Here is a 57,671-nt window from a genome sequence, read left to right on the forward strand (position 1 = left end):
TCATCGTTTCGCCGCCGAAGGCCGGTAAGACCACGATCCTGCAGAACATTGCGAACGCTATCGCGACGAACAACCCCGAGTGCTACATGATGGTCGTGCTTGTCGACGAGCGCCCGGAGGAAGTCACCGACATGCAGCGCAGTGTCCGTGGCGAGGTTATTGCTTCTACCTTCGACCGCCCGCCGTCAGATCACACGGCAGTGGCCGAGTTGGCTATTGAGCGTGCAAAGCGTCTGGTGGAACAGGGGCAGGACGTCGTCGTACTGCTGGACTCCATTACCCGCCTTGGCCGTGCGTACAACAACTCTTCGCCGGCATCGGGACGAATCCTCTCCGGTGGTGTGGACTCCAACGCTCTGTACCCGCCGAAGCGCTTCTTGGGTGCTGCCCGAAACATCGAAGAAGGCGGCAGCCTCACCATCATCGCCACCGCGATGGTGGAGACCGGTTCCGCAGGCGACACTGTTATCTTCGAGGAGTTCAAGGGCACCGGTAACGCCGAGCTGAAGCTCGACCGTAAAATCTCCGAGCGCCGCGTGTTCCCGGCAGTGGATGTCAACCCGTCGGGTACTCGTAAGGATGAGCTACTGCTCAGCACGGAGGAGGCTCGCATTATGCACAAGCTGCGCCGCATCCTCTCCGCGCTGGAGTCGCAGGCTGCTATTGACCTGTTGATTAAGCAGCTGAAGAAGACCCGGAATAACAAGGAATTCCTGATGCAGGTGGCTTCTTCTGCACCAATGGCCGCCGACGTTGATGTGGACGACATGCTTTAGCTGGGGTTAGCCGCAAACCACAGCACCAACCAGCATTTCACCCATCACAATCTGAAGGAATATTCAATGGCTAATCAGGTTTCCGCAGTTGACGACATCCTCTCCGAATACCACGGGCTCGAGGCGCAGCTGGCTGACCCCGAGCTGCACAACGACCCGAAGGCTGCCCGTAAGGTCGGCAAGCGCTTCAATGAGCTGCAGCCGGTCATTCAGACTCACAAGAAGCTGACTGAGGTCCAGGATGACCTGGAGGCAGCTCGCGAGATGGCATACGAGGACTCCGAGTTCGCAGCTGAGGCTGAGCGTCTCGCTGCCGAGGCAGAGGAACTCGAGGAGAAGCTCGCCGACCTGCTGGCTCCGCGCGATCCGCACGACAGCGATGACATCGTTATGGAGCTCAAGTCCGGTGCCGGCGGTGAGGAGGCTGCGCTCTTCGCAGGTGAGCTCGCTCGCATGTACCAGCGCTATGCAGAAAAGCACGGCTTTACCACCGAGATTCTCGGTCTGTCCGAGTCTGATCTCGGCGGCGTGAAGGACATGACTATGTCCATCCGAGCCAAGACTCCGTCCCGCGACGGTGCGTGGAGCGTGTTCAAGTTTGAAGGTGGCGTCCACCGCGTGCAGCGCGTGCCGGTTACCGAATCTCAGGGCCGTATTCAAACGTCCGCCGCTGGTGTGCTGGTCTACCCGGAGCCCGACGAGGTCGAAGACATCCAGATTGATGAAAAGGATCTGCGTGTCGACGTCTACCGCTCCTCCGGTAAGGGCGGTCAGGGTGTTAACACGACTGACTCCGCCGTTCGCCTGACGCACCTTCCGACTGGTCTCGTTGTTACCTGTCAGAAGGAACGCTCGCAGATTCAGAACAAGGCCCGCGCTATGCAGGTCCTTGCTGCTCGACTGCAGCAGATGAAGGAAGAGGAGATCGCCGAGGCTGCCTCTGACCAGCGTAAGTCTCAGGTGCGCAACATGGATCGCTCCGAGCGCATCCGCACTTACAACTTCCCGGAGAACCGCGTTTCCGATCACCGCATCGGTTACAAGGCTCACAACCTGGACTCGGTGCTGGGCGGCGACATGGATGACCTGCTCAAGGCCCTCCACGACGCGGAGCGCGCTGAGCGTCTTGAAGCCGAGTAGCCCCACGCCCGCAGAAAATAGCTCGCCGACGTTACCGGATTCCGTCCGTACTCTCGGCGAGCTGTTTCGCTATGCGCGTCGCACGCTTGACGACGCGGCGCTGGCTTCTCCGGATGCCGACGCACGGGCGCTATTTGCAGCCGCAGTCGATGCGGGATCGGCAGACATTATCTTCCGCGGAGACGAACCGTACACCGATGAGGACGGTCGCAAGTATCTGGCCGAGATACTGGCCCGCAGAGTGGCTCGTGAGCCACTGCAGCACATCCTCGGTACGGCGCCGATGATGAGCCTGGAACTACAGGTCGGGCCCGGTGTTTTTGTACCCCGGCCGGAGACGGAACTGCTCGCGCAGTGGGCAATCGATCGAGCCCGTGAACTGGTCGCAAGTGGCGTCGTCAAGCCGAAAATCGTTGACTTGTGTACTGGATCCGGTGCGTTGGCGTTGGCGATCGCCGATGCCGTACCCGAAGCGGACGTGGTGGCTGTGGAGCTCTCTGAGCGGGCACGGGCGTGGGCTGCGAAGAATATCGAGACGTACGGCGATGGGCGTGTGCGTCTGATTGCTGGCGATGTCACGGATGTTCAGCTGATTGATGATGGCGCTGAGCTCGCAGAATGGGTAGGCGAGACCGACATTGTTGTGTCCAACCCTCCATATGTGCCCGAAGACACCGAAGTTGACCCCGAAGTGAGAGCTGATCCGCACTCTGCGGTCTTCGGCGGCGACGATGGGCTAGATGTCATTCGACCTATGATGAACCTAGTGGATGCGCTGGTGCGGCCGGGTGGAGTCATCGGCATCGAGCACGATGACTCTTCAGGAGACGATGTCAGTTCACTGCTAAAGGACACCTGGGATTACGCTGATGTAGAGGTCCACCGTGACTTTGCGGGCCGTGACCGTTTTACGGTGGGACGCAAAAATTGATCTTAAAAGCAAACTTTGAAGCAGGAGCACAAATCTGATGAGCAGGATTATGGACTGCAGCACAGATGAAAACCGCGAACGCGCAATTGCAGCAGCAGTAGATGCAGTGAAGGCAGGACGGCTGGTCGTTATGCCTACCGATACCGTCTACGGCCTTGGCTGCGATGCCTTTGATAACCAGGCCGTTGCCTCCTTGCTGCGTGCCAAGCACCGCGGCCCGGATATGCCGGTACCGGTGCTCGTGGGTTCCTGGAACACGATTGAGGGGCTCGTCCGCGAATACTCGCCAGCTGCTCGCACGCTGGTGGAGGCTTTCTGGCCGGGCGGACTGTCGCTGGTTGTGAACCAGGCGCCGAGCTTGCCGTGGAACCTTGGTGATACCGCGGGTACGGTCATGCTGCGCATGCCGCTGCACCCAATTGCTATCGAGATTCTGCGCCGCACCGGTCCGATGGCCGTGTCCAGTGCGAACATCTCCGGCCAGGCACCGGCCACCAATGCCGTGCGTGCCAAGCAGATGTTGGGTGGGGAAGCGGCTGTCTACGTCGACGGCGGCGAAGCCACGATTGGCACCCCATCGACGATTGTCGATATCTCGACTCCAGTGCCGCGGATTCTGCGCGAAGGCGCTGTGTCAGCAGCGGCGGTTGCCGAGGTTTTGAGTACTACGCCCGAGCGACTGCTGGGGCAGTAGTCTTGTCTACCTAAGGCTTTTCCTGTTTAGTATCTGCAGCGATTGTGTGGGTGAGTAGTACCTAGTGGCGGACATGAGCTTATTGGCAGCCCAGTCGGGTGGGGCAGGTGTGCCCATCCGCGAGCTCGCCATGCTCGTTTTAGTTTCCGCTGCTGTCAGTTATTTGCTCACTGGAGTGGTGCGTTATGTGCTGGTCCGCTCGGGCTGGTTGGATGCGCCCCGCACGCGCGATGTCCACGATATTCCGAAGCCCAGGCTCGGAGGCGTGGCGATGTACTCCGGGGTGGTCGCAGCTATCGCCCTTGCCTCGGTGATGCCGGCTCTCAACCGTGGTTTTCCGCCCATGACTCCAGATATGAGGGCAGTTGTGGCGGCCGCGTCGCTCTTGCTAATCGTCGGTATTTGGGATGACCTCTTTGACTTAGATGCCCTCACGAAGTTGGTGGGGCAGGTCGCGGCGGCACTTTTGATGTCATTTATGGGCGTCAATTGGTATCTGCTCTATATCCCGTTCAGTGGCGGCGCCACGCTCATTCTCGATCCAATCATGTCCACAGTCTTGACTGTCCTATTTACTGTGGCATTGATTAACGCCTTCAACTTTGTTGACGGCATCGATGGTCTCGCAGCTGGACTCGGCATGATCGCCGCAGCTGCAATCCTTGTCTATTCGATGGTCATGCTTCACGACCAAGGCGGAACCGTGTCTGCCTATCCACCCGCGATGATTTCCGCGTGCCTCCTCGGCGCTTGCCTGGGCTTCTTGCCGCACAACTTCGAGCCCGCACGCATTTTCATGGGCGATTCCGGTGCCATGATGATCGGCTTGCTGCTCGCAGCGGCATCGGTGTCGGCGTCGGGACGCATCGCGCCCTCCATGTACGGCACCGCTGACGTCATCGCTCTAATCTCGCCGGTTGTGGTCGTCATCGCAGCAATTAGCGTGCCAATGCTCGACTTGCTGCTTGCTGTCGTTCGCCGCGTCAGCCAGGGCAAGTCACCCTTCTCACCCGACAAAATGCATATTCACCACCGCCTCCTGTCGATGGGACACAGTCATCGCCGCGTGGTGCTAGTGCTTTACCTATGGGTGTCGGTCGTCGCGTACGCCGCCGTTGCCACCACCATTTTCCCCTTTGAATTTGTCGCTCTCACCTTCGGGATCCTGCTTATCATCGCGGTTGTCTTCACCCTCCGCCGTCGCAATGCGCTTGCCGACGACCGTTCAACGGGAGCGCGTCCCAGAAGTGGAAGTGGGGTCCGGCAGGTTATAAGACGTCGACGTGGACGCAGAAGGTACAATCTTCGACCGTGACTGAAAAAACAACTCCGGAGCCCGAGTCTAAATACGACGATTCGCGGCGACCGCTGCTGGCTGCTGCTCGCTCGGGCGCAATCGCGCTCGCTGTGATTACCGTGCTTTCGCTGCTGGTCTGGGGTGGCAAAAACGGTATGCCCGGTGTCTGGGGCGTACTCCTTGGTGCGGGCATTAGCGGAAGCTTCGTATTGCTTACCGTTCTAGGCATCCTCTTTACTGCTCGAACTTCGCCGTCCGTCACGCTTGCCGTTGTACTGGGTGGCTGGTTGTTGAAGATTGTCGTATTGATCGGTGTCCTGGTTGTTATTAGAAATCTTGAGTTTTATGACAACATGACTTTCTTCGTCACTGTTGTACTCACGCTGATGGTGACGCTGGGTGCAGAAGTGTGGGGAATGTCGCAATCTAACCTCACTTATGTGCAACCAATGAAGGACGAATAGCTCGTTAATAACTTGTTGACCTGCTGAGAGGCTGCAATGCGCCTCTAAAACCGCAGGTAATAAGCATATTGTCCAGTTTGTGCAGAAGATGCCACAAATAGAGGCCGAAACCCACAGCGGGGGTCGGCCTCTTTGTTGGTTTCGGGGTCGGAAACGCGGGGGTGTACCGGGTGGGGAAAATGAGTCAGAACTGTTATCCTGAGTTTCGGGTAAGACGGCCTGTAGCGAAATAACTATCATTTCCACAGGTACGGTCCCCGTGAGCGCCGTGCTGATGAGCGAATGGAATCCGCGGCGCGACACGTTAAATGACGTCCTTCGCACCGCTTGACAATAGTTCTAGCGGCCCAATCACGGGAGAGAACGCTGAGCGTTACAACACTTGCCGAGATGCGGGGTGAGTTTCACTCACCCAACTTGCAGGAGGAGTATTTCCCGGGTGAACAATTTGGCGACTTCATTTTAGGTGGCAGTGGCGACTGGTACGCCATGGACCGCCTGATGATTGTTCGTCTTTTGATGGCCGTGATCGTCGCCGTGTTCTTCGTCGTCGCAATGCGTCGTCCGAAGCTCGTGCCGACTGGTCTGCAGAACGTTGCGGAGTTGATGCTGGACTTCGTCCGCATCCACATCGCGGAGGAGATTCTGGGTAAGAAGGAGGGGCGTCGTTTCCTTCCGGTTCTGGCCACCATCTTCTTCCTTGTTATCTCGATGAATATTGCGGCTATTATTCCTGGCCTCAATATTTCGCCGAACGCCCGAATCGGTATGCCACTGGTTCTGGCCCTGTTCGCATACGTTGCCTTCATTTACGCGGGCTCGAAGAAGATGGGCTTCTTCAAGTTTGTGAAGTCGGCAGTCGTTATTCCGAACTTGCCACCGGTACTCCACCTCATCGTGGTGCCGATCGAGATTTTCTCCAACTTCGTTCTCCGCCCAGTTACGCTGACCATCCGTCTGATGGCCAACATGCTGGCGGGCCACATGGTTCTAGTCCTGCTTTTCGGTGCCACGAACTTCTTCTTCTGGCAGCTGAATGGTTGGACCGCCCTGTCCGGGTTGACCCTTGTCGCTGCGGTAGCATTCACGCTGTTCGAGATGCTGGTGATTTTCCTGCAGGCATACATCTTTGCCCTGCTGAGCGCCGTCTACATCGAACTGTCGCTGCACGCAGACGAGCACTAACCCATAACTAATGAGGCCGCAACTTCGGCAACAAGGCCTCGCAAATTTAATAGCAAGACCCACTTGACCCACAAAAGCCCCGGGCCTACTTAGAACAATCTTTAATCCGGGGCCATCCTTTAAGAAAGGGAACGGTTCATAATGAACGACGTCATCCTCTCCGCCCAGGACGCTGTCCAGGCTGTCGACACCAACGCTGGCCTGAAGACCATCGGTTACGGTCTGTCCACCCTGGGCCCGGGCCTCGGTATCGGTATCGTCGCCGGCAAGACCGTTGAGGGTATGGCACGCCAGCCTGAGATGGCCGGCCAGCTGCGTACCACCATGTTCCTGGGTATCGCCTTCACTGAGGCTCTCGCCCTGATCGGCCTGGTCGCAGGCTTCGTTTTCTAAGTCCGGACCTTCAAGCGGAGAACACGTAAACCATGACAGATTTCACCTTTTTGCTAGCGGCGGGTGACCTCCCGATGGGAGAGTCCATTAACCCGCTGCTGCCAAAGACCTATGACATCGTCTGGTCCGTTGTCCCGCTGGTAGTTATCCTGGTTCTCTTCTGGAAGCTCGTTCTTCCGAAGTTCCAGGAGGTCCTGACCGAGCGGGAGGACCGGATTGAGGGCGGCATTGAACGCGCTGAAGCTGCACAGGCTGAAGCCAAGGCCGCTCTGGAAAAGTACAACAGTCAGCTCGCAGAGGCCCGTACTGAAGCAGCAAAGATTCGCGACGAAGCCCGTGCACAGGGTCAGCGCATCATTGCAGACGCTACGACCAAGGCTAATGACGAGAGCGCACGAATCATCGAGTCCGGTGAGAAGCAGCTCGCTGCCCAGCGTGAGCAGGTAGTCGCAGAGCTGCGTAAGGAAATGGGCCAGAACTCCATCAATCTCGCTGAGCGCCTTCTGGGCGAGCAGCTTTCCGACGACGTTCGTAACTCGTCGACGATTGACAACTTCTTGTCCAACCTTGACACCGTGGCCCCGGCCGGAAAGTAGGCGACATGCACGCAGCAAGCCGCGAATCCCTGGCAGCCCTTAGCCAGCGACTGGACGCCGCTATCGGTGGCGACAATGTCGCTGTTGCTCAGGCTGCTCAGACTGGTTCCGAGCTTTTCGACATCGTCGAGGTCCTGGACTCCGACCGCGGCCTGCGTGTCGCTGTCGCCGACACCTCGGCGACTGCGGAACAGCGTTCCGGCCTTGTCCGGAGCCTGTTCGCGGGCAAGGTATCTGAGACGACTCTTAACCTCGTCGTGGATGCTGCCGCGCAGGTATGGTCCACCCCGCGTGAAATGCGTGAGGGTTTGGTAGAGCTGGGCCGTCGAGCCCTCCTTCGCTCTGCCGAAGGCCAGGGACAGCTTGAGACTGTTGAGTCTGAGCTGTTCCAACTGGGACACATCCTGGCTGAGCAGTCGCAGCTTGAACAGCTGCTGGCCGACAAGGCCGCAACCCCCGAAGCCAAGCGTGGGCTCCTCGCCTCTGTGCTGTACGGCAAGGTCACTTCCGTGACCGAAACCCTGGCACTGCAGGCTGTTGGCCGCCCATCCAAGCGCCCCGCGGACGACATTGACTCCCTGTCCCGGCTAGCCGCCGGCCTGCGGAACCACGTCGTCGCTCGCGTGACCAGTGCCACGGCCGTCTCTGACGAGCAAGAGCGAGCACTGGCGGACAAGCTCGGCCGAGTCTACGGCAAGGCGATGTCCATCCACACCGTGATCGACAAGTCGATTCTCGGTGGACTGGTCATCCGGGTTGGCGACGAGGTCATCGACGGTAGCCTTTCAACAAAGCTTGAGAAGCTGCGCGTCGGCCTCGGCTGACGGATGGTTTAGACGATTAATCACTGGAAGAATATTACCGAGAGCAGGAAGAACATGGCGGAGCTGACGATCTCCTCCGACGAGATCCGTAGCGCGATTGCGAACTACACCTCGAGCTACTCCCCGGAGGCCTCCCGTGAGGAGGTTGGCGTTGTTATCAGTGCAGCTGATGGTATCGCCCAGGTTTCGGGAATGCCGTCGGTCATGACGAATGAGCTTCTGGAGTTCCCGGGCGGCGTTATTGGCGTCGCTCAGAACCTTGACACCGACAAGGTCGGCGTTGTGGTGCTGGGTAACTTCGAGTCGCTTAAAGAGGGTGACGAGGTAAAGCGGACGGGTGACGTCCTTTCGATTCCGGTCGGGGACAAGTTCCTCGGTCGCGTAATTAACCCCCTGGGCCAGCCGATTGACGGCCTGGGCGACATTGAGGCTGAAGAGGACCGCGTCCTCGAGCTGCAGGCACCGACCGTGCTGCAGCGTCAGCCGGTTGAAGAGCCGATGGCTACTGGTATTAAGGCCATCGACGCAATGACCCCAATTGGTCGTGGTCAGCGTCAGCTGATCATTGGTGACCGTAAGACCGGTAAGACCGCGGTCTGCCTGGACACCATTTTGAACCAGAAGGCTAACTGGGAGTCCGGTGACCCGAGCAAGCAGGTGCGATGCATCTACGTTGCTATCGGTCAGAAGGGCTCCACCATTGCTGGTGTGCGCCAGACCCTCGAGGAGCAGGGCGCACTCGAGTACACCACCATCGTTGCTGCCCCGGCGTCGGATGCCGCAGGCTTCAAGTGGCTTGCACCATTCGCAGGCGCCGCACTGGGTCAGCACTGGATGTACCAGGGCAAGCACGTCCTGGTCATTTACGATGATCTGACTAAGCAGGCAGAGGCATACCGTGCCATCTCGCTGCTGCTGCGTCGCCCGCCGGGACGCGAAGCTTACCCGGGTGACGTCTTCTACCTCCACTCCCGTCTGCTGGAGCGTGCTGCGAAGCTCTCCGACGACATGGGTGCAGGCTCGCTGACCGCACTGCCGATCATCGAGACCAAGGCAAACGACGTGTCGGCCTTCATTCCGACCAACGTCATTTCCATTACCGATGGCCAGGTCTTCCTCGAGTCCGACCTGTTCAACCAGGGTGTCCGCCCGGCTATTAACGTCGGTGTGTCGGTTTCCCGTGTTGGTGGTGCCGCACAGACCAAGGGCATGAAGAAGGTTTCCGGTAACCTGCGTCTGGACCTCGCGTCCTACCGCGACCTGGAAGCATTCGCAATGTTCGCATCCGACCTGGACGATGCCTCCAAGCGTCAGCTGGAGCGCGGTCAGCGTCTGGTTGAGCTGCTGAAGCAGAAGGAAAACCACCCGCAGCCGGTCGAGTACCAGATGACCTCCATCTACCTCGCTGGTGAGGGCGAATTCGACGATGTCCCGGTTGAGGACGTCCGTCGCTTCGAGGCCGAGCTGCTTGAGCACCTGCAGGACACTCAGCCTGCAGTCTTCGAGCAGATTGACGGCGGCGTCGCCTTCTCTGACGAGTCCAAGGCTGCTCTGAAGTCCGCTACCGCTAACTTCAAGAAGTCCTTCCAGACTTCTGAGGGCGCACCGCTGGCTTCCGAGGCTCCGGTCGAGGCACTCGACGAGGGCGAGCTCAAGAAGCAGCAGATTACGGTCTCCCGCAAGACTGCCCAGAACTAGGCAGGTTGAGCTACTCAATGACCGTTTTCGCAATTGAAGGGAGGGAATAGGACATGGCGAATCTTCGTGAACTTCGAGCCCGAATCAAGTCGGTGAACTCGACCAAGAAGATCACCAAGGCCCAGGAGCTTATCGCAACCTCGCGCATTACCAAGGCGCAGCGTCGCGTAGCAGACTCCCAGCCGTACGCCGACGAAATCGAGAAGGTCATCGGACGTCTCGCATCGGCTTCGTCGTTGGATCACCCGATGCTCGTAAAGCGTGAGGGTAACCAGCGTGTTGCAGTCCTGGTTGTCACCAGTGACCGCGGCATGTGTGGCGGCTACAACCACAACGTCCTGAAGAAGGCTGCAGAGCTGCGTACCGCTCTGGAAGAGCAGGGGCATGAGGTCGTTCTCTACGTGACTGGCCGTAAGGGCACCGACTACTACGACTTCCGTGGTGTCGAGCTCGCCGGTACGTGGGAGGGCTTCTCCCAGGATCCGGACTACGCCGCAACCCACGACGTGCGTCGTCACCTCATTGATGGTTTCAACGCTACGGCCGAGGGCACTGCCAAGTACCGCGAAGGCCTGCGTGGCACCAACGGCGAGGCCGTTCAGGGCTTCGACCAGGTCCACGTTGTCTACACGGAATTCGTGTCCATGCTTTCTCAGATTCCGCGTGCACACCAGATGCTCCCGATTGAGCCTGTGTACGAGGATGTCGAGATTGCTCAGGGCGAGGACATGCTGTCCGATGGATCAGATGACCTCAAGCCGGACTACGAATTCGAGCCTGATGCAGACACCCTGTTGGCAGAGCTTCTGCCGCAGTACGTGTCCCGTACCCTGTTCGCAGTGATGCTCGAGGCCGCTGCCTCTGAGTCCGCTGCCCGTCGTAACGCTATGAAGTCCGCGACGGACAACGCTACCGAGCTGGTCAAGGACCTCTCGCGTGTTGCTAACCAGGCACGTCAGGCACAGATTACCCAGGAAATCACAGAAATCGTCGGTGGCGCCGGTGCGCTCGACGACAGCGGAGAAAGTGACTAGATATGAGCACAGCTCTAAGTGAGCAGAACACCACCACGGCTGTGGGCCGTGTTGTGCGTGTCATCGGTGCCGTCGTCGACGTGGAGTTCCCGCGTAACGAACTGCCGGCACTTTACAACGCGCTGACCGTGGAAGTTACCCTTCCTTCGGTCGCCAAGACCATTGTCCTCGAGACTGCACAGCACCTCGGCGACAACATGGTTCGTACCATTGCTATGGCCCCGACCGACGGCCTGGTCCGCGGTGCAGAGGTCAAGGACACCGGTAAGCCGATTTCGGTTCCGGTTGGTGACGTCGTCAAGGGTCACGTCTTTAACGCAATGGGCGACTGCCTGGACGAGCCGGGCCTGGGTCGCGATGGCGAGCAGTGGGGCATCCACCGTGAGCCGCCGGCCTTCGATCAGCTCGAGGGCAAGACCGAGATTCTGGAAACCGGTATTAAGGTCATCGACCTGCTGACCCCGTACGTTAAGGGCGGCAAGATTGGTCTGTTCGGTGGTGCCGGTGTCGGTAAGACCGTTCTGATCCAGGAGATGATTACTCGTATTGCACGCGAGTTCTCCGGTACTTCGGTCTTCGCCGGTGTTGGTGAGCGTACCCGTGAGGGCACCGACCTCTTCCTGGAAATGGAAGAGATGGGCGTTCTCCAGGACACCGCCCTCGTCTTCGGCCAGATGGACGAGCCGCCGGGAGTCCGTATGCGTGTCGCGCTGTCGGGTCTGACCATGGCGGAGTACTTCCGCGATGTTCAGCACCAGGACGTGCTGCTCTTCATTGACAACATCTTCCGTTTCACCCAGGCCGGTTCTGAGGTTTCGACCCTGCTGGGTCGTATGCCTTCCGCCGTGGGTTACCAGCCGACCCTGGCTGACGAGATGGGTGTTCTGCAGGAGCGCATTACGTCCACCAAGGGCCGTTCGATTACCTCTCTGCAGGCCGTCTACGTGCCTGCCGATGACTACACCGACCCGGCTCCGGCAACGACCTTCGCCCACCTCGATGCAACCACCGAGCTCGACCGCTCGATTGCATCGAAGGGTATTTACCCGGCAGTGAACCCGCTGACTTCGACTTCTCGTATCCTCGAGCCGTCGATCGTCGGTGAGGAGCACTACCGAGTTGCTCAGCAGGTTATTAACATCCTGCAGAAGAACAAGGAACTCCAGGACATCATCGCCATCCTCGGTATGGACGAGCTGTCTGAGGAGGACAAGGTGACCGTGCAGCGTGCACGTCGTATCCAGCGATTCTTGGGTCAGAACTTCTTCGTTGCTGAGAAGTTCACGGGTCTGCCTGGTTCGTACGTCCCGCTGAAGGACACCATCGTTGCCTTCGACCGCATCTGCAAGGGCGACTTCGACAACTACCCGGAGATGGCCTTCGACGGCCTGGGTGGCCTCGACGATGTCGAGAAGAAGTACGCTGAAATGCAGAAGAAGTAAGGGGCATCCTCATGGCTGAAATCACCGCTGAACTGGTTGCCGTTGAGCGACCGCTCTGGAAGGGCAAGGCCACTTTGGTCTCTGCCCAGACCACCGAGGGTGAGATCGGCGTGCTGCCCGGACACCAGCCGTTGCTTGGCCAGCTGGTCAACAACGGCACGGTGACCATCAAGACCGCAGACGGCAAGGTTCTTGTCGCTTCGGTACAGGGTGGGTTCATTTCCGTGTCTACCTCGAAGGTTTCGATCCTCGCGGATAAGGCAGTCTGGGCTGACGAGGTTAACCTCTCCGAGGCCGAGTCCAACCTGACTTCGGATGACCCTGCAGTAAAGGCTCAGGCTGAGTCGGAGGTCCGCGCGGCTCGTCGCGCTTCCACCAACTAGTCTGTTCGCCTGAACATCCGGTCGCACGACCGTATTCTTCCTGCTTCTTTAAACGGGGCGGGGAGCTCGCAAGAGAAATCTTGCCAGCTTCCCGCCCCGTTTTTCTTAGTTATTTTTCATGTCAGTGCAACAATCGGGTAGGGTTTGTAAAAAGCCTCTAATGCGCTTTTGAACCAAGGTTCGTCGTCTATTCACCCGGATGCGAGGCTGGCAGATAGTGTTTTCAAGCGTAACCATGATGTCAATCATGTTCATGATTATCGGTGCGATGTTGATCGTCGGCGGGGTCCTTGCCCTGTGGCGTTTCGCCAGCCTGCATGCAAAAGGTACTCCTGTTATTGCTCGTCGCCTTCCTGCAGGTGATGGCAGTCATTGGCGCCATGGTGTCATTGTTTATTCCGAGTCGACGTTGAAGATGTACAAGCTACGTTCGCTGCGTCCTGGCTGTGATGCCGAATTTGCCCGTCACGATGTCACTATTGTGGATCGCCGAGATCCGACTGACATCGAGGCGGGTTTTTTCGCGCCCGGGCTTCGGGTAGTCAGGATTAAAACGGGGAAAAATACCGAATGGGAGTTTGCTGTGGACTCGTCCTCGGACACTGCGCTGGTGGCGTGGGTGGAGTCGAAGCCGTCGTCACGCCAGACTCGTGAGTTTCCTACAGACATTGAGCGCCGTTTCCGTTCGGCTTATAACCGTGGCCGAGGAAGTCAGTATTAGCCTCGGACGACAGGCTATTGCTAAGGCTCTAGTGGGTATTGTTTTCTCCCGCGCGGCAGTCACGTTAGGGTAGGGGAATGCGCCTTGTGATTGCTGAATGCACCGTTGACTATGTCGGTCGCTTGAATGCCCATCTGCCTCATGCCCCGCGCTTGCTGTTGGTGAAAGCCGATGGGTCTGTTTCTGTGCATGCCGACGACCGTGCATATAAGCCTCTAAACTGGATGACACCGCCGTGCACGCTGACGGAGAAGGATATTCTCGACGAGTCGGGTGAAGACACTGGTGAAAAGCTCTGGGTCGTCGAGAATAAGAAGGGCGAGCAGCTTCGTATAACTATCGGCAAGGTGCTGGCTGATAGCACGTACGAACTGGGAGAGGACCCTGGCCTGGAGAAGGACGGGGTAGAAGCGCATCTACAGGAACTGCTTGCAGATCAGTTCACAACGTTTGGCGAGGGCTACACCCTGATTAGGCGCGAATACCCAACCCCGATCGGACCGGTGGACCTGCTTGGCCGCGATGAAAACGGCGCCACCGTTGCAGTCGAGGTTAAGCGTCGGGGCGGTATCGATGGCGTTGAGCAGCTAACCCGTTACTTGGAGATGCTGAACCGCGATGAGCTGCTGGCACCGGTGGAAGGGATTTTTGCTGCCCAGGAGATTAAGCCACAGGCCAAGACTCTGGCAGAGGATCGTGGGATTCGCTGTGTGACCGTGGATTACGACGCCCTGCGTGGCCTGGAGTCCAATGAATTGCGGTTGTTCTAGCCATGCCTAGGCGAAACCACAAGCGGCGCGGTAATCAACGAGGCAACCAACGCGGCGGGCGTAATAACCACGGCCAGAATCGCGGCAGCCTGCCCACATTTGGCAGTTCTTTCCAAAACACCCGCACTGAATCTGGGCCTGCCGGTTGGCAGGACGTGGACTTTGCGGTGCGTAACATCAGCGCTGGACAGTCGAACAAGGTTTATCGCTGTCCAGGGTGCGACCAGGAAATCATGCCCGGGACCTCGCACATCGTAGCTTGGCCGCAGGATTATGGTGCAGGCGCCGATGACCGGCGCCATTGGCACACTAACTGCTGGCGCAATAGAGCTCACCGCACTATCACGCGCCGCTGGGGATAGATTTACTTAGCCGGCTCAACGAGCTCCAGCAGGACGCCGCCGGCATCCTTCGGGTGGATGAAGTTGATGCGCGAACCTGCGGTACCGATCTTCGGCTCCGGGTACAGCACCCGGGTGCCCTGCTCCTTCAGGTGCGCCATCAGCGCCTCCAGATCAGTGACACGAACTGCGTACTGCTGGATTCCTGGACCCTTCTTGTCCAGGTACTTTGCAATCGTGGACTGGTCATTCAGTGGCGCGAGAATCTGAACCAGAGTGCCACCTTCAACCTTGTCGGCCGGGCCGACCATGGCCTCGTGGACACCCTGCTCTTCATTGACTTCATCGTGGTAGTTGATGAAACCAAGGTTTGCGCGGTACCACTCAATAGCGGCATCAAAATCCGGGACTGCGACGCCGACGTGATCAACAGCGACTACGTACTTATGGGGAACGGGAATCTGTGTCTCACTCATAGTTTCCAGGGTACTCGCTATTATCGGCGCCATGATTGTCGCATTTTCTGTTGCCCCCACTTTCTCCGATCCTGAGCAGGGAATGGCTGAGGCCGTTGCTGAAGCCGTGCGTGTTGTGCGCGAATCTGGCCTGCCCAACGAGACCAATGCCATGTTCACCCTTGTTGAAGGCGAATGGGATGAGGTGATGGATGTCATTAAGCGAGCCACGGAAGCAGTCAGCCGTGTCAGTCCGCGTACTTCTCTGGTCATCAAAGCGGACATTCGCAACGGATACACCGGGCAGCTGCGTGCGAAAGTGGATGCGGTCGAGGATGCGCTGAAAGCCACCGACTAGTCTCTTGTTCGGATTGGACACGTAGGCTCTACATAGGTCTTTACATAGGCTTTACGACGACACTGGAGAGGAACCCCTTTGACGATGCCAGCTGGACATGGTCACGCACATGGCCATTCTCATGGTCACTCGCATGGAGCACACGGTCACCGCGAGTGCTCGACTCCGCCGCCACCACCCGGCACGGTTGATTTGGAGCAGCTCCACCAGCGCGCCGAAGCCGAACGTAAGCGCCGAGAGGAGATCGAGCGGGCAACCAGTGATCAGGGAAATGGGCTTCCTCCTGTAGTTGAGATTGTCCCGCAGACCCTTGAGGCAGAAGTCGTTCTGCGCTCGGAGCAGGTCCCGGTTATTGTCTTGATCGGCATGGCTGGAGCAGCTGATTCGTTGCGTCTTCGGGCTGAGCTAGAAGGCATGGCCCGTGAGGCTAATTTGAACTGGATCCTGGCGTGGGCAGATGCTGAGGAGCATCCGCAGCTGGCCCAGGCATTCGGTGTGCAGGCAGTGCCGACAGTCACGGCTGTGGCTATGGGCAGTCCCATTGGCATGTTTGTCGGCGAGAAAACCAGGGATTGGCTGGAGCAGTGGCTGGCGCAGGTTATGAAGGCCACTCGGGGTCGTCTCAAGGGGTTGCCGGCGGGAACTCGTATGGCTGGGGAGGGCAGCGGGCCGGAGGCTCCGGAGCCGACTGACTTCTTCGGCAATCCCGTACCCACCGATGACCCGCGTTTGGAGCAGGCTGAAGAGTTGCTCGAGGAGGGCGATTTCGACGGAGCGTTGGAGCTGTATGACGCTATGCTGCAGTCCGAGCCCGCAAATCAGGGGCTGAAGCGCGCTCACGCGAATGTGTCCTTCTTCGCCCGCGCTGCCAAAATCGATCGCAGCGCAGATCCAATTGCAAAGGCCGACGCTGCGCCGAAGGACGTCGCGCTCGCCCTCGATGCCGCGGATGTCACGATGCTTGTCGACGATCCAGCGAAGGCGCTCGATCGTTTGTTGAAGTTGCTCCCGCAGGTGTTTGGCGATGACCGTGAGGCCATCAAGTCGCGTCTACTAGAGCTGCTTGTGCTATTCGATACCGCAGATCCAGTGGCATTGGATGCACGCCGGAGGATGGCTAGCGCACTGTACTAGGAGTACTGGACTAGGGGCACTGTACTAGGAGCCTGGAAAGCGCTCAGGCTCCTAGCTTGAAGCGTCGGTGTATGGCCAGTCATCCGGAGCCATGAAGTAGTAGACGCTGCCCATTACAGCGGCCATAAACGCCATTAGCAACAGGAAAAGTGTTGCTTTCATTGCCACATGACGCTCCGCATACCAGGCGTAAAAGGCGTCCAATTTTGCTGCCAACCAGATGTTCAGGCGACGTGTCGGCGGATGCACCAACGAGAGAATTCCCAGTGCAACAAAGATGCAGAGCCATCCGGGAGCAGGAGTTGGCAAAATGATAATGCCAACAATGAGCAATACGAAGCCTGCGACGAGAAGAACCGGGGAGAGTACCGGCCCATACCAGGTGTTGCGCATATGGGCATGGCGAATCTGCATGCGGTCCATCAAGCGATGTACCTTTTCCTTCATTGCGATTCACTTCCTCCGATTTTCGGTGCCGTGCGCTATTTCTAGCAGCGGTCTCGGACGAGGCATCGTTGAAGCATTAAGCATCAAATGTGCAGCTCAACTGCCTGGGTGTACCGTTGGACATTGATTCTTTTAATCATGTCTATATTTAATCCATTGTTGCACAAAAGCTGCGCCCCAGTGCAACGAGATTTTTCGGAAGGTGGTAATCTTCCAACAGTTCTCAGTGGTTTACAGCAGTTACCACTGCATCTCATCCACCTGTTCACCTCAGACAGTTCATACTGCGCTAGGTGCCTTTGGTCTTCAGTTTTCTGCAGCCAGGAGTTTTGCATGCGACTTCGCCCCAAAGCCCTTCGCGCTACTTCCGCCTCGGTCATTGTTGCGCTTTCGGCCTCGACTCTGTTGGCGGGGTGCACCATCGATGTCCCAAGCACCACCGGGTCCAAGGCCACCACTGCTACCACAAAACCTAATGCTCCAGATAACGGTTGGGATGCTTCCGAGGAAGTCACCTGGTCTGATGCACAGGACGTCCTCGATACTGCGGCTAAGAGTTTCTCCGACAACTATGGCATTGATTTAGGTGTCTATTTGCGTGTCATTGACGGTCCATACAAAGGGCTCACGGCGTCGGTAGGCGAGGATACGAAGGAGTACTCCGCATCGACCATCAAGGCTCCGTTAGTGGTTACTGCGCTGAAGAAATTCGGCGATGACCTAGACAAGACGGTGACGGTCGATTGGGACAATGGTGTTGGCGGAAGCGTGATTGGCCCTGGCCAATACACGCTCGACGGGCTGTTGCAGTACGTGATGCGGTATTCGGACAACACCGCGGCGAATGGGTTGATTGACGCTGTCGGTGGTTTCGACGAGGTCAACAAAACCATCAAGGAAGCCGGTGTTGATGACAAGCGCTACCACCTGGGCAACAAGTTCAACATCCCCAATCCCAGCGGTGATCGGTCCTGGTTTACTCCCTCTCAAGCTGCGCTGTTCATGGCACGTCTCCAGGAAGTGGCCGATGGCACCTCAAAGCACAACTTCATTACCAAGGACACGGCACAAACTGCATTGACCTACCTCACTTACGGTGGTTCGCAGAAGTTTGTGATGTACGTCGGCTCCGCAGTCCAGAAGACCGGTGACACTGCCGAGGGCGTTAATGACCACGGTATTTTGTACACCGCAGCCGGCCCCATCGCTTACGCCATTACGACGCGCTTTGATGAGGTGCCGCTCAATGAGCTTACCGACGGCCTGCTCGGCCAGCTGGGTTCCCAAATAGCCCAGCTTCTGCCGGATTACAATCGCCTTGGTAAGGATGGCAAGCCACTGACTGCTAAGCAGGCTGCGACGTGGAGCGCGGATGAGGATGGCGACGGCATTCCTGATCGTATCGGAACCGACAGCATGGATGGATCCGGGTACATCGATGATTCAGATTCTGCGAATTACAACGAATCTTTGGAACCTGACTGGTTCAATCCGTTCCGTGGATAGGACCTGGATACGCTCCCCAAAACAAAATTGCCCGTGAGTCAGGTTTTCAGGCTGAAACTCAGATCACTGAAAACCGTGCAGCACGGGCAATTCCTATGTGATTGTCTTTTGTTTGGCTGGATTCGGGACTAGCCCTGCCACTTCAGCCAAACGGCGGTGTTGGCCGGCAGCACCAAATCAATCGAGTGAGCCTGGCCGTTCCAACCGTGCTCGACCGCGGTCACAGTACCGTTTTCACCGTAGCCGGAGCCCTCGTAACGCGATGCGTTTGTGTTCAGAATCTCCGTCCATTGGCCACCGCGCGGTACGCCAATCTTGTAGATTTCCTGCGTGGTTCCCGACAGGTTATAGACGCAGGCGACGACCGAGCCATCGGTGCCGTAACGGACAAAGGACACAACATTGTTTGTGGAATCATCCGCGTTAATCCACTGGAAGCCCTCTGGGCGGTCATCCTGGGTGTAGAACGCTGGGTTTTCCTTGTAGATGGCGTTGATGTCCTTAACCAGCAGTTGAATGCCGCGGTGGAATTCGCCGCTCCAACCTTCGAGGTTGTCCCAAGCCACGGACTCATCGTGGTTCCACTCGTGGTTCTGGCCAAGATCCTGACCCTGGAATAGAAGCTGCTTGCCCGGGTGCGCCCACATGAAGGTCAGGAAAGTACGTAGGCCTGCGGCCTTATCCCAATCGCCGCCCGGCATGCGCTCCCACAGCGAGCCCTTGCCGTGCACGACCTCGTCGTGGCTAATCGGCAGAATGAACTCTTCCGAGTAGGCGTAGACCATAGCGAAAGTGAGCTCATGGTGGTGGTAGGAGCGGTAAATCGGCTCCTTGCTGAAGTACTCCAGCGTGTCATTCATCCAGCCCATGTTCCACTTCATAGAGAAGCCCAAGCCACCGTGTTCGGTAGGTGCGGTCACTCCCGGCCAAGAAGTGGATTCTTCGGCCACGGTGAGGAAGCCCGGGTTGTGCTTGTGTACAGTGGCGTTGAATTCCTGCAGGAACTGAACAGCATCGAGGTTTTCACGGCCACCGTACTGGTTCGGCAGCCACTCGCCTTCATTGCGGGAGTAGTCCAGGTACAGCATGGAAGCCACTGCGTCGACGCGCAGACCGTCGATGTGGAACTCTTCTGCCCAGTACAGTGCGTTGGCGTAGAGGAAGTTGCGTACCTCGTTGCGGCCGAAGTCGAAAACGTAGGTGCCCCAGTCGCGCTGCTCGCCGCGACGCCAGTCCGGGTGCTCGTAGCAAGCCGTGCCATCGAAGCGGGCAAGTGCGAACTCGTCCTTCGGGAAGTGCCCCGGAACCCAGTCCATGATGACACCGATGCCAGCGGCGTGGAAGGCATCAACTAGACCGCGAAACTGGTCTGGGGTGCCGAAGCGACTGGTCGGAGCGTAGTAGCCGGAAACCTGATAACCCCAGGAACCGGTGAACGGGTGCTCACATACTGGCATGAACTCCACGTGGGTGTAGCCCATGTCGACCACGTAGCGCACCAGCTTCTCCGCCATAACTTCGTAGCTCAGGCCCTGCTTCCAGGAACCCAAGTGGACCTCGTAGATAGAGATGGGCTCTTCGGTCCAGTCTGTGTTGGCGCGCTTTTCCATCCACGCTTGGTCACCCCAGGTGTAGTCGGAGGTCGCGACAATCGACCCGGTAGCCGGTGGGAGCTCAGCAGCACGCGCCATCGGGTCGGCCTTATCGCGGCGCTGTCCCTCCGGTGTCGTGATGGCGAACTTGTAGACTTCGCCCTCACCCACACCCGGGATGAACAGCTCCCAGATACCTGCACCACCCATAGAGCGCATTGGGTACTGCGCGCCGTTCCACATACAGAAGTCACCGACCACGGCTACGCCACGTGCGTTCGGAGCCCAGACCGTAAACGAGGTGCCTTCGACCGTACCCAGCTCTGTGTCGTAACTGCGAAGGTGAGCACCGAGAACCTTCCACAGTTCCTCATGACGTCCTTCGCCGATTAGGTGCAGGTCACCAGCGCCAATAGTGGGGAGGAAACGGTAGCCGTCGGCACGCTCTACGGTTTCGCCGGAGTCCCACGTAATGCGCAGGCGGTAGTCGAAGTCATCGCCGCCTGGGACGAGGGCGGTGAAGAAACCGTCGCCCAGGTTCTCCGCTTCAAACTCGCCGCGCGTGCTGACGACAGTAACTGCCTGAGCGCCGAAGACCCTCGTGCGAATAACCGTGTCACCGTCCACGACGTGTGCGCCGTAGATGCTGTGCGGATCGTGATGGGTGCAGTAGCGCAGGCGATCCATATCGCCGGAATCAATTGCGAGGCGGGGATCTGTGTGGGCTCCCATGGAAGGTCCTTCCGAAGCGTTTCTAGGTAGGTGAATGTGAAGTTGTTGAGTTCAGTTCTAAAGAAATAGAGGGAGGTAGGGGACAGTGGGCTGCTAACTCACCCGCCAGCCTAACGACGAATCGTTGCGACAGTGGTCAGGTCAGCGGCCCACTAACCCCGAAAGTTCCCAGCAAGCGTTCTAGCCCTCGTAGTCGGGGACGTCGCGCCAAGCCAACTTGTGGCGGAGCTTGACATCGATTTCCGGCAGCTTGATGATGTGCGCGACGTTTTCCCACGGTGCCAGGCGGACGTAGTTGTCCTTGCCCCAGTTGAACTGGTTGCCGGTAATCAGGTCAGTGACATCCATGCGGTCGTGGTTGCGGAGCCCAATGCGATCCATGTCGAGGTGCACGGTAGCTTCCTGGGCATTCCACGGATCGAGGTTGAGAACAACGAGGATGGCATCGCCGGTGACCGGATCGAGCTTCGAGTAAGCCAGCAGGTTGTCATTGTCGATGTCGTGGAAGTGCAGGTTGCGCAGCTGCTGCAGAGCCGGGTGCTCGCGGCGAATCTTGTTCAGCGTGGCAATGAACGGCTCCAGCGAGTTGCCGGTGGCCAGTGCCTGGTCGTAATCGCGGCTGCGGAGCTGGTACTTCTCGCTGTCGAGGTACTCCTCGGAGCCCTCCTTGACCGGAACGTTTTCAAACAGCTCGAAGCCGGAGTACATGCCCCACAGCGGAGATAGGGTGGAAGCCAGCGCGGCGCGGATGGCGAAGGCTCCACGGCCGCCCTTGACCAGGAAGTCATGCAGAATATCTGGGGTATTGACCCATAGGGATGGGCGAGCGATGTCCGCATGGCGGGTAATCTCCTCGCCGAATTCGGTCAGCTCTTCCTTCGTAGTCTTCCACGGGAAGTAGATGTAGGACTGAGTGAAGCCAGCCTTGGCCAGACCGTAGAGACGGGCTGGGGCGGTGAAGGCCTCGGCGAGGAAGATGACCTCCGGGTTGGTTTCGTGAACGGTTTCAATCAGCCATTCCCAGAAGTTGCCCGGCTTGGTGTGGGGGTTATCCACGCGGAAGACCTTGACTCCACGCTTGACCCAAAACTTCACTACACGCAGAACCTCTGCGTACAGGCCCTTGGCATCGTTGTCGAAATTCAGCGGGTAGATGTCCTGGTACTTCTTCGGCGGATTCTCGGCGTAGGCAATGGTGCCGTCCGGCAGCACGGTGAACCACTCCGGGTGAGCCTTAGCCCAGGGGTGGTCCGGTGCACACTGGAGCGCTAGGTCGATAGCGACCTCGAGGTCGCGCTCCTTAGCAGCCTTGATGAATTCCTTGAAGTCCTTTTCGTCACCGAGGCTCGGGTGGATGGCGTCGTGGCCACCTTCTGCGGAGCCGATAGCCCACGGAGATCCGACATCGCCCGGTTCCGGGGTCAGGGTGTTGTTGCGACCCTTGCGATTGATTTCACCGATTGGGTGAATCGGGGGCAGATAGACCGTGTCGAAGCCCATGCGCTGAGCGCGATCAAGCTGTGCAACCGCAGTCTTGAATGTGCCGTGCAGCAGCTCGCCATTTTCGCCGTAACCACCGTTGGAACGAGGGAAGAACTCATACCAAGAGGAGTACAGGGCTTCGCGGCGGTCAACCTTGATCTTGCGGGTCTTTCCGCGGGTCAAAAGGTCGCGCACCGGGTGCGCCTGCAAAATGGCGCGGGTCTCGTCGGAAAGCGCGGCTGCAATGCGGGCGCGAAGATCGCCGTCGCCGCGCAGACCTGCGGCGATGGAGCGTAGGTGGTTGCGGTGGATAGCAGCGGCACCAGCGGCGGCGCGGTCGAAGAGAGCGGCGCCAATTTCTAGATCATTAGCGAGTTCAGCTTCGCTCTGACCGGCCTCGAACTTCTTGGTGATAGCGTTGCGCCACGTTGCCATCGGGTCGGACCAGGCATCAATGCGAATGGTCCACAGCCCGGGAACATCTGGGACGAAGGTGGCATTGACCTGATTTGGATCATGGTCAGAAAAGTGCATTGGGATGCGCTGTGAGCGGGAAGCAAAAGCTGATTCCTTCGGCCCCTTGACGTTGAGCGTGGCGTTCATCGCGTCGTGGCCTTCTCGCCAAATGACGGCAAAGGTTGGGACGACTTCACCCACTACGGCCTTCGATGGAGTTGCACCACCGTTGATTTGAGGACGGATGTCATCAATACCGATTCGACCAGTCATAAAAGACGTTCTCCTAATTGTCGGCGAGCTAGGTGAAAATCGAAGCAAAACCATCTCGAGTGAACTCGATTTGCTCTCTACCGAGGATAGATGAGAATGTCCAAGCGCACATTTGGGCAAAGTTAGGGCACCATGGATGTGTGGCTGAATTGGAAGAAGACTTTAACGAAGATTTGCTACTCGACTTTCGCGACGTAAACCTCATCCGTGGTGGCCGTACGCTGGTCGGGCCGGTCGATTGGCAAGTAGAACTTGACGAACGCTGGGTCATCATGGGGCCGAACGGTGCAGGCAAAACTTCTTTGATGCGCATTGCTGCAGCGGAGGAGTTCCCGTCTTCAGGGGTGGCCCATGTGATGGGCGAGCAGATTGGGCGCACCGACATGCGTGATCTGCGCACCATGATTGGTTTGACATCATCGTCGATTGCTCACCGCATTCCCAATGACGAAAAGGTCGCGGACCTTGTTATTTCCGCCAGTTACTCCGTCCTGGGGCGCTGGCGTGAGACCTATGAAGAGATGGATTTCGAACAGCTCTCCGAGATTCTCGAGCGCATGGGTGCTGAGCATCTTGCAGACCGCACCTGGGGCACTCTCAGTGAGGGAGAGCGCAAGCGCGTACTCATCGCACGAGCCATGATGGTCAACCCCGAATTGCTGCTTCTCGACGAGCCGGGAGCCGGACTCGACCTCGGCGGTCGCGAGGACCTCGTCGGTTACTTAGGCGAACTCGCACTCGACCCGGATGCGCCGGCGATGGTGATGATTACGCACCACCCGGAAGAAATTCCGTACGGCTTCACCCATGCGATGCTCCTCGACGAAGGCAATGTCATCGCACAGGGGCTTATTGACGACGTCCTGACCAGTGAGAACCTGACCAAGGCTTTCCACCAGGAAATCGTCGTCGATCGCATCGATGATCGCTACTTTGCGCGCCGGGCACGGCCTGCTGGAAAGCACCGGAAGAAGTAGACGCTCATGGCGGTTCCGACACCTGAAACCCCGAATACACCCGCGTCGCCGAAACTGGCTGCGACTGTGTTGCTGCTCCGCGACACCCACTGCGGGCTCGAGGTCTACGTTCAAGAACGCGTATCCTCAATGCGCTTTGCGGCCAACATGACCGTGTTCCCCGGCGGTGGAGTAGACCAGCGTGATTTCCCCGCTGTCGCGAATGAGGTCATGGCCGTGACCGAGCTGTTGGAGGCCGACCCCGAGTCGCGGATCGCGCAGGCTTTTAACGTCGACTGCGCGCGGGCGCACGCGCTCACCTGCGCGGCCGTGCGTGAGACCTTTGAGGAAACAGGCACTCTGTTGGTTCGCGATGCTGGCGGTGAGATTGTCGCAGATGGTCACCGCTTCCACCGTCAGCGACGACAGTTGGAAGCCCACGAGTTGTCATTGACGGATTTCCTTAGCAATGAAAATCTGGCGCTCGATGCCGAACTCGTCAGTCCTTGGGCTAACTGGGTGACACCCGAATCCAACCCCATTCGCTACGACACCTATTTCTTCCTCGCCGCGCTTCCCGACGGTCAAAGGGCCGACGGTGACACCTCTGAGGCATCATCTTCAGGTTGGTTCCGACCGACTACGATTTTGGATGGATGGCGCCGTGGGCTACTTGGCCTCATGCCTCCGACCTGGGCGCAACTAACTCGCTTGGACGGCGTCAGTACTGTGGCCGAGGCTCTCGAGGCGGCCAGAAACACTCCGGTGCGACGCACCAGTAGTGACTTCCTCGGGGAACCTTTTATGGATGAGTACTTTGCCGTTGCCACCCACATGGGGCATTTGCGCAAACGTATGAACCGTTAGCCGACTACTCAACCCCCGTTAACCGGCTGATCCCTAGTTGGAAGGAGATAACGAGTGTCCCTGTCCGCTGCAGAGGTGGCCGCTGTTGCTGCTCACCCGGAGTGGCTAGATGAGGCCGACCAGCTCGCGCTCACTAAAAAGTCTCTGATTGCAGACTCCGCGCATCTACGCCAACACTGTGGCGAGTTTGGTCGCGCGGTCATTGAAGTTGCGGCAGCTCGGCGTTCGGCGGTCAGCAAACTGCCAGGGGACTGGATCTTCTCTTCCGAAGCAGCGCAACAGGCCACGCCCTTTGTCGTCGCGATGGCTCGCGCCCGTAGGCTTGCGGATCTCGGTGTCGAAGCAGTGGCCGATGTGACCTGCTCCATTGGTACTGAAGTGGCAGCAATTGACCACGAGGGCCTGACCGTTGTCGGGTCTGATCTCGACCTTGCGCGGCTGGCCATGGCGCGGCATAACGTCGGCAAGAACATCTTCGCGCAGGCCGATGCTTTGCAACCGGCCTTTGACGCACCCGTCATTGTCGCTGACCCTGCACGCCGCTCCGGTGGTCGCAGGATCACCAACCCGGAGGACCTGCTTCCGCCACTGTCGGCGCTCATAGCCGCCTGGCCCGACAAAGAACTAGCTATCAAATGTGCGCCGGGCCTCGACTTCAGCGAGTGGAGCGGGGAAGTAGCTGTCACTTCGGTCGACGGTGCGGTCAAGGAGGCGTGTCTATATACGCCGGGGCTGGTCAGAGTTACCGAGGGGCAATCCGTAACGCGGTCGGCGATGGTTGTCCAGACCGTCGATAAGCACAGGCCATTAGAGTTGTCGGCGGTGAACGTGCAGACATACGACGACACCATGCCTGACGACATCGACGTACGGGCGGCCGGTCGGTACATCATTGACCCGGACGGAGCAATCGTGCGCGCCGGGCTGGTGCGGCATTTTGCGGCGGCACATGGGCTGTGGCAGCTCGATGAACGGATTGCGCATCTTAGCGGTGATGCGTTGCCACAGGGCATTGCCGGGTTTGAAGTTATTGAGCAAGTGAATTTGAAGCAGGTTCGCAAGGCGCTGGCGGCGTTGGATTGCGGGGCGGCGGAGATTCTCGTGCGCGGTGTGGACGTGAACCCGGACGTGTTGCGCAAGCAGTGGAAGCTGAAAGGTGCCAGGGCATTGGCGGTGGTGATCACGCGTATTGGGCGGAGCGCGACGGCGTTTATCTGTGAGCCTCGAGAGATCGGTTAAGGACCGCGTTACGACGGAAAATTGGTGGGGGTAGCCTGTTGGGGATCGGTGTTTGCTGTTGGCGAATACCACGGAGGCAACTGCGATCGGTTGCGTATTATTAACCTCTGACATGCGGAAATGGCATGTTAGCGGGTGGGGTGGGCTCGTGACGTGAGAAAAAATTTAAAAAAATAACGACATTGTTATCTGGATCACCTTCGCATTGGCGACAGGTTCTGTTATCTTCAACACAGACGACCTAGAGCGTGGCCTGGTTCACTTTATTGTGAGGTGGCTTGCGAAGTAAGGTCAGATAAACGTTCACCAGTAATCAACCAGTAAGGACGACAGAAAAATGCCGAACATTGTGGTTCTGGTCAAGCAGGTTCCGGACACCTGGTCCGAGCGTAAGCTCACCGACGACAAGTTTGTCCTCGATCGTGAGTCTGCAGACGCAGTTCTCGACGAGATTAATGAGAACGCTGTTGAGGCTGCCCTGCAGCTGAAGGAAGAGCACGGCGGAAACGTTACCGTCGCAACTGTAGGCCCGGATCGTGCCATCGAGGCACTGCGCAAGGCTCTGTCCATGGGTGCTGACGATGCCGTCATTCTTTCGGACGACGCACTTGAGGGCTCTGACGCAGTCCAGACTGCATGGGCTCTGTCCAACGTCATTGACACCCTCGAGGATGTTGACCTCATCATCACCGGCAACGCCTCCACTGACGGTGGTACCGGCTCCGTTCCGGCTGTCCTCGGTGTTTACCGCGACCTCCCGGTTCTGACTCACCTGCGTTCCGTCGCTATCGACGGTGACTCCATCACCGGTGAGCGCGAGGTTGAAGACGGCATCTACCAGCTCAAGGCATCCCTGCCGGCAGTCGTCTCCGTCACTGAGAAGGCAAACAGCCCGCGCTTCGCATCCTTCAAGGGCATCATGGCCGCTAAGAAGAAGCCGGTCACCGAGCTGACCCTGGACGATGTTGCTGCTGAGGCAGAGCAGGTTGGTCTCGAAAACGCTGCTACCGGTGTCACTGGCTCCACTCCGAAGCCGGCTAAGACCGCTGGTGAGCGCATTAACGATGAGGGAGACGGCGGCGCCAAGCTGGCCGAGTACCTCAAGGCCCAGAAGTTCATCTAAGGCGCTTGACGCGAATAGAAGACAAATAGAGATACAAGTAGGAGAAAGATCACTATGACCGACGTCCTCGTTCTCGTCGAGCACGCAAATGGCGAGCTGAAGAACACCACCGCTGAACTGCTGACCGCTGCTTCCGCATTCGGCACCCCGGCCGCAGTTGTCGTGGGTACCCCGGGTACCGCTGCTGGCTTCGCAGACACCCTGGCCTCCTACGGCGCTGGCGAGATTCTCGCTGCTGAGTCCGACGATGCCGACAAGTACCTGATCACCCCTGAGGTTGACGTTCTCGTCGGCCTGGCCTCCGAGCGTGAGGTTCCGGTGCTGGTTTCCGCTTCCGCAACCGGCAAGGAAATCGCTGGCCGCGTCGCTGCGCTGACCGGTTCCGGTCTGCTGTCCGACGTTGTTGCTATCAACGATGACGCTTCCGTTAAGTACTCCATCTTCGGTGGCGAGTACATCGTTGACGGTGTCGGCTACGGCGCATCCCCGGTCTACGCTCTGCGTCCGGGCTCCGTTGACCCGGAGGAGAAGTCCGGTTCCGCTGACGTTACCGAGATTGCATTCCCAGAGATCGGCAACAACGCTGTCGAGATCGTTTCCTTTGCGCCGGCTGAGGGCGGCGACCGTCCGGAGCTGACCGAGGCTAAGCTGGTTGTTTCCGGTGGCCGCGGTGTCGCATCCGAGGATGGCTTCAAGAACGTTGTTGAGCCGCTGGCAGACGTTCTCGGCGCAGCTGTTGGTGCTTCCCGTGCTGCTGTTGACGCTGGCTACTACCCGGGTCAGTTCCAGGTTGGCCAGACCGGTAAGACCGTTTCCCCGGACCTCTACGTTGCTCTGGGTATTTCCGGTGCTATCCAGCACAAGGCAGGTATGCAGACCTCCAAGACCATCGTTGTGGTCAACAAGGACGAAGAGGCTCCGCTGTTCGAGATTGCTGACTTCGGTGTCGTCGGTGACCTGTTCGACGTTGTCCCGCAGGCTATCGAGAACCTGAAGTAATACGCACTTGCCTTAAGGCTGCTAGTTGCGTAAGGCTGCTGGCCGAGAGTCAACTCGGCTAGCAACTACCCGCTCGGGGTGGGCACAGATTTCCTGTCTGTTCCCGCTCCGAGCATTTTTTTGGTCCTACTCATCTGTTCGTGCAGACAGTGAGGTTTAACTATGGCGGATAGTGAGCATAAGCCGCACGCAGCGTTATACTGCCTGCATGCTTAATGACCACATCGTTGCCGCTCCGGACGAGAAGAGTGAAATGAAGTCTGCTGCGAAGACCCGTCACTTTGTGGATCATGCCGCGACTACGCCATTGCGCCCAGAAGCGCGCACGGCAATGGTCGAGAACCTAGGTCTGGCCAACCCCTCGGGGCAGTACGCCACCGCACGCATTGCGAAAAAGGTTCTGGAAGAGTCCCGAGAGGAAATTGCAGAGCTGCTCGGTGCCGATCCCATCGAGGTAGTTTTTACTTCCGGTGGAACTGAGGCCGACAATCTAGCGATTTCAGGCCTGTACTTCAAGGCCTCTGGCTCGGACATTGTGGTTCCACCAATCGAGCACGATGCAGTGTTGAAGACATGCCACCATCTGGAAAAGGAACACTGGGCCAAGATTGTTGAGGCTCCTGTAGGTGCTGATGGTCGCGTTGACATGGTGCAGTTCCCGGCGATGAGTCGGCAGAACACCGCGCTGGTGACGTGCATGTGGGCGAACAATGAGACCGGCACTATCCAGCCGGTGGAGGAGATTGCCAAGCGGGCGAAGGAGGCTCGCGTGCCTTTCCATATCGATGCTGTGCAGGCAGCCGGACATCTGCCAATTGATTTCCACGCAAGTGGCGCCACTACAATGGCCATCTCCGCGCACAAGTTCGGCGGTCCCCGTGGGATTGGGGCGCTGCTTGTTCGTCGTGAAGCGAAACTTACCCCGCATAACAACGGCGGCGGGCAGGAACGCGGACTGCGTTCGGGCACGCAGGACGTGGCGTCGGCGGCGGGCATGGCGGCAGGACTGCGCGCGGCGGTGGACGCGATGGCGGCGGACAATGAGCGAATCCGCGGTCTGACGCAGCAGCTCATCAGGGCAATCGTGCACATCGACGGTGCGATTATCCACACCAGCGAGCTCGCTTTGCCGGGGCACGTCTACGCTAGCTTCCCGGGCGCGGAGGCCGATAGTTTGATCATGCTGTTCGATGCGGCGGGAATTGACTGCTCTACGGGATCGGCATGTAGCGCGGGCGTTAACCGTCCCTCGCACGTGCTGATGGCGATGGGCGTTTCGGAGCCGGAAGCGCGATCGTCGATTCGTTTTACGCTGGGGTACACCTCGACGCAGGCGGATGTCGACGCCGTCATTTCGGCGCTGCCGGAAACGGTCGAGCGGGCGCGGCGTGCTGGCATGGCTTAGTTTTTGCCCCGTGGTGGTACGGTGACACGTGCACAAAATCTAGAGGGGAAAGGTTGCAACGCAATGCGAGTTCTTGCAGCAATGAGCGGTGGTGTGGATTCTTCCGTGGCTGCGGCGCGTGCATTGGCCGCAGGTCACGAGGTCGTCGGCGTGCACTTGGCGCTGTCGAAAGATCCGCAGTCCGTTCGCGCTGGATCCCGCGGCTGCTGTTCGCTAGAGGACTCCGGCGATGCCCGCCGCGTCTGCGATGAGCTGGGCATTCCTTTCTACGTCTGGGATTTCTCCGAGCGCTTCAAAGAAGAGGTCATGGATGACTTCTACGACTCCTACGAGCGCGGCGAGACGCCGAACCCATGCCTGCGCTGCAATGAACGCATCAAGTTCGCCGCTCTACTAGAGCGTGGCATCGCGCTCGGCTTCGACGCTGTGGTCACGGGGCACTACGCTTTGCTTGGCGACGACGGCCTGTTGCGCCGCGGCCGCGATGCGAAGAAGGACCAGTCCTATGTCCTGGGCGTGCTGGATCGCGAGCAGCTGCAGCGCTCGATGTTCCCGGTAGGAAACACCGAGAAGCCAGAGATTCGTGAAGAAGCCCGCGGGATGGGACTAGGCACTGCCAACAAGCCGGACTCTTACGACATCTGCTTCATCCCGGATGGCAATACCAAGGCGTTCCTGGGCGCGAAGATTGGCCGTCGCCCGGGCACCATTGTGGATAAGGAAACTGGCGACACTGTCGCTGAGCACGACGGTGTCTACGGTTTCACCATTGGTCAGCGCAAGGGGATTGGCCTGGCGGGGCCGATGCCTGATGGCAAGCCGCGCTATGTCACCGGCATTGACGCAGAGACCGGCACGGTGACAATCGGCACGGCTGCGGACTTGAATGTCAACGTGCTCGAGGCTGACCGTGCCATCTGGCTGGCCAACCCGGATGAGGTACTCGCTGCCTCGGAGGCCGGCAAGCTGCAGGTGCAGGTGCGTGCGCACGGTCGCCCCATCGACTGCCGCATTGAAGTGCTGGCAGGACCTGACGATGACGTCACCGGACGCGGTGGCGCCTTCCGGCTGCGCCTGAGCGATCCGCTTCGTGGTGTCGCTCCTGGTCAGGCCGCTGTTTTGTACCACACTGACACTGCGGGCGACTACGTGCTGGGCTCCGGCACGATTGTCTCGACCGCCCGTGAAGAGGACTTGTCGTGACCTCCTTTGTCGGCCTTGGCCCGATGCCGGGCCGCAATCCACACGAGGCGGCAGAGATTGTCATTGGCGAATGCCTGGAAGGTCACGTCACGCTACCGACGTTGCCCGCCCGTGGGTTCGGCGCCGATGCCGTCGGTCGCACGGCCGCCCTCATGGCTGACCTCGTCGTGGACAGGGGAGCGCGCTCCTGGAAAGTCGCCGACCGTCGTGGTCGCGCGAGTGCCTTGGCCACTGATTATCTCCACCGAGACATCGACGCGTGCGAGGAAGCGTGGGGACGCACCCCGCAGAAGATTCGCCTGACCGCTCTCGGCCCATGGACGATGGCGACTTCGGTGGAAAATGCCGCAGGCCATCTCATCGCCGTTGACCGCGGCGCCGTGAAGTACTTCGCGCAGTCGCTGGCCGCGGGATTGGCTTCCCACATCGCCGATGTCCGTCGGCGTTTCGACAGCGACATCGAGGTACTTCTGGCAGAACCCGCACTCGGCGCAGTCGTACAGGGCAAGATCAAGGCTCCGTCCATGCTGATGGGCAACGCGGGCTATCTCCCCGCCCAGGGGCACCGCGAGATCGCGGAGATCTTCCTCGAGGTCACGGGGCCGCTGCGTGACGACGACATCGAAGTGACCATCGCGCTGTCGAGCCCCGATGGCCTGGCTGTTCAGGCCTTGGCGGATTCCGGTGCGGCCGGAGTGTGGCTACCTCGCAAAGAACTGACCACCACGCAGCAACTGGATTTTGCGGCTGTCGTGGTCGGTGCCGATATGTCCCTGGAGCTGGGTATTGTGCCAGTGACGGTCACGGAGCGAGAAGAGCACACGGGCGTCCCGGTGGCGACACCGGCTCGAGCACTCGCTGAGCAAGCAGCGCTGTTCTGGGATGAGCTGGGCTATTCGCGCCTACAGATTGCTGAGAGCCTGAATCTGGCGCCGATGGGCGGCTTTGCTGCCAGCTCCAATGGAGAAGCACAGGCGCAACTCGGCGCAGGCCGTAATGCCACGGAGCTTCTTCGTCGGGCAGCCGGTGACTTGGCTCGCGACGAATAGCGACCTTATTCCACCAGCGTATTGAGGTAATCGGCGAAGTAGGGAAGTGTGAATTCCACGTATCCCGTCGACGCTGACACAATCAGCTCGCGGTAAATCAGGTCATGGCGAAGCTGTGAGATGCCAGAGAGTTTGCGTCCCATGGTCTCTGCGATGGCGCTCGTGGCCACGGGCTTTCCATTGGGGGAGAGGCTCGCCATCGCTTTGAGAAAATCAATCTGGCGAGGTGGTACTTTTCGCAGGCTGGGCGCATGAACTTGCAGCCCGATGCGGCGGATTGATTCCGCTGCCGCATCCGAGACATGCTGAGCGGTAATGGTGTCCGAGTGGGCCAACCTGGCCTTAGCCCAAGCGACTGAGCCAATGGTCTGTATGAGATACGGGTAGCCGTGGCTGAGTTCAGCGGCCAGCTCGACGGCATCCTCAGTCATCGCACGTTCGCCGAGTTCTGCAGTTCTGCGAATGATGTCCTTGGTGGTCTCCACGTCCAATCGGCCCAGAGACACGCGCTCGGCACGGCGTAAGAATGTTGCGCCCTCTAGCTGGAGCAAGTCTTCGATACCGCTGGGCAGCCCGGCTGCGACAAAGGCAATCTCCGCATCGTCGCGATTTAGGTCCTGGATTGCATGGGCAATTTCGTTGAGCTGTGCGGGGTCTGCACTTTGAACCTCGTCGAGAGTGAGCAAGATGCCGGATCCCTGTGGCATGAGGAGAGCCGAGAGATCCTGAAGTTGGCTGAGCAGATTCCTGCCGGGCTCGGGCTGAGAAGTGCTGACTTCCGTCTTAAACCCGCCAATGCCGGCGATGGACAGGCCGGTGAGGTGACGGCCCTTGCCCGTCGGTGCACTGTCAATGGCACTGAAAGTGCGCGGAATGGTGACATCGGTGAGTTCAGAAATCATTTCAGAGCCGATGTGAGCACGCAGCACAATCCATCCCAGTTGCTTTGCTGCGGCTTCAAACTCGTTGAGAAGTACCGTCTTACCGATTCCGCGGGTACCGGAAATTAGCGCGGTTCGCCAGGGATTACCGGGGCCTTCCGCCAGAGCCAGCTCAAACGAGTCCAGCTCGACATCGCGCCCACCGATGATGGCCGGGGATCGGCCGAATGTGGGGTGGAAAGGATTGCGTGGGATGGAGATGGCCTTGTCGCCGCGAGTGGTCACGCATCAATCATAGCAATGGATAATCCACATCGGCTTGGATAACTTGGATATTCCGCCGAATTTTGGATATTCGATTTCCATTGGATAATCACAAAACTCTGGATATTGGGAGAGCCGGGGAGGGTGAGGGGGCCGCTGCTCAGTCCATCGGCCACCCGAAGGTGAAGTCCGACGTATCCTTACCTTTTTCGGTCAGGTACTGCTGCAGGTTCTTCTTGTACTGGTAGTACGCGACGGCCTGCAGCTCCATCAGCTCTTCTCCCGATTTTTCGGTTAGCTCCCGGTAGTGGCGCGCCATCACCCATGCGATGCGCGCAGCCGCCAGAGCATCTTCGGTGGCATCATGTGCCCCGTCCAGGCGCACCTGATAATGGCGGGAGACATCAGTCAATGTGCGTTTTTCACGACGTTCCGGGTCGAAGTAATTATCCAGCACAAAGGGGTCGACGACGAGGCCGTCAACAGTAAAACTGGGATTCTGCGAGCGCAGTACCGTCAGATCATAAGCCGCGTTATAGGCCACTACGGTCAGACCATCGCGCCAGGCAGCTCGAAGGCCGGCAATGGTATCCGCTAGCACTTCATCGTGCGGGCGCCCCTCCGCGCGAGCTTTTTCAGTGGTGATGCCATGCACATCAGACGCAGCTTGCGGAATTTCGACACCGGGATTAGCGAGCATGATGGTGGAATCTTTGCCCTGCTCAGTCAGCCGGACCAGTGCGGAAGTGACAATCTTGCAGGTGCGAGGATCCGTGCCGGTAGTCTCCAGATCAAACGCGAGCATGCGTCGCGGATCGAAATTATGCATGTCTCAACTGTAGCGGAGAGTGCGGATTCGCTGAGGGGCAGGAACAAGGTCAAGAGAATTTCCGTGTCCCCCGGCGCATCCGGGCAATGACATAGAATGAGCGACGTGACTTCCTCGACCGATGAGAACTCCGACCTGTCAACCTCCGATTTGTCTTCGTTTTCCAGCGCCCCCGCCTCCGAGCCGGCGCCGGCGGACGTCCGGGAGAAGTGGCAAGATCTAGCAACTCGCATTCGTGAAAACGCTGCGCTGTACTACACCGCGCAGCCGGTTATCTCCGATGCTGAGTACGACGAGATGTTCCGTCAACTGCAGCGGTTAGAGGAGCAGTGGCCCGATCTGGTGGTGCCGGACAGTCCCACCCAGCAGGTCGGCGCACAGGTCGACACGCCTGCCGACGGGGAAGTATTCGAGCCTGTTGAGCACCTCGAACGCCTCTACAGCTTGGACAATGTTTTCGATGAGCAGGAGTTGCGCGGCTGGCTGGCCCGCACCCCGGCCAGCACGTATCTGACCGAGCTGAAAATCGATGGCCTGTCTATCGATCTGGTCTATGAGAATGGCCGCCTTGTCCGGGCGGCCACCCGCGGAGACGGCCGCGTGGGGGAGAACGTCACCGCCAATGCGCGCACTATCGAAGATATTCCGCATGAAATCAGCGGCGAGAACATCCCCGACGTGCTCGAGGTGCGTGGTGAAGTCTTTATCTCGTTGGAAGAGTTCGAACGCATCAACGCCGATCGCGTCGAAGCGGGTCAGAAGCCGTTTGCCAACCCCCGTAACGCCGCCGCCGGTTCCCTGCGACAGAAGGATGTTGCAGAAGTGGCGAAGCGTCGCTTGTCCATGATTTGCCATGGAATTGGTCATATCGAGGGCTGGCGTCCACAGTCTCAGCACGAGGCCTATCGTGCCTTGGACGAGTGGGGTTTCCACGTGTCGCCGTATACAAAGCAGGTTCATTCCGCGGATGACGTCGTCAAGCAGATGCAGTACTGGGGCGAGCACCGCCACGACGCCATCCACGAGATGGACGGGCTTGTGGTCAAGGTTGACTCCCTTTCCGAGCAGCGCGCGCTGGGCGCGACCTCGCGGGCGCCGCGCTGGGCGATCGCGTATAAGTACCCGCCAGAAGAGGTCACCACGGACCTGCTGGATATTCGAGTCTCCATTGGACGAACTGGTCGTGCGACGCCATATGCCGTGATGAAGCCGGTTTTCGTGGCCGGGTCAACTGTCGAGATGGCGACGCTACATAACCCTTCTGAAGTGCACCGAAAGGGTGTGCTCATCGGGGACCGTGTGACTATCCGCAAGGCCGGTGACGTGATTCCAGAGGTGCTCGGTCCCGTGGCCGATCTCCGAAATGGTAGCGAGCGAAAGTACATTTACCCGACTCTCTGCCCCGAGTGCGGTACTCGTTTGGCTCCGGCAAAGGACAGCGATGCCGATTGGCGTTGCCCCAATACCCGCTACTGCCCAGGCCAGCTGCGTCGTCGAATTGAATTCCTCGCCTCCCGCTCCGGGTTTGATATCGAAAACCTGGGGGAGAGGGGCGCTGCCGATTTGATTCATCGCGGCGTGCTTGACGACGAGTCCCGCCTCTTCGACCTCACCGAGGAAGATTTGCTCGGCACTGAGGTCTACACTACGGCTTCGCGGAAAACGCTGAATGCCAATGGTAAGAAGCTGTTGGCCAATATCGAGGCAGCTAAGGATAAAGAGCTGTGGCGCGTATTGGTCAGCCTGTCCATTCGTCATGTGGGCCCAACGGTGGCGCGGACCTTGGCACAGAAGTTCGGCTCGATGGAGGCGCTGCGCGCTGCGAGCCGCGAAGAGATTTCGGCCATCGACGGTATCGGCGAGATCATCGGCGATTCCGTGGCTGACTGGTTCGAGGTGGACTGGCACCGCGAGGTTGTCGAGCGCTGGGAAGCTGCCGGTGTGCGTATGGCCGATGAGGTCGCCGATCGTCCAGATCAGGTGCTAGAGGGATTGACCGTGGTAGTCACCGGCTCTTTGGAGGACTTCACTCGCGACAGCGCGAAGGAAGCCATTATCTCCCGTGGCGGTAAGGCCGCAGGGTCGGTGTCGAAGAAGACCGACTACGTGGTGGTTGGCGAAAACGCCGGTTCCAAGGCCACAAAGGCCGAGGAGCTGGGCTTGCCCATCCTCGACGAGGATGGGTTCAAGCGGTTGCTGGAAACTGGGCAGGCCTAGCTGGGGCTTGGCCCAGCCAGGATTTGGCCCAGCCGGGGCCTAAATCTTGGTCTCTTCCAGCTTCCAGACCTCATTGGCGTAATCGCGGATGGTGCGGTCGGAGGAGAAGCGGCCCGAACGGATGATGTTCAGGAAGCACTTCTTGGCCCACGCCAGCTCGTCGCGGTAGTCCTCGGCCATGCGGTCGCGGGTTTCGCGGTAGTCAGCGAAGTCGCCGAGGACGTAGTAGACATCGGCTGGCTCGTACCCGTTGGACTCCAGCAGCGAGAAGTGCAGGTCGTGGAACATTCCGCTGCCACCGTCAGCAAAAGTGCCGTCGACAAGCGAATCGACCGCGCGTTTGAGACCCGGCACCGTTTCGTAAGTGCCACGCGGGCTGTAGGTGCGGCGCAGCTCCGGCAGTTCCTCTTCCAGCGCACCGAAGATGTAGGCGTTTTCTTCGCCGGCGGCGTCGACGATTTCGACGTTTGCGCCGTCCATGGTGCCCAGCGTCAGTGCGCCGTTCATCATGAACTTCATGTTCGAGGTACCCGAAGCCTCCTTACCGGCAGTGGAAATCTGCTCGGAGACGTCGGTGGCTGGGATGATGTGCTCTGCCGGGGTGACGTTGTAGTTCTCAACGAAGGCGACCTGCAGGCGACCGTCCATGTCCGGATCGTTGTTGACCTTGTCCGCGATAGCGTTGATGAACTTAATGATGGCCTTCGCGCGAACGTAGCCTGGGGCGGCCTTGGCACCGAAGATGAACACGCGCGGTGGCACGTCCAGCGCTGGGTCTTCCTTGATGCGGTAGTAGAGATCCAGGATGTAGAGCGCGTTGAGAAGCTGGCGCTTGTACTCGTGCAGACGCTTAATCTGGGTATCGAAGATGGCGTCCGGGTTCACCGAAATACCCTGGCGGTGTTCCAGCCAGGTGGCGAAGTCCTTCTTGTTCTCGTGCTTGATGTCGAGAATCTCACGCAACACGGCCTCGTCGTCAGCAAACTTTTCGAGCTCAGCGAGCTTGTCCAGGTCGGTGACCCAGGCGTCCGAACCCGACAGGCGAGTCAGCAGTGCCGACAGGCGCGGGTTGCACTGGTTGAGCCAGCGGCGCGGGGTGACTCCGTTGGTCTTGTTGTTGAAGCGCTCCGGCCAGATATCGTGCCAGTCCTTCAACGTTTCGCGCTTAATGATTTCCGTGTGCAGAGCGGCAACACCGTTGATGGAGTACGCGGCGTAGCAGGCAATCCATGCCATGTGGATACGCCCGTGGGAAATCGGCGCCATGTAGTCAATCTTGCCCTGGTCGAAGCCGCGCTCCGCGAGGTCTTCGCGGAAGCGGCGGTCGATCTCACGGGTGATCTCCAGAACGCGGCCGAAGAGACGGTCAAAAATGGAGTATTCCCAGGTCTCCAACGCTTCTGCCAGAACGGTGTGGTTGGTGTAGGCGAAGGTGTTGGACACGACGTTCCAGGCGTCGTCCCAGCTCATATCGTGCTCATCCAGGAGCAGACGCATCAGCTCTGGGATCGCGAGCACCGGGTGGGTGTCATTGAGCTGAATGGAGTTGTACTTGTGGAAATCGCGCAGGTCCTCGCCGTGATTCTCGATGTAAGAATCAATCATCGTCTGCAGCGAAGCCGAGACGAAGAAGTACTGCTGGCGAACGCGCAGCACCTTGCCGTCATAGGTCGAGTCATTCGGGTAGAGCACGCGGCACAGGTCATGGACGCGCTCCCGTTCGACAATGGCGTCGGTGAAACGCTGCGAGTTGAAGGCGTCGTAGTCGAACTCACGCATTGGCTCCGAGTGCCACAGGCGCAGCGTGCCGACGTTATCGGTGCCGTAGCCGGTAATTGGCATGTCATATGGAACAGCGCGCACGACCAGGTCATCAAAGGTGACAATCTTGGACAGTTCCTCGCGACGAATGACGAAGGGGTAGCCCTCTTCCATCCACGGATCCGGGTGCTCATCCTGGAAGCCGTTTTCAAAGCTCTGCTTGAACAGACCGTAGCGGTAGAGGATGCCATAACCGGTCACCGGCAGATTCTGCGTGGCACAGGAATCCAGGAAGCAGGCGGCCAGACGACCCAGGCCACCGTTACCGAGAGCGGCGTCGTGTTCGGCCTCGAGCACGTCTGTCAGATTCTTGCCGTACTTTTCCACCGCAGCGGAGGCCTCATCCACCAGGCCTGCATTGAGCAGGTTGTTCAGCAGGGCGCGACCCATGAGGAACTCGGCGGAGAAGTAGTGCTGCTGGCGGGTAGCAGCGTATGCCTCCGTGGTGCGCTGCCAGTTGTCCGCTAGGTCATCGACAACAACCCGTGACAGACCGGACCAGAATTCCATCTCAGTGGACGACTGGGGGACACGGCCGGATTCGGCACGAACGTGGGATCCGACGAGGTCACTCAAGTTCGACATCAAAGAAGCTCCTTATTGACTGGTATCATTTCCAGACTTTACCGCTAAGCGTGAATCACTGCGCTCCATAGGGGAGGAGCCATAGGGTAAGAGCTTCGAGCAGAAGGGAGCAGCCCACAGAAGGGAGCAGCCCACTAGTCGCTGCTAGTCGATAATCGCGCCGACAATCGTGCCAATCCGTCCCAAGTGCTCAACCTCACTTGGCAGGAAGTCCGGCCCGCCGGGCCGGCCAATAACGAGAACCAGACCCTCGCCCATTGGAGTAGCGGCAATGGAGGAGTCCATAACCGTCCAGTCCTCCGGCAGCCACGTTTCTTCGTCCGGATCCAGGTTTCGTGGCGAGTCAATCGGGGCTTCCGGCAGAGTCCGGCCGTTATCCTCTGGAGCAGCGGTAGAGGAAGCGCGACGCACCCAGTGGCCATCGCTCTGTTCGCCGAGGACGATAGCCCAGCCGGCAGTCATAGTCTGAGGCAGGCCGTCGACGACATCTCCGAGGGCACGATCCAAGTTCTTCGTGTGCTGTGAGAACTTGGCCAGCAGCGCAATCTGTCCGCGGCGGTCAACCGAGCCGGAGAAAGGTCTAATTGAATCGACTTCCACTCCGCTAATGGACTGAGCCGCTGTAATCAGTGTGTCTGGGAGCAGGCCCATAGGAAGGTCAACCACGATGTCGTCGACAACAACGCCATTAGCGCCGTAATCTACGACGTCGACACTGCGAATATCACCGTCTACTTCGCCCAGGGCAGCCGCGACGTAGCCAAGTGCGCCTGGTTCGTCGGGAAGCTGGATGCGAAGGAGGTAACTCATGGCTGTGTGTACAACCTTTCGAATAATTGAGAGTGATTCTTGCGGTGTAACTATAGAAGTAGTGATTTAGGTTACAGGGTAAACCTCTGAAATGTAAGACCCTGCGGACAACGACTCAACGATAACGACTACTGTTGGCAAGTACAGCCCGCTCGCGCGGTTCAAAATCAGTTTCAACTAAACTTCTGTGCACTAGCTTCGTACGAAGAAATGAAAGGGGTACTAGCGTGCCAGCTATCTCACGCGATGAGGTCGCACACCTAGCGCGATTGTCCCGTCTGGCTCTGACTGACGCGGAACTCGACGAGTTCGCCGGTCAGATCGACGGCATTATTAACCACGTCCAGGCCGTTCAAAAGGTGGCTGCGGATGATGTGGAACCGATGAGTCACCCCTCTTCGCTGTCCGGTGTGATGCGCGAGGACGTCGTCAAGCCGACGCTGACTGCGGAGCAGGCGCTGGACCAGGCGCCGTCGCAGGACCGCCAGCGCTTTGAAGTTCCCCAGATTCTCGGCGAGTAGGAGTACGTGGAAGAAATGACTGCAGCTAACCCGAATCTGCATGCCGCTGTTGCTGAGGACCCGATTCTGGGGCTGAGCGCTTTCGAGCTCGCACAGAAGATTCACGCTCGTGAGCTGACCTCGGTAGAGGTCACCCAGGCGTTCCTCGACCGTATCGCGGCAATTGATGAGGACATTCACGCATTCCTGCACGTCGGTGCCGAAGAGGCCCTGGCTGCAGCTCGCAAGGTCGATGAGTCGCTGGATGCTGGCGAGGAGCCGGCCTCCGCGCTGGCCGGTGTTCCGCTGGCACTGAAGGATGTCTTCACTACCACCGATGCGCCGACCACCTGTGCTTCCAAGATGCTCGAGGGCTACATGAGCCCTTACGACGCAACGGTTACTGCCAAGCTGCGTGCAGCTGGCATCCCAATCCTGGGTAAGACCAACATGGATGAGTTCGCCATGGGCTCGTCGACTGAAAACTCCGCTTACGGCCCGACTCACAACCCGTGGGATGTTGAGCGCACCGCAGGCGGTTCCGGTGGTGGCTCTTCCGCGGCGCTGGCTTCCGGTATGGCTCCGCTGGCTATCGGTACTGACACCGGTGGCTCGATTCGTCAGCCAGCAGCTCTGACCGCAACGGTCGGCGTGAAGCCGACCTATGGCACGGTATCCCGCTACGGCCTGGTCGCTTGTGCCTCCTCGTTGGACCAGGGTGGGCCGACCGCGCGAACCGTTCTGGACACCGCGCTGCTGCACGAAATCATTGCTGGTCACGACGAGAATGACTCGACTTCCACGGAGCAGCCGATTGCCGATGTGGTTGCTGCTGCCAAGGAAGGTGCTACCGGTGACCTCACGGGGGTTAAGGTCGGCATCGTCAAGCAGTTCGACCGCACCGAGGGTTACCAGGCCGGCGTACTGGACAGCTTCCACGAGGCCGTCGACAAGCTTAAGGAAGCTGGCGCAGAGGTGGTCGAGGTCGATTGCCCGAACTTCGACCACGCACTGAGCGCGTACTACCTGATTCTGCCGTGTGAGGTCAGCTCCAACCTGGCTCGTTTCGACGGCATGCGTTACGGCCAGCGTGTTGGTGATGACGGTTCGCACTCGGCCGATGAGGTCATGGCTATGACCCGTGCCGCTGGTTTCGGCGATGAGGTTAAGCGACGCATCATCATCGGTACCTATGCGCTATCGGTCGGTTACTACGACGCCTACTACATCCAGGCACAGCGCGTCCGTACCCTGATTCAGCAGGACTTCGAGCGGGCCTTCGAACAGGTGGATGTCCTGATCTCGCCGACCACTCCGACCACTGCGTTTAAGTTGGGCGAGAAGGTTGACGACCCGCTGAGCATGTACATGTTCGACCTGTGTACTCTGCCGCTCAACCTGGCCGGCATGTGTGGCATGTCCGTGCCGTCGGGCCTGGCTGAAGACACCGGCCTGCCGGTAGGCCTGCAGATTATGGCTCCGCGCCACGGTGATGATCGTCTGTACAAGGTCGGCGCTGCCTACGAAAAGGTTCGCGGCTCGATTGCATAAAAGCGTTCAATAAGCCTTAGTCGGTTTTCTGCAACCGTCGTTTTCTCACTGAAGTGGGAGAGCGGCGGTTGTTGTCGTGTCGGGGAGAGTTTCATACATGCGCAGGAACGCAAACATGGAGAGAGTTAGATTTAAAAACCCACCACGATTTATGCCTTGGATCTATGGGCTGGTCATTGTCATAGCCATTGCCGTCAGTCTGGTCGCTGCGGTGGTCTTCGGCTCGGCGGATATCACCTGGTCCACCACGACACAGGTCATTTCGCATCACATCTTCGGCACTGAGCTCGATGAATCTGTGCCCGCCAGTTCGGACACCATCGTCTGGAATCTCCGCGCTCCCCGGGGAATTCTCGCAGCGATTGTAGGGGCGGGGCTAGCTGTCTCCGGTGTGGCTATGCAGACATTGGTCCGTAACCCGTTGGCAGACCCATATCTGCTAGGTATTTCCGCCGGCGCCGGTGCCGGTGCGACCGCGGTGATTATCTTTGGTGCTTTCTCCGGTAGCCCCATCGCGCCGCTGACATTCGGTGCACTCCTCGGTGCAGTAATGGCCACCCTCGCGGTCGGTGCTTTCGCCACTGCAGGCGGTGGGCTGACTCCGCTGCGTTTGGTGCTCTCCGGCGTTGTGCTCTCCGCTGCGTTTTCCGCGCTGAGTAGCTTCATGGTCTTCGCTGGGCCAGACCCGAGGGCCGCGCAGTCCGTGATGTTTTGGATGCTGGGCTCTGTTGCCGGTGCGACATGGCTGAAGACGCTCTTCCCGCTCATTGTCCTCATCGCAGTACTGTTGTTTTTCCTGGTCAAAGCCCGTCATCTGGATGCGCTGGCAACTGGTGAGAGCACCGCAGCGGCCGTAGGTATTGATGTTTCTCGGCTACGCACACAGGTATTTGTGCTCCAGGCTGTCCTCGTTGGCACGCTCGTTGCGGTCTCTGGCGGCATCGGGTTTGTCGGCCTGGTGATTCCACACTTGACCCGCATCTTGGTAGGGGCCACGCACCGCGTTGTCCTACCGGTTGCTGCCCTCATGGGTGGACTGTTTCTCATCTGGGTGGACATCATCGCGCGCGTAGTGGGCGGAAGCCAGGAAATGCCGCTGGGAGTAGTCACGGGATTGGTTGGCGCACCACTTTTCCTCTACCTCATGAGCCGCTCGCACTACAGCTACGGAGGTGCTGAGTAAATGAGCGCCCCACAAAAATCTGTACTCGCCGCTAAAGATGTGCGCTGTGATATCGCTGGGCGCACGATTGTCAGCGGAGTCAACCTCAACTTCGGTGCAGAACCCATGACCGCCATCATTGGTGTTAACGGCGCGGGTAAATCCACGTTGCTGCGTGCGCTCGGTGGAATCACGAAACCGGCCACGGGCGAGGTCGAGATTAACGGCAAATCGATGAGCTCAATCAGCTCGAAGCACCGCGCCCGCGATTTGGCTTTCGTCGCGCAAAACGAGGTTCCACCCGCCGAAATGCGCGTGCGCGACTTTGTCTCCCTGGGGCGCTTGCCCTACCAGCGCCTTTTTGGTGGCAACACTGCCGAGGACAATTCCCACGTCGACCGTGCGCTGGAGCTCGTAGGTCTGGAAACGGTCGCGCAACGCCTGTGTGGGCAACTCTCGGGTGGGCAACGTCGTCGCGTGTGTCTGGCGCGTGCCATCGCCCAGGACTCGCCAATCATGCTTCTCGACGAGCCCACTAACCACCTCGACGTGCGCCATCAACAATCCGTCCTCCGTCTGGCCCGCTCCAGCGGAGCGTGTGTCATTGCCGCGATCCACGACTTGGACCTGGTGATGAACCACTTCGACCGCGTCATCGTGGTCGCGGACGGCGGTATCGCGGCCGACAGCATTCCCGCAGAAGTGCTTACCCGCGACTTTGTCGCCCAAATCTTTCAGGTTGAATCCTGTCAGCTCAATTCCCCCGCTGGCCGCCGCCACCTCGCAATCGATAGCGAGCTGGATGCTGCCACCATCAACTAGGAGTACTCCCTTGAATAACGCACATGCTTTCCGACGTCCCCTTCGTGCCTCAGCAGCTGGTATCGCTGTGGCTGCTCTGGCATTCGGAGCCGCCGCCTGTGGCTCTGATGAGGGAACGCAGGCCTCGTCGTCAGGCCTTACCCTCACCAACTGCGGTGAAGAAGTCAGCTACCCGGGTGTAGCTAAAAAGCTGCTGATTAATGACGGCAATATTGCTTCGCTGGCGCTGGCTGTCGGTGCTGCGGATGAGATCACAGCGGTGAGCTCTATGGCCTCGCATCTGCCGGTGTTGACCGCAGCTTATGGCGATGCAATTGCGCAGAAGCCAGAAGTTGCGAAGGAATACCCGAATCTGGAGCAGGTCATTGCGGCCGAACCGGATGTGATGCTGGCGGGCTGGGGCTATGGCTTTAGTGAAGACAAGGGCATTACCCCGGAATCGCTTTCCGAGCACGGTATCGGTGCCTACACCCTGACGGAATCTTGCCGTACTGGTGACGCAGCCTCGGCGGGCAAGGAAGGCAGTGGCGACCCGGGGCATACTCGTGGTCTGGTGGATCCGTGGGAAGCTGTCAAAATTGATTTGAAGAATATCGCTACCTTGACCGGACACGACGGTGAGGGCGACAAGGTTATTGCAGATATTGATAACCGACTGCAAGCCCTGGATGCCGCGCCAAAGGGAGATAAGAAGCCAGTGGGCTTCCTCTTTGATTCTGTCGGTGAAGCACCATTTACCTCGGGTTCCTTTGGCGCACCGCAGGGCATCCTGGAAAAGGCCGGTGCAATCAATGCGACCGAGTCGATTAAGGACACTTGGACTACGACCTCCTGGGAGCATGTCGCGGAGATGAATCCTGACTTCATCGCGCTTGTGGACTACCCAGGTCAGACCTTCGAAGAGAAAATCAAGGTTTTGCGCACGAATCCGGCAACGAAGGATCTCGAGGCGGTCAAGGAGAACCGCTTTATTAACCTGCCGATTGCATTGTGGACGGAGTCTCCGCTGAACGTCGATGCCGCAGAGTACGTGCGCAAGGCGCTCGAGGAATATGGTCTTGTGCCGGCGTCGGAGGTGACGACGAAGATGGAGCTACCGTCTGAGCTACCAGGGCAGGAGTACCTGCAGAAGTAGTTTCGACCAAGGCCGTCAAGCACGAACTGACTAACGCGACTAAGGTGGGCATCATGCGAATTGCGACCCTTACCTCCGGTGGAGATTGTCCCGGTCTGAATGCCGTTATCCGTGCAATTGTCCGTACCAGCTCGAGCGAGTACGGCTCAACCGTCGTCGGTTTTGAGGACGGTTGGATTGGTCTTATGGAAGACCGTAGGGTCCAGCTTTACGACGATGAGCGGATTGACCGTATGCTGCTGCGTGGCGGCACGATGCTGGGCACCGGCCGCGTGCATCCGGACATTCTCATGTCTAACCTCGACCGCATCAAGGAAAATCTCTCTGATGCGGGCATCGATGCCCTGATCCCAATCGGTGGCGAAGGTACGCTGAAGGCCGGCAAGTGGCTTTCGGACAATGGGGTGCCGGTCGTCGGTGTTCCGAAGACTATTGATAATGACGTCAACGGTACGGACTACACCTTCGGTTTCGACACGGCTGTGGCTGTTGCCACCGACGCGGTTGACCGTCTGCACACCACTGCGGAATCCCACCAGCGCGTCATGATTGTTGAGGTCATGGGTCGACACGTGGGCTGGATCGCTTTGCATGCGGGTATGGCCGGCGGTGCTCACCACATTGTCATTCCGGAAAAGCCATTCGACATCAACGAGATTGTGAAGTCGATGGAGCGCCGTTTCCAGATGGGTGAGAAGTACGGCATTATCGTCGTCGCTGAGGGCGCCACCCCGAAGCCGGGCACCATGGAGTACGAAGAGGGCGGTGTCGACCAGTTCGGCCACCAAACCTTCAACGGCATTGGTCAGGTTATTGGTGCGGAGATTAAGAAGCGCACCGGGTACGACGTTCGCACCACGGTGCTGGGTCACATTCAGCGTGGCGGTACGCCGACTGCGTACGACCGCGTGCTTGCTACCCGCTACGGTGTCCACGCCACCCGAGCAGTACACGAGGGGGACTTCGGCAAAATCGTCGCTCTGCACGGTGAGAACATCGAGCGTATCGACATCGACGATGCGGTTGCTGAGTTGAAGGTTGTGCCGGATGGCCGTTACCGCGCAGCTGCTGCGCTGTTTGGTTAAACGCGTCGGTTAAGCACGCGTTGCTAAACATTTAGGCACATCTTCGTAACAAAATAGGCATACTGCCCGAGCTGGTGTATCAATCACCAGCTCGGGCAGTATGCTTTATAAGGTTCCGGTTTTTGAAAAATAGACTTATATTTAGGATTTTCTCGTTATGTGGAAAAGAGCCACAACAATCGCGATGGCCTTTGTCGGCCTAACTGTCGGTGCCGGATTCGCATCCGGCCAGGAAATGATGCAGTACTTCGTGGCATTTGGCACTAACGGCTTGTGGGGCGTGGTACTTGCCTCCGTCGTGATGATTGCCAGTGGCCTGGCAGTGCTGTCAATTGCCAGCTACTTGCAGGCTGATGAGCACTCCGAGGTCTTCGACGTAATCACCCGCAGTTGGGTTTCGAAGATTTTGGATATCGCCGTGATGATCACGCTGTTCTGTACCGGCTTCGTCATGTTCGCCGGTGCCGGTGCGAACTTGAACCAGCAGTTCGGACTTGAGGTGTGGATTGGCGCCGTCATCATGGTTGCCCTGACTTTGGGTGTAGGCATGCTGGATGCCGACAAGGTCAGCCGCGTGATTGGCATGATCACTCCATTCATTATCGTGTTCCTGCTTGGAGCCGGTATCTACACTTTGTTCACCACCGACACGTCGATGTCGGAGGCCGCGCAGTACACCAATGAACTGTCGACATCGCTGCCACACTGGTCTATTTCTGCCCTGAACTATGTCGGTTTCTGTGTGATGGTGGCCGTATCGATGTCGATTGTCATCGGCGGTAGCTACCTGAACCCGCGTGAAGCTGGCATCGGTGGTCTCATGGGCGGGAGCATCTATGCAGGTCTGCTGACGCTGGTGACCTTTGCCCTCTTCTTCAAGGTCAAGGATGTTGGCCACGAAGATATGCCGACCCTGGCAATCGTCAATGACATCCACCCGGTCCTGGGTACCGTGATGGCAATCATCATCTACGCCATGATTTTCAACACGGCCATTGGCATGTTCTACGCGCTGGGCCGCCGCCTAACACGCAATACTCCGCAGCGTTTCCGCCTGGTATTCATCGTGACGGTGCTGATTGGTTTTGGCCTAAGTTTCTTTGGGTTCAAGGCCCTGGTTGGCTCCATCTACCCGGCCCTTGGCTACGTCGGTATCGCTCTTATCGTGATTCTGTGTGGTGCGTACCTGGCTGGACGCAACAAGCTGATGGAGGAGTCGAAGCGCCGCGGTCGTATCCGGAAGCTCGCACGCCGGAAGATGCACCCGAACAAGAAGTTCACCACCGCCGATCAGAAGAAGCTCGACCGCGCTTTGGCCAACTCCAACATTTCCAACGTCGATCTTCAGGAGAGCGTCCGCGACGACATCGTCGAGGAACTGGTCAGCGACGATAATGTTGAATTCACCGAGGATGACGCCGAGCGCATCGTAGAAAAGGATAATGAGCGCCTGGAGAAACTTTCCGAAATCGAGGAAGCCTCCGATGATGACAATCCTCGCGAGACCGCGAGGGACTCCTTCCCAGGCGAGGCCACAGCCACTGCGCCGAAGAAGCTTGCCGGACAGACTAAGAATGCATTCAAGCGCGTGGCTCACCCTAAGCCGAAGAAAGAAAAGTAACTAGCGCGACTAGGCAGCTCGAAAATAGAAGGCATCGCACCGGTAGGGAAGGGCGATGCCTTCTTCGTATGTGTGCCCCAAGTGCTCGTGGAGATACCAGTGCAAGTTCGCCTCCACCTTGGCGCGTGTGGCGGGCTTGGAACGAAGCCAATAGGAACGGGTCCGTGCCAGCAACACGATGTCCTCGATGGTCAGTGTCTGCTCCCAGGCCAGGCGTACCTCATCGACTAACTCCAACTCCGGACCAACTTCAGGGTAGAAGCCGGGCCGCAACACGTCACCGGCGTGCATGATGCGGCTGAGCCGATGCACCCACGGTACGGAGACGTCCAAGGTGTTCCACACCAACATAGCCACACCATCGGTGCGTAAAACCCGCGCAAATTCTTTACTTGCAGCTGCCGTGTCCACCCAGTGCCACGTCTGCGCACATGTTGCTACATCGACGCTGTCGGACTCCAGTCTCGTGCGCTCCGCAGTACCTTCCAGGCATTCCGCCGCTGGCACATTGTGCATCAGTGCTTGCCGCATCGCGGTGGAGGGATCGAGTGCCAGCAGGGTGGCATCGCGGTAGACGTCGGCAAGCGAGGCGGTGAGCTTTCCAGTGCCGGCGCCGATATCGGCGACTACCTGTGGGCGCGGTGCAAGGCGGGTAAGCGCTTCGATGACGGTTGGAGGATATTCGGGGCGCACGCGGTGGTAGCCCGAGGCGCCGTCGGCGCTTTCCTGCAGGTCGTCGTCGAAAGTAGCGCTTGCGCGGTGGCGGTCAGCGGCATCGCGGAACGTTGGCGTATCGCGTGCTGACGTCGGTGGAATCGGTGGGTGTTCGTTAACTCCGGGCACGACTTATACCCTAGGGCACGCACGCGGGGCCATCGCTAGTAGACTCTACAAACATGACCGCTGCATACGCTGATGACTTGATGGACTTTGATGAGGTCCTCGAACGTTTTGACCCGGTAATGGGCATGGAGGTTCACGTCGAGCTCTCGACGAATACCAAGATGTTCTCCTCCTCCTCGGCGCACTTTGGTGCCGAGCCGAATAGCAACGTCGATCCCTGCAGCCTCGGCCTGCCGGGCGCGCTGCCCGTGGTTAACCGTCAGGGCGTTGAGTGGGCTATCAAGATTGGCCTCGCGCTGAACTGCGAGATTGCTGAGTCCTCCCGCTTCGCGCGCAAGAATTACTTCTACCCGGACCAGCCGAAGAACTACCAGATTTCGCAGTACGACGAGCCAATCGCCTACGACGGATATCTTGACGTTCAGCTTGACGACGGCACGGAGTTCCGTGTCGAAATCGAGCGCGCTCACATGGAAGAAGACACCGGCAAGCTGACGCACCTGGGCGGTGCCGATGGTCGTATTCACGGCGCCACGCGTTCGCTGGTGGACTGCAACCGCGCAGGTATTCCGCTGATTGAGATTGTGACTAAGCCGATTCTCGGTGCAGGGGAGCGAGCCCCAGAGGTCGCTCGTGCATACGTTTCTGCCCTGCGTGACCTGGTGAAGTCGCTCGGTGTCTCCGATGCCCGCATGGACCAGGGCTCGATGCGTGTGGACTCCAACGTTTCCCTGCGCCCAATTGGCCAGGAGGAGTTCGGTACTCGTACCGAGACTAAGAACATCAACTCCCTGAAGTCGGTTGAACAGGCTGTTCGCTACGAGATGCAGCGCCAGGCTGCTGCGATTACCAATGGCGAGGAGATCGTTCAGGAAACCCGCCACTACCAGGAGACCGACGGTACGACTTCTAAGGGTCGCCCGAAGGAGTCGCAGTCGGACTACCGCTACTTCAACGACCCGGATTTGCCACCGGTTATCGCTCCGCGTGAGTGGGTGGAGGAAATCCGCGCAACTCTGCCGGAGCTGCCGTGGGTTCGCCGCGCTCGCATCCAGGAAGAGTGGGGTCTGAAGGACGAGGAAATGCGCGACCTGGTTAACGCCGGCGCACTCGACCTGATTGTCGACACCGTTGAGGCTGGTGCCGGCCCAGCTGAGGCTCGTTCCTGGTGGGTCGCTTACCTCGCTCAGAAGGCCAACGAGGCAGGAGTGGAGCTGGCTGAGCTCGCAATTACTCCGGCACAGGTCGCCCGCGTGATTGCTCTGATTGAAGAGGGCAAGCTTACCAACAAGCTGGCCCGTAAGGCCGTCGACGGCGTGCTCGCAGGCGAGGGCGATGTTGATGAGGTCGTTGCTGCCCGTGGCCTGGAGGTCGTTCGCGACGACGGTGCTATTGAGAAGGCCGTCGACGATGCACTGGCTGCTAACCCGGACATCGTCGAGAAGTACCGAGCTGGCAACAAGAAGGTCGTCGGTGCCATCGTGGGGCAGGTCATGAAGGCCACCCGCGGCAAGGCAGACCCGGCTCAGGTCAACCAGCTGATTGCGAAGAAGCTGAGCTAGCCTCCCTGAAAGCTAATCCGGGGAACCGCCGGCGGCACCATCGCTCGGCAGTCTGACGACGCGCTCGTCGGACTCCGACGGTTGTGCCCCGGCGGTTTTGTTTGTCGTGGCACCCCAAACTTCAATACCCTGATTTGCTGCGACAGCCGCTACATACGAGATGTGGCCGAAGTCGCCGTCGACAAGCACTTCAGGGGAACCCTTGACCTCCCACGCCGCGTCGGGCCCACTTGACTTCGGACCCACCGGCATGGAGATGACCTTCTGCGCGTCTGGGATGGCAATGACCACGCGGTCACCCATCACTGCGCATCCACCGATGGAATCGTTCAGGTCCACACCGCCGAGGGGATTAATCACAGGGCCGGTGAGCTGAACCAGCTGTGGGGTGCCGTCGAGAATGGCGGTTGCCAACGGCGGCATTCCGTCCGGACCATGGCAGAACTGCTGAAACTCAATGCCTGGATCTCCCACGAGCAATTTGCGCGGGGACAGGGCGCCCGAATTTCGGTCAAAATAGATACCGAGAATGCCGGGCTCGCTGAGGTCCGGAAGTTCGCGCACATCAGCGGTGCTGCCCTCCACGAGGGTGACGCGCGCGATGGTGTCGTCGTCACGCAAAACAAAGACCTGACGGTCCTCTTCAACCGAGGGACTGGGCAGCAGTTGTTTTGCAGGGGCGCCGAGCCGTGCGACCTCACGCGGTGTCTTACCCGGTGCGACAACGGTGAGTGCACCGTCGTCGGTGGCGACGAGAGCCTCCCCAGGGCCGGTTGAGGCTAGCGCGGTGGTAAGCGGTAGGCAGGCCGCGAGAGTGACATCGTCGAGGTCGCAGGGACCTTTGTCTTTGGCTTTGCTTTCCGTGGTTGGGACCGGGGTAGAGGGCAAATCAGGGGAGGAAAACTTCGGCATGGCAATGCCTGTCGGTTCCGACTTGTCTTCAGTAAACGGTGACTCAAGCGCGCTCGAGGCACTCATGCAGCCGGAAAGAGAGACCATCCCGACGACACCAGCGGCGAGCGCAGCACGACGACGCCGCCCGCGAGCGCGAGCCTGTGCACTGCTGGTGTGGACGAGGTGGAATCCCATAGGCATACACAATACAGCCTCGTTTCCCGGCCACGCCTGCGACCAAAAGTGAGGCAGTAGATTTAATGTGGACGATGTGAGCGACTCAGAGAAGTACCCGAACGACCGCGCCCTCGAGAATGTGGAGGACGGATTCGATGACGATCTCGACGTCCCGACCTACCGCAAGCTCGCTGAGCCAATGAACGAAGAAACCAACCGTGATGACAGCGACAACACCGCAACGCAGGTTTTTCCGGGTGTGCCGGAAAAGCGCGTAGCGGAGGAGTCGGAGGCAGACCAAGAAAACCTGACTCCGGAACCTACCGCTGCATCAGAGACAGTGGCAGAGACAGAGGTCGAGCCGAGCTCGGAACCGGAGCCTGAAGTTCAGGATGAGCCGAAGAAGCGCTACGACGCCTACGCCGCTGCAGGCCGCACGGCACCTCAGGTGATTAGCCCTGCCGGTAAGCCTTCGCCGCGGGATGAACAGGCTGAAACTGAGTCAGCGCCCGCGGCTGATAAAGAGTCGGAGGTGGCCCCGGAGTCGGAGGCAACCGAAATCTTTGAGCAGCCGGCTCGTAGTGAGCGCGTTGATTCAGACGAGGATCTCAGCCAGCCGACGCAGGCCTTCTCGGCTTCTGAAGCGGCAGCAGCGTCCGCAGCGGGAGCTACTGCAAATAAGTCGGAAGCACAGCCAGTATTCGACGATGAGGCGGAGCCGACCTATGACTCTTCACGCAATTCCGCTGCTGAGACTCAGTATTTCGATGAATCGGATTTCGCTGAACCGGCTGCGTCCCGCGATACCGCTGGTGCAGCTGGCGCCGCTGGTGTTGCAGGAGCAGGCGTAGGAGCCGCCGGGGCAACTGCTGCTACGACTACCGCCGCTGCTGACGACGATGAAGACACGGACTTCTACGACGACAACGAACCGGAGTTCCGTCGCGGTACCACTGACTTCGGCCTCCTGCTGCTGCGTCTTGGATTGGGCGCGCTACTGCTGGTCCATGGTCTGACAACGCTGCTCGGCTGGGGCAACTCCGGTGGCACCACTGCGCTGGAGACACAGTTTAGCCAGAACAACTTTGCCCTCGGCCCTGTAATGGCCACTGCCATCCCAACGGTTCAGCTTATCGCGGGTGCCCTGCTTATCTTGGGTCTCGCGACACCGCTGGCCGCGGCGTTGGCGCTGGCATTGTCCGCCTACCTCAGCATGTTTGATGTGGCTACCTCTGCCAATGGTGTGAATATCGTTGGCCAGGACTCCAGTAACCTCCAACTACAGCTGTTGATGACCGCCATGGCGCTTGGCTTGCAGTTCACCGGCCCGGGCCGTATCGGCATCGATTTCGGACGCGGCTGGGCTCGTCGACCACTGGCATCGTCGTGGATCTTCGGAATTCTGTCCATCGCCGCAGCAATTGGCCTGTGGTGGCTGACGACCGGCACGCTGCCGTTTGTTGGCTAAGGCGGCTCGCAGCTGCACAAACAGTCGAGCGACCTAAACTAGGTTCTCCGTTAGGGCCGGGGTACAATGCCCCCTATGCCAAAGTCGAGACACGTACTAAAGACCACCCTCGCGGTGGTCTTTTTCATGTCTTCGATAGGCGCTACAACGTCGATTCACTCACCTTCGACAGCCGCTGCCGGCGAGCACAATGAGGTTGCAGCCTCCGTCTCGTCGGCAAGCGCCTGGCCGACTCATGAGGTGAGTCTGCCGCGCATGAACCTCAACGCCGAAGGGTTGATTGAGACTGACCCGCGCACGCAAATGGCGGTGAGCTACGAGCCGGTGGGCGTGGGGTACAGCAGCCAGGCATCGCAACGCCCGCTGCCGGCGCTATCCCTGATTAAGTTGTATATCGGTCAGTATGTGCTCGAACACGGCACTGCCGACGATGCCGAGCGCGTCGAAAAGATGATTTCGCGTTCCGACGACGATTTGGCCGCCGACTTTTACCGGAAGTACCCGGAATCGGTCGATTCCATTGCGACCGAGTACGGCCTGTTCAACACTTCCGGCGGAGAAAAGTGGGGAGTATCGAGGACCACCGCGGAAGATGTGGTGTCTTTTATTTCCCAGCTTCGTCTGAAGCATCCTAATTCTGAGGTGCTCGAGGCGATGCGACACTGGTCGCCGATTGCTGCCGATGGCTATCGACAGAATTTTGGTCTTGCCGGGCTGCCCGGCTCTGAAGGCGCGAAAATGGGCTGGTCCAACCGGCGTTCGTGGCACTCTTCCGTTGTTTTTGGCCCCGGATATGTAATGGCGGCCATTACCGAGGGCGGCAAATATGCACACACCGAGGACGTCGCTGAGGGGATTGCCGACGTCGAGTACCGGGATTTGGTGAAGCCCACGCAGAAGACTGGGCGCAAAGCCACTCTAGAAACGCCAAAGGCCCGTGCGGTAAGCACAGGCCTTTAAACGGGTTTGATCTAGCTAGTCGACAATGCGGATCGCGCCCTTATCCGCACTGGACGCCATCTTGGCGTATGCGCGCAGCGCCTTGGAGACCTTGCGCGGACGCGGCTTGTGCGGAGTAAATGGCTTATCGCGCTTGAGCTCCTCATCGCGACGAGCGGCCAGCTCCTCGTCGGACACCTGAATCTCAAGGCGTCGTTCAGCGACATCGATGTACACCGGGTCGCCGTTGCGGACGAGACCGATTGCACCGCCGGCAGCGGCCTCCGGGGAAACGTGGCCGATAGACAGTCCGGAGGAACCGCCGGAGAAGCGACCATCGGTGACCAGTGCACAGACCTTACCCAGGCCAGCGCCCTTGATGAATGCGGTCGGGTGCAGCATCTCCTGCATGCCCGGGCCGCCGGAAGGACCCTCGTAGATGACAAAGAGAACTTCGCCCGGCTGCAAGGTGCGGTTCAAGATGACCGAGACAGCCTCTTCCTGGCTCTCTACGACACGAGCGGTGCCTTCGAAGTGGAACTGATCCTCGCCGATACCCGCGGTCTTCAGGACAGCACCGTCTTCGGCGATGTTGCCGCGCAGGACACACAGACCGCCTTCCTTCGTGTAGGCGTGGTCGAAGTCGCGAATGCAACCATTTACGGAGTCCGTATCCAGGCTCTCCCAGCGGTTGGACGTGGAGAACGGCTCGGTGGTGCGGACACCGCCAGGGGCTGCGTGGAACAGCTCAATCGCCTCGTCAGTGGCCTTGCCGCCGCGAATATCCCAGTTGTCCAGGTGCTCCTCCAGAGATGGGGAGTGAACGGAGCGGACATTCATTTGCAGCAGGCCCGCGCGGCGCAGTTCGCCGAGGATGGCTGGAATACCGCCGGCGCGGTGGACGTCCTCCATGTAGTAGTCCGAGTTCGGTGCCACCTTGGACAGACAAGGCACGCGGCGGGAAATGGCGTCGATGTCAGAGAGATCGAAGTCGATCTCGCCCTCCTGTGCGGCAGCGAGAATGTGCAGCACAGTGTTGGTGGAACCGCCCATGGCAACGTCGAGCGTCATTGCGTTGACAAAGGCATCGCGGTTGGCGATGTTGCGCGGCAGCACAGACTCGTCACCATCGTGGTAGTAGCTCTTCGCCAGGTCCACAATCAGTTCACCGGCGCGGGTGAACAAATCGCGACGGGCCTGCTGAGTCGCCAGGGTAGAACCGTTGCCCGGCAGGGACAGGCCGAGGGCCTCGGTCAGGCAGTTCATCGAGTTTGCGGTGAACATACCCGAGCACGATCCGCAGGTCGGGCACGCCGAGCGCTCGATGTCGAGTAGGTTCTTGTCATCGACCTTGTCGTTCGCGGATGCAGAAATAGCCGAGATGAGGTCAGAGCCGGGCTTGACGACGCCATCGATAACAACCGAAGATCCCGATTCCATCGGCCCGCCGGAAACGAAGACCACCGGGATATTCAGACGCAGAGCCGCATTGAGCATGCCCGGCGTGATCTTGTCACAGTTGGAAATACAGACCAATGCGTCAGCGGTGTGAGCGTTGACCATGTACTCCACAGAGTCAGCAATAATCTCACGGGACGGCAGCGAGTAGAGCATGCCGTCGTGCCCCATCGCAATTCCGTCATCGACAGCAATGGTGTTGAACTCACGGGGGACACCGCCTGCTGCGGTCACAGCTTCTGCGACGATGTCGCCAACGTCCTTCAGGTGCACGTGCCCCGGAACGAACTGAGTGTAAGAGTTTGCAATTGCGATAATCGGCTTGCCGAAGTCGCTATCGGTCATGCCAGTTGCGCGCCATAGGGAACGCGCACCTGCAGCATTACGGCCGGCAGTGGTGACTTTAGAGCGAAGGGGAATCATGGGGGCTGCCCTTCCTAGATAGGGTGCAAGGTAATTAATTATCCATATTAATCACAAAAAGCCCCTAATGTCTCATTTCGTGGTCACTGGTGTCCGCATAATGAGATTTAGGGGCTTTGTGGACTGCTTATATGTTACTCGGCAGAGGCGTCACCTTTAGCCTTGGCATCAGCCTCAACCTCACTGACCTTCTTCATTACGGAGTGGCCATCGCGGTCGAAAACCTCGACCTTGTCATTTTCCGCCATACGAGCCGAAGCGATCGGATCTGGAATCAGACCGCCAGTGGCTTCCTTCAACTCCGGCAGCGAATTAAAAGAGATGGCCGGCAGGGCGATGCGCTCATCTGACTTGGTTACCGCAAAGGCGCGGCCGCCCTTGTTGAAGAAGATGCCCGCAAAATCGCTCCAGGGCACCGAACGGCGCTTGGACAATAGGTACACCGCAGTGATGCCGCGTGGCCCCACGGTGGTGCGTACTCGGAAAATCCAAAGCGTATAAATCAACGGTGCCAGGAAGGTAATGGCCAGCCACGGGGCAAAACCGGTGGCAATTACACACAGCACGAGCATGAACGCAACGATGAACAGATGCGTCTTCTGTGGGCGAAATCGCTGCGTCGCAATTTTTAGCTGTGGAGTCGAGTCAGTCATGGCCTTTGATTGTAGCGGGTGTTTCGGATTGGCTAATGCGCGGTAGGCAGTTGCGGGTTATTGCGTCCCTGCCGAGTTTGGTTCTGCGTTGTTAGTGGAGTCTGTCGACTGTGATCCGCCAGTGTTCTCGTTGTCGGTGTTGCTCTGAGTAGAGTCTGGCTCGGTGGAGGTGGCGGTCGAAGGTGCGCGGTTCTGCGTGCTCTGAGGCTGCTGTGAAGTCTCGGACGGCTGATTCTGTGATGTCTGAGTCTGCTGTGAAGTCTCGGTGGGCTGCACACTCTGTGTGGTGCTAGTCGGCTGCTTCGATGACTGCGGAGCTGACGACTCTTCCGAGTCCTCTTCCTGTGTCGTTACCCGATCGCTCCACCTGCTCGGTGCTAGCCATCCGGATGGGCCGCCCTCGGTCTCGACCGTCATGAGATTCAAAACGCCGAGGACAATTAGGGTTGCCAAGAGCATGATTGTCGAAACGCGAGCACGTCCACCTGCAGAGAGGATTCGCCGGATTTTCTGGCGCGTCGTGAGCGTCTTCCAGTCAGGGTGGCTAACCAGCTTGCGGATGGCGTTGTTGCTTCCGCTGTCCTCTTGCTCGCGTCGAGCATCATCGAGGTCAGCACCCGCATGCGGCAGGTCGGATCGCTCGTTCCCGTCTTGCTTATCGACGGTCTGAGTTTCCATCAGTTTGGTTTCTGCGGTATCCGGCTGGGCAGTAGTGTCCGCTACCGCTTCGACAACTTCGGTTGGAGCGCTGTCGCCGTCGTCAAGCTGTTGTTTTTTCTCTTGCTTAGCATCGGCCTGCCTGAGCTGTTCGATCATCGTGTCATCGCGGACATGACCGGTGATTTCTTCGGCGGGAGCAAACGGGGTCTGTTGGGCGCGCTCGCCGTAGTCATCCCACCAAGTGTCGATGACTGCGGCGCGGATGGCGCGCTCGATGAGCCATTGGTCGCCCGGTTTGCAGTCGACAATCAAGCGCATAGTGACGGTCCACGGCAGGCCCATAACCGTCGGCGGATTGAGCTCCGTGGAGGACTGCAGCTTGATCTCGGAGAGAACTGCATCCTTGACGGAGTCCAGTGCGATGGCACTCTTGGCGGCGGCGACAGTGCGCTCTTCCAGGTCCTTAATGGAGCCACCGGCGGTCATCGGTACGGGAACTTCAACAACAGCACGGGACCACTGTGAGGAGTAGTTGATACACATGCGTGCCTCGGAGTTCGGCACGATGATTTCCTCGCCGTTGAGGGTTCGGATCGTGGTGGCGCGCAATGTCATATTGACTACGTCACCTTGGACAGTGCCCGAAGGGGAGTGAAACTCTACCCAGTCTCCGATGCCGTACTGCTTCTCGGCGATGATGAACAGTCCGCCAAGGAAGTCGGCGATGACTCCCTGTGCGCCAAAACCAACAGCGGCGGAAACAACCGTCGCGGGGATAGCGGCGGCGGTCAGTGAGATTCCGAATTTCGACAGAATCGCGATGATTAAGACGAAGTATGCAATGACTTCGACGATGTAAACCACAGCGCCAATCAGTGCGCGCCGTCCCTTGGACTGCTCCTCTGAAGAGGAGATGTTTCCGTCCGCAATTGCCAGAACGAAACGTCGGATACGGGGAACAAGAATTAGCAGAATGGCCAGACATGCGATGGCAAGGCCGTTATTGGCCACCCATTGCCATGTCCGTAACAACATGTATTGCAAGAATTCCATGCCATCCACCGTAGGTCGTTCGCCTTAATATGCGCTGAGTTTAAAGGTAAAGAATTATGCATAAAGACGAGCTTTGGACTTGGGGCTTGCGGGGCTCGGGCGTGTAGGGCTCGGGTGTGCAGGCTTGGGTGTGCAGGCTTGGGTGTCCCCGGGGTCGTGGTCGGGGAGTTTCTGGGTAGAGTGATTCCCAAAGTTGGGGCGGGGTTCTCGTTGGAATCGGGTGGGTGCTCGGGGTGTGATACGGGTGGAGTGTCCAATTGGTGGGATTGACTTCTCACTATGTGGACGTTATG

General features: G+C 58.9%; 51 protein-coding genes (1 of these 51 only partly in view). 38 read left to right on the top strand and 13 right to left on the bottom strand.

The genetic code is table 11. The features are described 5' to 3' along the window. The 16 genes from rho to nucS form a co-directional block, all read left to right on the top strand. Positions 1 to 776, top strand: the final stretch of a protein-coding gene (rho, locus tag ADB02_RS06290) for a transcription termination factor Rho (RefSeq protein ID WP_049172046.1). 1,177 nt of this gene lie to the left of the window's left edge; 776 of the gene's 1,953 nt are visible here — the last part of the coding sequence; the start codon falls outside the window, past its left edge; the stop codon is at positions 774 to 776. Between the two features lie 66 nt (positions 777 to 842). Next, on the top strand, positions 843 to 1,916 hold the full coding sequence (prfA, locus tag ADB02_RS06295; RefSeq protein WP_005509382.1) for a peptide chain release factor 1: 1,074 nt from the start codon (positions 843 to 845) through the stop codon (positions 1,914 to 1,916). Continuing rightward, positions 1,903 to 2,847, top strand: coding sequence for a peptide chain release factor N(5)-glutamine methyltransferase (gene prmC / locus ADB02_RS06300; RefSeq protein WP_049172049.1), 945 nt, complete (start codon positions 1,903 to 1,905; stop codon positions 2,845 to 2,847). The genes prfA and prmC overlap by 14 nt, the downstream gene beginning before the upstream one ends. A 37-nt stretch (positions 2,848 to 2,884) precedes the next feature. Then, positions 2,885 to 3,541 (top strand): L-threonylcarbamoyladenylate synthase, encoded by a 657-nt coding sequence (locus tag ADB02_RS06305; RefSeq protein WP_005509411.1) that lies wholly within the window; start codon positions 2,885 to 2,887, stop codon positions 3,539 to 3,541. An 82-nt stretch (positions 3,542 to 3,623) separates the two neighbouring features. Next, positions 3,624 to 4,856 (top strand): glycosyltransferase family 4 protein, encoded by a 1,233-nt coding sequence (locus ADB02_RS06310; protein ID WP_224783720.1) that lies wholly within the window; start codon positions 3,624 to 3,626, stop codon positions 4,854 to 4,856. Further along, complete coding sequence (locus ADB02_RS06315; RefSeq protein WP_005509564.1) at positions 4,853 to 5,302, top strand: hypothetical protein; 450 nt, start codon at positions 4,853 to 4,855, stop codon at positions 5,300 to 5,302. Before ADB02_RS06310 ends, ADB02_RS06315 begins: the two co-directional genes overlap by 4 nt. Positions 5,303 to 5,692: 390 nt before the next feature. Beyond that, positions 5,693 to 6,487 (top strand): F0F1 ATP synthase subunit A, encoded by a 795-nt coding sequence (gene atpB, locus ADB02_RS06320; protein WP_016422455.1) that lies wholly within the window; start codon positions 5,693 to 5,695, stop codon positions 6,485 to 6,487. 141 nt (positions 6,488 to 6,628) lie between these two features. After that, complete coding sequence (locus ADB02_RS06325; protein ID WP_016422456.1) at positions 6,629 to 6,880, top strand: ATP synthase F0 subunit C; 252 nt, start codon at positions 6,629 to 6,631, stop codon at positions 6,878 to 6,880. A gap of 32 nt (positions 6,881 to 6,912) precedes the next feature. Beyond that, complete coding sequence (locus tag ADB02_RS06330; protein WP_005509352.1) at positions 6,913 to 7,476, top strand: F0F1 ATP synthase subunit B; 564 nt, start codon at positions 6,913 to 6,915, stop codon at positions 7,474 to 7,476. 5 nt (positions 7,477 to 7,481) lie between these two features. Then, positions 7,482 to 8,300, top strand: a complete 819-nt coding sequence (locus ADB02_RS06335; protein WP_048735245.1) for a F0F1 ATP synthase subunit delta — start codon at positions 7,482 to 7,484, stop codon at positions 8,298 to 8,300. A gap of 54 nt (positions 8,301 to 8,354) precedes the next feature. After that, entirely contained in the window at positions 8,355 to 9,998 is a 1,644-nt protein-coding gene (atpA, locus tag ADB02_RS06340) for a F0F1 ATP synthase subunit alpha (RefSeq protein WP_005509387.1), read from the top strand. 53 nt (positions 9,999 to 10,051) lie between these two features. Continuing rightward, positions 10,052 to 11,032: a F0F1 ATP synthase subunit gamma gene (locus ADB02_RS06345; RefSeq protein WP_005509705.1), complete on the top strand. Its 981-nt coding sequence runs from the start codon at positions 10,052 to 10,054 to the stop codon at positions 11,030 to 11,032. A 2-nt stretch (positions 11,033 to 11,034) separates the two neighbouring features. Beyond that, positions 11,035 to 12,474 (top strand): F0F1 ATP synthase subunit beta, encoded by a 1,440-nt coding sequence (gene atpD / locus ADB02_RS06350; RefSeq protein ID WP_005509621.1) that lies wholly within the window; start codon positions 11,035 to 11,037, stop codon positions 12,472 to 12,474. A gap of 11 nt (positions 12,475 to 12,485) precedes the next feature. Further along, a complete protein-coding gene (locus ADB02_RS06355) occupies positions 12,486 to 12,857 on the top strand; it encodes a F0F1 ATP synthase subunit epsilon (RefSeq protein WP_049172054.1) in 372 nt (123 codons plus the stop codon). Positions 12,858 to 13,074: 217 nt separating this feature from the next. Beyond that, positions 13,075 to 13,578 carry a DUF2550 domain-containing protein gene (locus ADB02_RS06360; RefSeq protein ID WP_016422460.1) on the top strand — a complete coding sequence of 168 codons (504 nt, stop codon included), beginning with the start codon at positions 13,075 to 13,077 and terminating at the stop codon, positions 13,576 to 13,578. A gap of 77 nt (positions 13,579 to 13,655) precedes the next feature. Next, on the top strand, positions 13,656 to 14,348 hold the full coding sequence (gene nucS, locus ADB02_RS06365; RefSeq protein WP_005509457.1) for an endonuclease NucS: 693 nt from the start codon (positions 13,656 to 13,658) through the stop codon (positions 14,346 to 14,348). 364 nt (positions 14,349 to 14,712) lie between these two features. Here the strand turns inward: nucS and mce are convergent, their stop codons facing one another. Beyond that, entirely contained in the window at positions 14,713 to 15,165 is a 453-nt protein-coding gene (gene mce, locus ADB02_RS06370; RefSeq protein WP_005509354.1) for a methylmalonyl-CoA epimerase, read from the bottom strand. A gap of 31 nt (positions 15,166 to 15,196) precedes the next feature. On the opposite strand from mce, the gene ADB02_RS06375 reads away from it, so the two are divergent. Together ADB02_RS06375 and ADB02_RS06380 are read left to right on the top strand one after the other, a co-directional pair. Further along, positions 15,197 to 15,502, top strand: coding sequence for a thiamine-binding protein (locus tag ADB02_RS06375; protein WP_049172056.1), 306 nt, complete (start codon positions 15,197 to 15,199; stop codon positions 15,500 to 15,502). Between the two features lie 84 nt (positions 15,503 to 15,586). Beyond that, positions 15,587 to 16,636, top strand: coding sequence for a co-chaperone YbbN (locus tag ADB02_RS06380; protein WP_049172058.1), 1,050 nt, complete (start codon positions 15,587 to 15,589; stop codon positions 16,634 to 16,636). A gap of 51 nt (positions 16,637 to 16,687) precedes the next feature. Here ADB02_RS06380 and ADB02_RS06385 read toward each other — a convergent pair whose 3' ends face one another. Next, the gene (locus ADB02_RS06385) at positions 16,688 to 17,083 is read right to left on the bottom strand and encodes a TIGR02611 family protein (protein ID WP_016422463.1); all 396 of its coding nucleotides are present in this window, start codon (positions 17,081 to 17,083) and stop codon (positions 16,688 to 16,690) included. A gap of 333 nt (positions 17,084 to 17,416) precedes the next feature. On the opposite strand from ADB02_RS06385, the gene ADB02_RS06390 reads away from it, so the two are divergent. Then, entirely contained in the window at positions 17,417 to 18,589 is a 1,173-nt protein-coding gene (locus ADB02_RS06390; RefSeq protein WP_049190092.1) for a serine hydrolase, read from the top strand. Positions 18,590 to 18,717: 128 nt separating this feature from the next. Here the strand turns inward: ADB02_RS06390 and glgB are convergent, their stop codons facing one another. Both glgB and ADB02_RS06400 read right to left on the bottom strand, forming a co-directional pair. Then, positions 18,718 to 20,913 (bottom strand): 1,4-alpha-glucan branching protein GlgB, encoded by a 2,196-nt coding sequence (glgB, locus tag ADB02_RS06395; RefSeq protein WP_049190093.1) that lies wholly within the window; start codon positions 20,911 to 20,913, stop codon positions 18,718 to 18,720. Between the two features lie 180 nt (positions 20,914 to 21,093). Then, entirely contained in the window at positions 21,094 to 23,124 is a 2,031-nt protein-coding gene (locus tag ADB02_RS06400; RefSeq protein WP_049172064.1) for an alpha-1,4-glucan--maltose-1-phosphate maltosyltransferase, read from the bottom strand. Positions 23,125 to 23,264: 140 nt separating this feature from the next. Here ADB02_RS06400 and ADB02_RS06405 point away from each other — a divergent pair, with 140 nt between their 5' ends. The 8 genes from ADB02_RS06405 (at position 23,265) to ADB02_RS06440 (ending at position 31,965) form a co-directional block, all read left to right on the top strand. Beyond that, positions 23,265 to 24,101 (top strand): ABC transporter ATP-binding protein, encoded by an 837-nt coding sequence (locus ADB02_RS06405; RefSeq protein ID WP_048735276.1) that lies wholly within the window; start codon positions 23,265 to 23,267, stop codon positions 24,099 to 24,101. 6 nt (positions 24,102 to 24,107) lie between these two features. Next, positions 24,108 to 24,947 (top strand): NUDIX hydrolase, encoded by an 840-nt coding sequence (locus tag ADB02_RS06410; RefSeq protein ID WP_049172068.1) that lies wholly within the window; start codon positions 24,108 to 24,110, stop codon positions 24,945 to 24,947. Between the two features lie 54 nt (positions 24,948 to 25,001). Continuing rightward, entirely contained in the window at positions 25,002 to 26,186 is a 1,185-nt protein-coding gene (locus ADB02_RS06415; protein ID WP_049172070.1) for a THUMP-like domain-containing protein, read from the top strand. Positions 26,187 to 26,523: 337 nt separating this feature from the next. Then, positions 26,524 to 27,309 (top strand): electron transfer flavoprotein subunit beta/FixA family protein, encoded by a 786-nt coding sequence (locus tag ADB02_RS06420; RefSeq protein ID WP_049172072.1) that lies wholly within the window; start codon positions 26,524 to 26,526, stop codon positions 27,307 to 27,309. Between the two features lie 54 nt (positions 27,310 to 27,363). Continuing rightward, positions 27,364 to 28,308, top strand: a complete 945-nt coding sequence (locus ADB02_RS06425; protein ID WP_016422471.1) for an electron transfer flavoprotein subunit alpha/FixB family protein — start codon at positions 27,364 to 27,366, stop codon at positions 28,306 to 28,308. A gap of 253 nt (positions 28,309 to 28,561) precedes the next feature. Further along, a complete protein-coding gene (locus tag ADB02_RS06430) occupies positions 28,562 to 29,713 on the top strand; it encodes a cysteine desulfurase family protein (protein WP_049190139.1) in 1,152 nt (383 codons plus the stop codon). 63 nt (positions 29,714 to 29,776) lie between these two features. Next, positions 29,777 to 30,916 carry a tRNA 2-thiouridine(34) synthase MnmA gene (gene mnmA, locus ADB02_RS06435; RefSeq protein ID WP_049190095.1) on the top strand — a complete coding sequence of 380 codons (1,140 nt, stop codon included), beginning with the start codon at positions 29,777 to 29,779 and terminating at the stop codon, positions 30,914 to 30,916. Next, positions 30,913 to 31,965, top strand: a complete 1,053-nt coding sequence (locus tag ADB02_RS06440; RefSeq protein WP_049190098.1) for a methionine synthase — start codon at positions 30,913 to 30,915, stop codon at positions 31,963 to 31,965. Before mnmA ends, ADB02_RS06440 begins: the two co-directional genes overlap by 4 nt. A 5-nt stretch (positions 31,966 to 31,970) precedes the next feature. On the opposite strand, the gene ADB02_RS06445 is transcribed toward ADB02_RS06440, so the two are convergent. Together ADB02_RS06445 and ADB02_RS06450 are read right to left on the bottom strand one after the other, a co-directional pair. Next, positions 31,971 to 33,131 (bottom strand): ATP-binding protein, encoded by a 1,161-nt coding sequence (locus tag ADB02_RS06445; protein ID WP_049190099.1) that lies wholly within the window; start codon positions 33,129 to 33,131, stop codon positions 31,971 to 31,973. A gap of 139 nt (positions 33,132 to 33,270) precedes the next feature. Then, positions 33,271 to 33,939, bottom strand: a complete 669-nt coding sequence (locus ADB02_RS06450) for a 3'-5' exonuclease (RefSeq protein WP_049190101.1) — start codon at positions 33,937 to 33,939, stop codon at positions 33,271 to 33,273. Positions 33,940 to 34,035: 96 nt separating this feature from the next. Here ADB02_RS06450 and ligA point away from each other — a divergent pair, with 96 nt between their 5' ends. Next, complete coding sequence (gene ligA / locus ADB02_RS06455) at positions 34,036 to 36,156, top strand: NAD-dependent DNA ligase LigA (protein WP_141750516.1); 2,121 nt, start codon at positions 34,036 to 34,038, stop codon at positions 36,154 to 36,156. 39 nt (positions 36,157 to 36,195) lie between these two features. Here ligA and ADB02_RS06460 read toward each other — a convergent pair whose 3' ends face one another. Then, on the bottom strand, positions 36,196 to 38,562 hold the full coding sequence (locus ADB02_RS06460; RefSeq protein WP_049172083.1) for a glycogen/starch/alpha-glucan phosphorylase: 2,367 nt from the start codon (positions 38,560 to 38,562) through the stop codon (positions 36,196 to 36,198). A gap of 144 nt (positions 38,563 to 38,706) precedes the next feature. Continuing rightward, positions 38,707 to 39,372 carry an amino acid-binding ACT domain protein gene (locus ADB02_RS06465; protein ID WP_049190103.1) on the bottom strand — a complete coding sequence of 222 codons (666 nt, stop codon included), beginning with the start codon at positions 39,370 to 39,372 and terminating at the stop codon, positions 38,707 to 38,709. Positions 39,373 to 39,599: 227 nt separating this feature from the next. Here ADB02_RS06465 and gatC point away from each other — a divergent pair, with 227 nt between their 5' ends. The 7 genes from gatC to ADB02_RS06500 all read left to right on the top strand — a co-directional run bounded on the left by gatC (position 39,600) and on the right by ADB02_RS06500 (position 47,248). Beyond that, a complete protein-coding gene (gene gatC, locus ADB02_RS06470) occupies positions 39,600 to 39,893 on the top strand; it encodes an Asp-tRNA(Asn)/Glu-tRNA(Gln) amidotransferase subunit GatC (RefSeq protein ID WP_005509328.1) in 294 nt (97 codons plus the stop codon). A gap of 15 nt (positions 39,894 to 39,908) precedes the next feature. Beyond that, positions 39,909 to 41,423: an Asp-tRNA(Asn)/Glu-tRNA(Gln) amidotransferase subunit GatA gene (gene gatA / locus ADB02_RS06475; protein WP_049181171.1), complete on the top strand. Its 1,515-nt coding sequence runs from the start codon at positions 39,909 to 39,911 to the stop codon at positions 41,421 to 41,423. Positions 41,424 to 41,538: 115 nt separating this feature from the next. Next, positions 41,539 to 42,606: a FecCD family ABC transporter permease gene (locus ADB02_RS06480; protein WP_414630087.1), complete on the top strand. Its 1,068-nt coding sequence runs from the start codon at positions 41,539 to 41,541 to the stop codon at positions 42,604 to 42,606. Next, positions 42,607 to 43,407, top strand: a complete 801-nt coding sequence (locus ADB02_RS06485) for an ABC transporter ATP-binding protein (RefSeq protein ID WP_049190106.1) — start codon at positions 42,607 to 42,609, stop codon at positions 43,405 to 43,407. Positions 43,408 to 43,417: 10 nt separating this feature from the next. Continuing rightward, the gene (locus tag ADB02_RS06490; protein WP_049190108.1) at positions 43,418 to 44,542 is read left to right on the top strand and encodes an ABC transporter substrate-binding protein; all 1,125 of its coding nucleotides are present in this window, start codon (positions 43,418 to 43,420) and stop codon (positions 44,540 to 44,542) included. Between the two features lie 53 nt (positions 44,543 to 44,595). After that, a complete protein-coding gene (locus ADB02_RS06495) occupies positions 44,596 to 45,627 on the top strand; it encodes an ATP-dependent 6-phosphofructokinase (protein WP_038628534.1) in 1,032 nt (343 codons plus the stop codon). A gap of 157 nt (positions 45,628 to 45,784) precedes the next feature. Beyond that, positions 45,785 to 47,248 (top strand): membrane protein, encoded by a 1,464-nt coding sequence (locus ADB02_RS06500; protein ID WP_049172094.1) that lies wholly within the window; start codon positions 45,785 to 45,787, stop codon positions 47,246 to 47,248. Between the two features lie 9 nt (positions 47,249 to 47,257). Here ADB02_RS06500 and ADB02_RS06505 read toward each other — a convergent pair whose 3' ends face one another. Continuing rightward, on the bottom strand, positions 47,258 to 48,091 hold the full coding sequence (locus ADB02_RS06505; RefSeq protein ID WP_049190109.1) for a class I SAM-dependent methyltransferase: 834 nt from the start codon (positions 48,089 to 48,091) through the stop codon (positions 47,258 to 47,260). 53 nt (positions 48,092 to 48,144) lie between these two features. Between ADB02_RS06505 and gatB the strand changes: the two genes are divergently transcribed. Further along, positions 48,145 to 49,653 carry an Asp-tRNA(Asn)/Glu-tRNA(Gln) amidotransferase subunit GatB gene (gene gatB / locus ADB02_RS06510; protein ID WP_016422487.1) on the top strand — a complete coding sequence of 503 codons (1,509 nt, stop codon included), beginning with the start codon at positions 48,145 to 48,147 and terminating at the stop codon, positions 49,651 to 49,653. A 12-nt stretch (positions 49,654 to 49,665) separates the two neighbouring features. Here gatB and ADB02_RS06515 read toward each other — a convergent pair whose 3' ends face one another. Continuing rightward, on the bottom strand, positions 49,666 to 50,742 hold the full coding sequence (locus ADB02_RS06515; protein ID WP_241482421.1) for a glucose dehydrogenase: 1,077 nt from the start codon (positions 50,740 to 50,742) through the stop codon (positions 49,666 to 49,668). A gap of 76 nt (positions 50,743 to 50,818) precedes the next feature. On the opposite strand from ADB02_RS06515, the gene ADB02_RS06520 reads away from it, so the two are divergent. Next, a complete protein-coding gene (locus ADB02_RS06520) occupies positions 50,819 to 52,192 on the top strand; it encodes a DoxX family membrane protein (RefSeq protein WP_241482423.1) in 1,374 nt (457 codons plus the stop codon). Positions 52,193 to 52,267: 75 nt separating this feature from the next. Then, a complete protein-coding gene (locus tag ADB02_RS06525) occupies positions 52,268 to 53,152 on the top strand; it encodes a hypothetical protein (protein WP_241482424.1) in 885 nt (294 codons plus the stop codon). A 15-nt stretch (positions 53,153 to 53,167) separates the two neighbouring features. On the opposite strand, the gene ilvD is transcribed toward ADB02_RS06525, so the two are convergent. The 3 genes from ilvD to ADB02_RS06540 all read right to left on the bottom strand — a co-directional run bounded on the left by ilvD (position 53,168) and on the right by ADB02_RS06540 (position 57,378). Then, positions 53,168 to 55,012: a dihydroxy-acid dehydratase gene (ilvD, locus tag ADB02_RS06530; RefSeq protein ID WP_049190116.1), complete on the bottom strand. Its 1,845-nt coding sequence runs from the start codon at positions 55,010 to 55,012 to the stop codon at positions 53,168 to 53,170. A 134-nt stretch (positions 55,013 to 55,146) separates the two neighbouring features. After that, positions 55,147 to 55,665, bottom strand: a complete 519-nt coding sequence (locus tag ADB02_RS06535; protein WP_049190118.1) for a PH domain-containing protein — start codon at positions 55,663 to 55,665, stop codon at positions 55,147 to 55,149. 57 nt (positions 55,666 to 55,722) lie between these two features. After that, on the bottom strand, positions 55,723 to 57,378 hold the full coding sequence (locus tag ADB02_RS06540; protein ID WP_049190143.1) for a mechanosensitive ion channel family protein: 1,656 nt from the start codon (positions 57,376 to 57,378) through the stop codon (positions 55,723 to 55,725). Between the last annotated feature and the right edge of the window lie 293 nt (positions 57,379 to 57,671).

This window comes from Corynebacterium sp. 212_CJEI, from assembly GCF_001055915.1.
Lineage (GTDB): Bacteria > Actinomycetota > Actinomycetes > Mycobacteriales > Mycobacteriaceae > Corynebacterium > Corynebacterium jeikeium_D.

What these genes read in the sequence shown, in the direction of transcription:
- prfA (WP_005509382.1), top strand. Translation starts at nt 843, where the DNA reads ATGGCTAATCAGGTTTCCGCAGTTGACGACATCCTCTCCGAATACCAC.
- ADB02_RS06305 (WP_005509411.1), top strand. Translation starts at nt 2,885, where the DNA reads ATGAGCAGGATTATGGACTGCAGCACAGATGAAAACCGCGAACGCGCA.
- atpB (WP_016422455.1), top strand. Translation starts at nt 5,693, where the DNA reads ATGCGGGGTGAGTTTCACTCACCCAACTTGCAGGAGGAGTATTTCCCG.
- ADB02_RS06325 (WP_016422456.1), top strand. Translation starts at nt 6,629, where the DNA reads ATGAACGACGTCATCCTCTCCGCCCAGGACGCTGTCCAGGCTGTCGAC.
- ADB02_RS06330 (WP_005509352.1), top strand. Translation starts at nt 6,913, where the DNA reads ATGACAGATTTCACCTTTTTGCTAGCGGCGGGTGACCTCCCGATGGGA.
- ADB02_RS06335 (WP_048735245.1), top strand. Translation starts at nt 7,482, where the DNA reads ATGCACGCAGCAAGCCGCGAATCCCTGGCAGCCCTTAGCCAGCGACTG.
- atpA (WP_005509387.1), top strand. Translation starts at nt 8,355, where the DNA reads ATGGCGGAGCTGACGATCTCCTCCGACGAGATCCGTAGCGCGATTGCG.
- ADB02_RS06345 (WP_005509705.1), top strand. Translation starts at nt 10,052, where the DNA reads ATGGCGAATCTTCGTGAACTTCGAGCCCGAATCAAGTCGGTGAACTCG.
- atpD (WP_005509621.1), top strand. Translation starts at nt 11,035, where the DNA reads ATGAGCACAGCTCTAAGTGAGCAGAACACCACCACGGCTGTGGGCCGT.
- ADB02_RS06355 (WP_049172054.1), top strand. Translation starts at nt 12,486, where the DNA reads ATGGCTGAAATCACCGCTGAACTGGTTGCCGTTGAGCGACCGCTCTGG.
- nucS (WP_005509457.1), top strand. Translation starts at nt 13,656, where the DNA reads ATGCGCCTTGTGATTGCTGAATGCACCGTTGACTATGTCGGTCGCTTG.
- mce (WP_005509354.1), bottom strand. Translation starts at nt 15,165, where the DNA reads ATGAGTGAGACACAGATTCCCGTTCCCCATAAGTACGTAGTCGCTGTT.
- ADB02_RS06375 (WP_049172056.1), top strand. Translation starts at nt 15,197, where the DNA reads ATGATTGTCGCATTTTCTGTTGCCCCCACTTTCTCCGATCCTGAGCAG.
- ADB02_RS06380 (WP_049172058.1), top strand. Translation starts at nt 15,587, where the DNA reads ATGCCAGCTGGACATGGTCACGCACATGGCCATTCTCATGGTCACTCG.
- ADB02_RS06385 (WP_016422463.1), bottom strand. Translation starts at nt 17,083, where the DNA reads ATGAAGGAAAAGGTACATCGCTTGATGGACCGCATGCAGATTCGCCAT.
- ADB02_RS06390 (WP_049190092.1), top strand. Translation starts at nt 17,417, where the DNA reads ATGCGACTTCGCCCCAAAGCCCTTCGCGCTACTTCCGCCTCGGTCATT.
- glgB (WP_049190093.1), bottom strand. Translation starts at nt 20,913, where the DNA reads ATGGGAGCCCACACAGATCCCCGCCTCGCAATTGATTCCGGCGATATG.
- ADB02_RS06400 (WP_049172064.1), bottom strand. Translation starts at nt 23,124, where the DNA reads ATGACTGGTCGAATCGGTATTGATGACATCCGTCCTCAAATCAACGGT.
- ADB02_RS06410 (WP_049172068.1), top strand. Translation starts at nt 24,108, where the DNA reads ATGGCGGTTCCGACACCTGAAACCCCGAATACACCCGCGTCGCCGAAA.
- ADB02_RS06420 (WP_049172072.1), top strand. Translation starts at nt 26,524, where the DNA reads ATGCCGAACATTGTGGTTCTGGTCAAGCAGGTTCCGGACACCTGGTCC.
- ADB02_RS06425 (WP_016422471.1), top strand. Translation starts at nt 27,364, where the DNA reads ATGACCGACGTCCTCGTTCTCGTCGAGCACGCAAATGGCGAGCTGAAG.
- ADB02_RS06430 (WP_049190139.1), top strand. Translation starts at nt 28,562, where the DNA reads ATGAAGTCTGCTGCGAAGACCCGTCACTTTGTGGATCATGCCGCGACT.
- mnmA (WP_049190095.1), top strand. Translation starts at nt 29,777, where the DNA reads ATGCGAGTTCTTGCAGCAATGAGCGGTGGTGTGGATTCTTCCGTGGCT.
- ADB02_RS06450 (WP_049190101.1), bottom strand. Translation starts at nt 33,939, where the DNA reads ATGCATAATTTCGATCCGCGACGCATGCTCGCGTTTGATCTGGAGACT.
- ligA (WP_141750516.1), top strand. Translation starts at nt 34,036, where the DNA reads ATGAGCGACGTGACTTCCTCGACCGATGAGAACTCCGACCTGTCAACC.
- ADB02_RS06460 (WP_049172083.1), bottom strand. Translation starts at nt 38,562, where the DNA reads ATGTCGAACTTGAGTGACCTCGTCGGATCCCACGTTCGTGCCGAATCC.
- ADB02_RS06465 (WP_049190103.1), bottom strand. Translation starts at nt 39,372, where the DNA reads ATGAGTTACCTCCTTCGCATCCAGCTTCCCGACGAACCAGGCGCACTT.
- gatA (WP_049181171.1), top strand. Translation starts at nt 39,909, where the DNA reads ATGACTGCAGCTAACCCGAATCTGCATGCCGCTGTTGCTGAGGACCCG.
- ADB02_RS06480 (WP_414630087.1), top strand. Translation starts at nt 41,539, where the DNA reads ATGGAGAGAGTTAGATTTAAAAACCCACCACGATTTATGCCTTGGATC.
- ADB02_RS06485 (WP_049190106.1), top strand. Translation starts at nt 42,607, where the DNA reads ATGAGCGCCCCACAAAAATCTGTACTCGCCGCTAAAGATGTGCGCTGT.
- ADB02_RS06495 (WP_038628534.1), top strand. Translation starts at nt 44,596, where the DNA reads ATGCGAATTGCGACCCTTACCTCCGGTGGAGATTGTCCCGGTCTGAAT.
- ADB02_RS06500 (WP_049172094.1), top strand. Translation starts at nt 45,785, where the DNA reads ATGTGGAAAAGAGCCACAACAATCGCGATGGCCTTTGTCGGCCTAACT.
- gatB (WP_016422487.1), top strand. Translation starts at nt 48,145, where the DNA reads ATGACCGCTGCATACGCTGATGACTTGATGGACTTTGATGAGGTCCTC.
- ADB02_RS06515 (WP_241482421.1), bottom strand. Translation starts at nt 50,742, where the DNA reads ATGGGATTCCACCTCGTCCACACCAGCAGTGCACAGGCTCGCGCTCGC.
- ADB02_RS06525 (WP_241482424.1), top strand. Translation starts at nt 52,268, where the DNA reads ATGCCAAAGTCGAGACACGTACTAAAGACCACCCTCGCGGTGGTCTTT.
- ilvD (WP_049190116.1), bottom strand. Translation starts at nt 55,012, where the DNA reads ATGATTCCCCTTCGCTCTAAAGTCACCACTGCCGGCCGTAATGCTGCA.
- ADB02_RS06535 (WP_049190118.1), bottom strand. Translation starts at nt 55,665, where the DNA reads ATGACTGACTCGACTCCACAGCTAAAAATTGCGACGCAGCGATTTCGC.
- ADB02_RS06540 (WP_049190143.1), bottom strand. Translation starts at nt 57,378, where the DNA reads ATGGAATTCTTGCAATACATGTTGTTACGGACATGGCAATGGGTGGCC.